The sequence below is a fragment of the Castellaniella sp. genome (assembly GCF_041675725.1).
Lineage (GTDB): Bacteria > Pseudomonadota > Gammaproteobacteria > Burkholderiales > Burkholderiaceae_B > Castellaniella.
Window position 1 is genome coordinate 1 of sequence record NZ_JBAYTI010000013.1, and the last position, 53182, is coordinate 53182.

56 protein-coding genes and 1 pseudogene are annotated in these 53182 nt (G+C 63.1%); 28 read left to right on the forward strand and 29 right to left on the reverse strand.

Going from position 1 to position 53182, the window contains the following annotated elements; genetic code table 11:
• Both ppsA and WCZ84_RS04025 read left to right on the forward strand, forming a co-directional pair.
• The coding region (gene ppsA / locus WCZ84_RS04020; protein ID WP_372684974.1) for a phosphoenolpyruvate synthase at window positions 1-1358 on the forward strand (1358 nt) is incomplete at its 5' end.
• Between the two features lie 15 nt (window positions 1359-1373).
• Window positions 1374-2051 (forward strand): methylated-DNA--[protein]-cysteine S-methyltransferase, encoded by a 678-nt coding sequence (locus tag WCZ84_RS04025; RefSeq protein ID WP_372684975.1) that lies wholly within the window; start codon window positions 1374-1376, stop codon window positions 2049-2051.
• A gap of 73 nt (window positions 2052-2124) precedes the next feature.
• Here the strand turns inward: WCZ84_RS04025 and smpB are convergent, their stop codons facing one another.
• Window positions 2125-2592 carry an SsrA-binding protein SmpB gene (smpB, locus tag WCZ84_RS04030; protein ID WP_372684976.1) on the reverse strand — a complete coding sequence of 156 codons (468 nt, stop codon included), beginning with the start codon at window positions 2590-2592 and terminating at the stop codon, window positions 2125-2127.
• A 74-nt stretch (window positions 2593-2666) separates the two neighbouring features.
• On the opposite strand from smpB, the gene WCZ84_RS04035 reads away from it, so the two are divergent.
• Genes WCZ84_RS04035 through mmsB form a run of 5 tightly spaced genes read left to right on the forward strand, consistent with a single transcriptional unit; the run spans window position 2667 to window position 6723 of the window.
• Window positions 2667-3101: a type II toxin-antitoxin system RatA family toxin gene (locus WCZ84_RS04035; RefSeq protein ID WP_372684977.1), complete on the forward strand. Its 435-nt coding sequence runs from the start codon at window positions 2667-2669 to the stop codon at window positions 3099-3101.
• 1 nt (window position 3102) lies between these two features.
• A complete protein-coding gene (locus WCZ84_RS04040) occupies window positions 3103-3453 on the forward strand; it encodes an RnfH family protein (protein WP_372684978.1) in 351 nt (116 codons plus the stop codon).
• A gap of 25 nt (window positions 3454-3478) precedes the next feature.
• The gene (locus tag WCZ84_RS04045; protein WP_372684979.1) at window positions 3479-4633 is read left to right on the forward strand and encodes an acyl-CoA dehydrogenase family protein; all 1155 of its coding nucleotides are present in this window, start codon (window positions 3479-3481) and stop codon (window positions 4631-4633) included.
• Window positions 4630-5790 carry an enoyl-CoA hydratase/isomerase family protein gene (locus WCZ84_RS04050; RefSeq protein WP_372684980.1) on the forward strand — a complete coding sequence of 387 codons (1161 nt, stop codon included), beginning with the start codon at window positions 4630-4632 and terminating at the stop codon, window positions 5788-5790. Before WCZ84_RS04045 ends, WCZ84_RS04050 begins: the two co-directional genes overlap by 4 nt.
• Window positions 5791-5829: 39 nt before the next feature.
• Complete coding sequence (mmsB, locus tag WCZ84_RS04055) at window positions 5830-6723, forward strand: 3-hydroxyisobutyrate dehydrogenase (protein WP_372684981.1); 894 nt, start codon at window positions 5830-5832, stop codon at window positions 6721-6723.
• Window positions 6724-6762: 39 nt separating this feature from the next.
• Here mmsB and WCZ84_RS04060 read toward each other — a convergent pair whose 3' ends face one another.
• Window positions 6763-7704 (reverse strand): folate-binding protein YgfZ, encoded by a 942-nt coding sequence (locus tag WCZ84_RS04060; RefSeq protein WP_372684982.1) that lies wholly within the window; start codon window positions 7702-7704, stop codon window positions 6763-6765.
• A gap of 106 nt (window positions 7705-7810) precedes the next feature.
• Here WCZ84_RS04060 and mltG point away from each other — a divergent pair, with 106 nt between their 5' ends.
• From mltG to WCZ84_RS04085, 5 genes are all read left to right on the forward strand, one after another.
• The gene (mltG, locus tag WCZ84_RS04065) at window positions 7811-8821 is read left to right on the forward strand and encodes an endolytic transglycosylase MltG (protein ID WP_372684983.1); all 1011 of its coding nucleotides are present in this window, start codon (window positions 7811-7813) and stop codon (window positions 8819-8821) included.
• A gap of 2 nt (window positions 8822-8823) precedes the next feature.
• The gene (gene tmk / locus WCZ84_RS04070) at window positions 8824-9477 is read left to right on the forward strand and encodes a dTMP kinase (protein ID WP_372684984.1); all 654 of its coding nucleotides are present in this window, start codon (window positions 8824-8826) and stop codon (window positions 9475-9477) included.
• 1 nt (window position 9478) lies between these two features.
• Window positions 9479-10489, forward strand: a complete 1011-nt coding sequence (gene holB, locus WCZ84_RS04075) for a DNA polymerase III subunit delta' (RefSeq protein WP_372684985.1) — start codon at window positions 9479-9481, stop codon at window positions 10487-10489.
• A 4-nt stretch (window positions 10490-10493) separates the two neighbouring features.
• Complete coding sequence (locus tag WCZ84_RS04080; RefSeq protein ID WP_372684986.1) at window positions 10494-11282, forward strand: TatD family hydrolase; 789 nt, start codon at window positions 10494-10496, stop codon at window positions 11280-11282.
• A gap of 95 nt (window positions 11283-11377) precedes the next feature.
• Entirely contained in the window at window positions 11378-12268 is an 891-nt protein-coding gene (locus WCZ84_RS04085; protein WP_372684987.1) for an ankyrin repeat domain-containing protein, read from the forward strand.
• A gap of 27 nt (window positions 12269-12295) precedes the next feature.
• On the opposite strand, the gene WCZ84_RS04090 is transcribed toward WCZ84_RS04085, so the two are convergent.
• The 3 genes from WCZ84_RS04090 to WCZ84_RS04100 all read right to left on the reverse strand — a co-directional run bounded on the left by WCZ84_RS04090 (window position 12296) and on the right by WCZ84_RS04100 (window position 14424).
• Window positions 12296-13108 (reverse strand): RsiV family protein, encoded by an 813-nt coding sequence (locus tag WCZ84_RS04090; RefSeq protein WP_372684988.1) that lies wholly within the window; start codon window positions 13106-13108, stop codon window positions 12296-12298.
• Window positions 13109-13112: 4 nt separating this feature from the next.
• Window positions 13113-13865, reverse strand: coding sequence for an SDR family NAD(P)-dependent oxidoreductase (locus tag WCZ84_RS04095; protein WP_372684989.1), 753 nt, complete (start codon window positions 13863-13865; stop codon window positions 13113-13115).
• A 226-nt stretch (window positions 13866-14091) separates the two neighbouring features.
• On the reverse strand, window positions 14092-14424 hold the full coding sequence (locus tag WCZ84_RS04100; protein ID WP_372684990.1) for a c-type cytochrome: 333 nt from the start codon (window positions 14422-14424) through the stop codon (window positions 14092-14094).
• A 168-nt stretch (window positions 14425-14592) separates the two neighbouring features.
• Here WCZ84_RS04100 and WCZ84_RS04105 point away from each other — a divergent pair, with 168 nt between their 5' ends.
• On the forward strand, window positions 14593-15093 hold the full coding sequence (locus tag WCZ84_RS04105; RefSeq protein ID WP_372684991.1) for a TlpA disulfide reductase family protein: 501 nt from the start codon (window positions 14593-14595) through the stop codon (window positions 15091-15093).
• On the opposite strand, the gene WCZ84_RS04110 is transcribed toward WCZ84_RS04105, so the two are convergent.
• From WCZ84_RS04110 to WCZ84_RS04130, 5 genes are all read right to left on the reverse strand, one after another.
• On the reverse strand, window positions 14975-15838 hold the full coding sequence (locus WCZ84_RS04110) for a slipin family protein (protein ID WP_372684992.1): 864 nt from the start codon (window positions 15836-15838) through the stop codon (window positions 14975-14977). The two genes, WCZ84_RS04105 and WCZ84_RS04110, sit on opposite strands and share 119 nt — an antisense overlap.
• Window positions 15835-16188 (reverse strand): NfeD family protein, encoded by a 354-nt coding sequence (locus WCZ84_RS04115; protein WP_372684993.1) that lies wholly within the window; start codon window positions 16186-16188, stop codon window positions 15835-15837. Before WCZ84_RS04115 ends, WCZ84_RS04110 begins: the two co-directional genes overlap by 4 nt.
• A 64-nt stretch (window positions 16189-16252) precedes the next feature.
• A complete protein-coding gene (locus WCZ84_RS04120; RefSeq protein WP_372684994.1) occupies window positions 16253-16618 on the reverse strand; it encodes a DUF488 domain-containing protein in 366 nt (121 codons plus the stop codon).
• Between the two features lie 121 nt (window positions 16619-16739).
• A complete protein-coding gene (gene fumC / locus WCZ84_RS04125; RefSeq protein ID WP_372684995.1) occupies window positions 16740-18143 on the reverse strand; it encodes a class II fumarate hydratase in 1404 nt (467 codons plus the stop codon).
• 53 nt (window positions 18144-18196) lie between these two features.
• Window positions 18197-19237 carry a type I glyceraldehyde-3-phosphate dehydrogenase gene (locus tag WCZ84_RS04130; protein WP_372684996.1) on the reverse strand — a complete coding sequence of 347 codons (1041 nt, stop codon included), beginning with the start codon at window positions 19235-19237 and terminating at the stop codon, window positions 18197-18199.
• 138 nt (window positions 19238-19375) lie between these two features.
• Between WCZ84_RS04130 and WCZ84_RS04135 the strand changes: the two genes are divergently transcribed.
• Window positions 19376-19987 (forward strand): glutathione S-transferase family protein, encoded by a 612-nt coding sequence (locus WCZ84_RS04135; RefSeq protein ID WP_372684997.1) that lies wholly within the window; start codon window positions 19376-19378, stop codon window positions 19985-19987.
• Window positions 19988-20041: 54 nt separating this feature from the next.
• Here the strand turns inward: WCZ84_RS04135 and WCZ84_RS04140 are convergent, their stop codons facing one another.
• The 17 genes and pseudogenes from WCZ84_RS04140 to rph form a co-directional block, all read right to left on the reverse strand.
• Window positions 20042-20743, reverse strand: a complete 702-nt coding sequence (locus tag WCZ84_RS04140) for an ABC transporter ATP-binding protein (RefSeq protein ID WP_372684998.1) — start codon at window positions 20741-20743, stop codon at window positions 20042-20044.
• Between the two features lie 2 nt (window positions 20744-20745).
• Window positions 20746-21509: pseudogene (livG, locus tag WCZ84_RS04145) on the reverse strand (high-affinity branched-chain amino acid ABC transporter ATP-binding protein LivG).
• Window positions 21506-22729 carry a high-affinity branched-chain amino acid ABC transporter permease LivM gene (gene livM / locus WCZ84_RS04150; RefSeq protein ID WP_372684999.1) on the reverse strand — a complete coding sequence of 408 codons (1224 nt, stop codon included), beginning with the start codon at window positions 22727-22729 and terminating at the stop codon, window positions 21506-21508. The pseudogene livG and the gene livM overlap by 4 nt, the downstream one beginning before the upstream one ends.
• The gene (gene livH, locus WCZ84_RS04155; RefSeq protein ID WP_372685000.1) at window positions 22729-23658 is read right to left on the reverse strand and encodes a high-affinity branched-chain amino acid ABC transporter permease LivH; all 930 of its coding nucleotides are present in this window, start codon (window positions 23656-23658) and stop codon (window positions 22729-22731) included. The genes livM and livH overlap by 1 nt, the downstream gene beginning before the upstream one ends.
• Window positions 23659-23746: 88 nt before the next feature.
• A complete protein-coding gene (locus WCZ84_RS04160; RefSeq protein WP_372685001.1) occupies window positions 23747-24865 on the reverse strand; it encodes a high-affinity branched-chain amino acid ABC transporter substrate-binding protein in 1119 nt (372 codons plus the stop codon).
• Between the two features lie 170 nt (window positions 24866-25035).
• Complete coding sequence (locus WCZ84_RS04165; protein ID WP_372685002.1) at window positions 25036-25575, reverse strand: VUT family protein; 540 nt, start codon at window positions 25573-25575, stop codon at window positions 25036-25038.
• The gene (proC, locus tag WCZ84_RS04170; RefSeq protein WP_372685003.1) at window positions 25572-26405 is read right to left on the reverse strand and encodes a pyrroline-5-carboxylate reductase; all 834 of its coding nucleotides are present in this window, start codon (window positions 26403-26405) and stop codon (window positions 25572-25574) included. Before proC ends, WCZ84_RS04165 begins: the two co-directional genes overlap by 4 nt.
• Before the next feature lie 108 nt (window positions 26406-26513).
• A complete protein-coding gene (locus tag WCZ84_RS04175) occupies window positions 26514-27635 on the reverse strand; it encodes a branched-chain amino acid ABC transporter substrate-binding protein (protein WP_372685004.1) in 1122 nt (373 codons plus the stop codon).
• A gap of 111 nt (window positions 27636-27746) precedes the next feature.
• Window positions 27747-28262 carry a Dps family protein gene (locus tag WCZ84_RS04180; RefSeq protein ID WP_372685005.1) on the reverse strand — a complete coding sequence of 172 codons (516 nt, stop codon included), beginning with the start codon at window positions 28260-28262 and terminating at the stop codon, window positions 27747-27749.
• Between the two features lie 104 nt (window positions 28263-28366).
• Window positions 28367-29323: a LysR substrate-binding domain-containing protein gene (locus WCZ84_RS04185; protein WP_372685006.1), complete on the reverse strand. Its 957-nt coding sequence runs from the start codon at window positions 29321-29323 to the stop codon at window positions 28367-28369.
• A gap of 56 nt (window positions 29324-29379) precedes the next feature.
• Entirely contained in the window at window positions 29380-31356 is a 1977-nt protein-coding gene (gene recG / locus WCZ84_RS04190; RefSeq protein ID WP_372685028.1) for an ATP-dependent DNA helicase RecG, read from the reverse strand.
• Window positions 31357-31457: 101 nt separating this feature from the next.
• Window positions 31458-31847 (reverse strand): Rid family detoxifying hydrolase, encoded by a 390-nt coding sequence (locus tag WCZ84_RS04195; protein ID WP_372685007.1) that lies wholly within the window; start codon window positions 31845-31847, stop codon window positions 31458-31460.
• Window positions 31848-31915: 68 nt separating this feature from the next.
• A complete protein-coding gene (locus WCZ84_RS04200; RefSeq protein ID WP_372685008.1) occupies window positions 31916-32692 on the reverse strand; it encodes a ferredoxin--NADP reductase in 777 nt (258 codons plus the stop codon).
• Between the two features lie 10 nt (window positions 32693-32702).
• The gene (gene glnA, locus WCZ84_RS04205; RefSeq protein WP_372685009.1) at window positions 32703-34115 is read right to left on the reverse strand and encodes a type I glutamate--ammonia ligase; all 1413 of its coding nucleotides are present in this window, start codon (window positions 34113-34115) and stop codon (window positions 32703-32705) included.
• A 110-nt stretch (window positions 34116-34225) separates the two neighbouring features.
• The gene (gene hemW, locus WCZ84_RS04210; RefSeq protein ID WP_372685029.1) at window positions 34226-35425 is read right to left on the reverse strand and encodes a radical SAM family heme chaperone HemW; all 1200 of its coding nucleotides are present in this window, start codon (window positions 35423-35425) and stop codon (window positions 34226-34228) included.
• Between the two features lie 31 nt (window positions 35426-35456).
• Window positions 35457-36161, reverse strand: coding sequence for an RdgB/HAM1 family non-canonical purine NTP pyrophosphatase (gene rdgB, locus WCZ84_RS04215; protein ID WP_372685010.1), 705 nt, complete (start codon window positions 36159-36161; stop codon window positions 35457-35459).
• Window positions 36158-36943: a ribonuclease PH gene (gene rph, locus WCZ84_RS04220; protein WP_372685011.1), complete on the reverse strand. Its 786-nt coding sequence runs from the start codon at window positions 36941-36943 to the stop codon at window positions 36158-36160. Before rph ends, rdgB begins: the two co-directional genes overlap by 4 nt.
• Window positions 36944-37017: 74 nt before the next feature.
• On the opposite strand from rph, the gene WCZ84_RS04225 reads away from it, so the two are divergent.
• The 6 genes from WCZ84_RS04225 to WCZ84_RS04250 all read left to right on the forward strand — a co-directional run bounded on the left by WCZ84_RS04225 (window position 37018) and on the right by WCZ84_RS04250 (window position 43891).
• Window positions 37018-37938, forward strand: a complete 921-nt coding sequence (locus WCZ84_RS04225) for a YicC/YloC family endoribonuclease (RefSeq protein ID WP_372685012.1) — start codon at window positions 37018-37020, stop codon at window positions 37936-37938.
• A 420-nt stretch (window positions 37939-38358) separates the two neighbouring features.
• Window positions 38359-38592 (forward strand): hypothetical protein, encoded by a 234-nt coding sequence (locus WCZ84_RS04230; protein ID WP_372685013.1) that lies wholly within the window; start codon window positions 38359-38361, stop codon window positions 38590-38592.
• Window positions 38589-39548 (forward strand): c-type cytochrome, encoded by a 960-nt coding sequence (locus tag WCZ84_RS04235; RefSeq protein WP_372685014.1) that lies wholly within the window; start codon window positions 38589-38591, stop codon window positions 39546-39548. The genes WCZ84_RS04230 and WCZ84_RS04235 overlap by 4 nt, the downstream gene beginning before the upstream one ends.
• A 12-nt stretch (window positions 39549-39560) precedes the next feature.
• Window positions 39561-41261, forward strand: coding sequence for a cbb3-type cytochrome c oxidase subunit I (locus tag WCZ84_RS04240; protein ID WP_372685015.1), 1701 nt, complete (start codon window positions 39561-39563; stop codon window positions 41259-41261).
• Window positions 41262-41420: 159 nt separating this feature from the next.
• Window positions 41421-42650, forward strand: coding sequence for an MFS transporter (locus tag WCZ84_RS04245; RefSeq protein WP_372685016.1), 1230 nt, complete (start codon window positions 41421-41423; stop codon window positions 42648-42650).
• 35 nt (window positions 42651-42685) lie between these two features.
• The gene (locus WCZ84_RS04250) at window positions 42686-43891 is read left to right on the forward strand and encodes a CynX/NimT family MFS transporter (protein ID WP_372685017.1); all 1206 of its coding nucleotides are present in this window, start codon (window positions 42686-42688) and stop codon (window positions 43889-43891) included.
• A gap of 117 nt (window positions 43892-44008) precedes the next feature.
• Here the strand turns inward: WCZ84_RS04250 and fabB are convergent, their stop codons facing one another.
• The gene (gene fabB / locus WCZ84_RS04255) at window positions 44009-45226 is read right to left on the reverse strand and encodes a beta-ketoacyl-ACP synthase I (RefSeq protein WP_372685018.1); all 1218 of its coding nucleotides are present in this window, start codon (window positions 45224-45226) and stop codon (window positions 44009-44011) included.
• Window positions 45227-45237: 11 nt separating this feature from the next.
• Entirely contained in the window at window positions 45238-45750 is a 513-nt protein-coding gene (gene fabA, locus WCZ84_RS04260; protein ID WP_372685019.1) for a 3-hydroxyacyl-[acyl-carrier-protein] dehydratase FabA, read from the reverse strand.
• Window positions 45751-45972: 222 nt separating this feature from the next.
• Between fabA and WCZ84_RS04265 the strand changes: the two genes are divergently transcribed.
• The 8 genes from WCZ84_RS04265 to WCZ84_RS04300 all read left to right on the forward strand — a co-directional run.
• Complete coding sequence (locus tag WCZ84_RS04265) at window positions 45973-46743, forward strand: NRDE family protein (protein ID WP_372685020.1); 771 nt, start codon at window positions 45973-45975, stop codon at window positions 46741-46743.
• A gap of 31 nt (window positions 46744-46774) precedes the next feature.
• Window positions 46775-47236 carry a GatB/YqeY domain-containing protein gene (locus WCZ84_RS04270; RefSeq protein WP_372685021.1) on the forward strand — a complete coding sequence of 154 codons (462 nt, stop codon included), beginning with the start codon at window positions 46775-46777 and terminating at the stop codon, window positions 47234-47236.
• Window positions 47237-47247: 11 nt separating this feature from the next.
• On the forward strand, window positions 47248-47904 hold the full coding sequence (locus tag WCZ84_RS04275) for a TrkA family potassium uptake protein (RefSeq protein ID WP_372685022.1): 657 nt from the start codon (window positions 47248-47250) through the stop codon (window positions 47902-47904).
• A gap of 64 nt (window positions 47905-47968) precedes the next feature.
• Window positions 47969-49333, forward strand: coding sequence for a TrkH family potassium uptake protein (locus WCZ84_RS04280; protein WP_372685023.1), 1365 nt, complete (start codon window positions 47969-47971; stop codon window positions 49331-49333).
• A gap of 71 nt (window positions 49334-49404) precedes the next feature.
• The gene (locus tag WCZ84_RS04285; protein WP_372685024.1) at window positions 49405-50220 is read left to right on the forward strand and encodes a transporter substrate-binding domain-containing protein; all 816 of its coding nucleotides are present in this window, start codon (window positions 49405-49407) and stop codon (window positions 50218-50220) included.
• Window positions 50221-50257: 37 nt separating this feature from the next.
• On the forward strand, window positions 50258-50974 hold the full coding sequence (locus WCZ84_RS04290; RefSeq protein ID WP_372685025.1) for an ABC transporter permease: 717 nt from the start codon (window positions 50258-50260) through the stop codon (window positions 50972-50974).
• On the forward strand, window positions 50971-51657 hold the full coding sequence (locus WCZ84_RS04295; protein ID WP_372685026.1) for an ABC transporter permease: 687 nt from the start codon (window positions 50971-50973) through the stop codon (window positions 51655-51657). The genes WCZ84_RS04290 and WCZ84_RS04295 overlap by 4 nt, the downstream gene beginning before the upstream one ends.
• Before the next feature lie 51 nt (window positions 51658-51708).
• Window positions 51709-53182: FAD-dependent oxidoreductase (locus WCZ84_RS04300; RefSeq protein ID WP_372685027.1), on the forward strand; the 1474-nt coding region annotated here is incomplete at its 3' end.

The window sequence follows — 53182 nt, forward strand, 5'->3', positions numbered from 1 at the left end:
ATGTGCAAGAGCGTTACCGCCTCAAGGCAACCGGCGATGTCCTGGTCACAGGCCGAGCCATCGGGCAGAAGATCGGCTCGGGCAAGGTTCGCGTGGTGGCCGATATCTCCGAAATGGACCAGGTCCGCTCGGGCGATATCCTGGTGACGGACATGACCGATCCCAACTGGGAGCCGGTCATGAAACTGGCGTCGGCCATCGTCACCAACCGGGGCGGGCGCACCTGCCATGCCGCCATCATTGCGCGCGAGCTGGGCATTCCGGCCGTCGTGGGTTGCGCAGACGCCACCCAGGTGCTCGAGGATGGCCGCGAGGTCACGGTGTCCTGCGCCGAGGGAGACGAAGGCCGCATCTACGATGGCCTGATCGAAACAGAAATCGAAGAGGTGCGCTGGGGGCAGATGCCCGACATCGACGTCAAGATCATGATGAACGTGGGCAACCCACAGCTCGCGTTCGATTTTTCCCAGATACCCAACAGCGGGGTGGGGCTTGCGCGGCTCGAGTTCATCATCAACAACAACATCAATGTGCATCCCAAAGCGGTGCTCGACTACCCCAATGTCGATGGCGATCTCAAAAAGGCCGTCGAGTCGGCGGCCCGCGGCTATGCCAGCCCACGGGCGTTCTTCGTCGAAAAACTGGCCGAAGGCGTGGCCACGATCGGCGCGGCGTTCTATCCAAAGCCCGTGATCGTGCGCCTGTCGGATTTCAAGTCGAACGAATACCGCAAGCTGGTGGGCGGATCCCGCTACGAACCCGAAGAAGAAAACCCCATGCTGGGCTTTCGCGGCGCGTCCCGATACATCTCCGACGATTTCGCCGAGTGCTTCCGCATGGAGTGCGAAGCGCTCAAGAAGGTGCGCGACGAAATGGGCCTGACCAATGTCGAGATCATGGTTCCGTTCGTGCGTACGCTGGGGCAGGCCCAGCGGGTGGTCGACGAACTGGCCCACCATGGCCTCAGGCGCGGGGAAAACGGCCTGCGCCTCATCATGATGTGCGAAATACCGTCCAATGCCATTCTGGCAGAAGAATTCCTGCAATTTTTCGACGGTTTTTCCATCGGCTCCAACGACATGACCCAGCTCACCTTGGGGCTCGACCGGGATTCCGGCCTGGAGCTTCTGGCCGCAGACTTCGACGAGCGCGATCCCGCCGTGCGCTTCATGCTGAGCCGCGCCATCCAGGCGTGCCTGAAGGCGGGCAAGTACGTGGGCATCTGTGGCCAAGGGCCCAGCGATCACCCCGATCTGGCGCAGTGGCTGCGCGACGAGGGGATCTTGTCGATGTCGCTGAATCCGGATACAGTAGTCGATACGTGGCAACGCCTTGCCAAACCCGCGGTCGCCGCCTGACAGATACCCAACCCCATGTCGTACTACGCACTGATCGCTTCGCCTCTCGGTCCCATCCTGCTTCAAGCAGAAGAGGGCACATTGGCCGGCCTGTATTTCGCCGATCAGGCCGATTGCCCGCACATCCCCGGGCTGGATCCGGTCTCTTCGGCACGCGCGCGCGGGCCGGCGCTCGGCCAGCGCAATGGGCAGCCGCTGCACTCGTTCCGGGTGGCAGGGCAAGCAGATCAGGGCGGCCCGCCCGACACAAGCGCCAGGGCCGGTGGGGCCGTACCCGCGTCTCGGCCCGCCATTCGCTACATCGGCGCCGGCGGCGAACCACCCGCACGGGTGCGCCAGCTCTTCGCCCAGGTCGAGCAACAACTGGGCGAGTACTGGGAAGGCCGGCGGCGCCATTTCGACCTGCCGCTCGCCGCGCATGGCACTGGGTTTCAGAAAAAAGTCTGGGATGCCCTGCTCGCCGTTCCCTTTGGCAGCACGCTTTCGTATGGCGAACTGGCGGGGCGGGCGGGCTTCAGTGCGCGGCATGGCAGGGCGGTGGGGGCGGCTGTCGGCCGCAACCCGATCAGCATCATCATCCCCTGTCACCGCATCCTGGCCAAAGACCATACGCTCAATGGCTATGGTGGCGGGCTCGACCGGAAACTGCGCCTGCTGCAATTGGAAGGCTTGTCGGTTCGCGCTCCCGCTTGAGCCGTCCGCCGCGGGCGCTGCCCGCACGCGGCAAGCCGGCACATATTGCCGGCGCGGCGCTCAAGAGGCGGGCTCAAGAGGCGGTTTTGCGCTGGCGCGTATCGTGTTTCATCAGGCGCTCTTTTTCGCGCGCCCAGTCTTTGTCGCGCTGGGTACTGCGTTTGTCGTGCAGTTTCTTGCCGCGCCCCAGGCCGAAATCCAGCTTGATGCGCCCCTTCTTGTAATGCAGGTTCAGGGGGACGAGCGCATAGCCGCGCTGTTCGACCTTGCCGATGAGCTTGTTGATTTCGTGTGCGTGCAACAGCAGCTTGCGGGTGCGCGTAGCGTTGGGGTGCACGTGAGTGGACGCGGTGGGCAGGGGGCTGACGTGCATCCCGAGCAGCCACAGCTCGCCATCGCGCACGATGACGTAGCTTTCTTTCAGCTGCACGTGGCCCGCCCGGATGGCTTTTACTTCCCAGCCCTCGAGCACGAGACCCGCCTCGAAGCGCTCTTCGATGAAGTAATCGTGGGTGGCCTTGCGATTCTCTACAATGCTCATGAAGCCTTCTCTGGCCAGGGTGGGTAAAATCCTGTCATTCTATCCCATCCATCCGGACCCGACGCACGCATCTCATGCCATCCATCCAACGCTCCGTCCTTGTCCCTTTTCGCTGCGAACAGATGTTCGACCTGGTTGCCGACGTGGCGCGATACCCCGACTTCATGCCCTGGTGTGGGGGGGCTCAGGTGCACTGGCAGAACGACACCGGCATGCAGGCGACGGTGCACATTCATTTTGCCGGTATCCGGCAAAGCTTCACGACCCGCAACGAGCACGATTATCCGCATCGCATCGTATTTCATCTGGTTGATGGGCCCTTTTCGAACCTGACAGGATACTGGGCGTTCGACGCACTGGGAACAGACGGCTGCAAAGTATCCTATACCATGGAATACGTGTTTTCCAGCCGGGCACTGTCGGCCGTCGTGGGGCCCGTGTTCAATCGCATTGCCAGCAGCTTCATCGATTCTTTCACGCGGCGCGCCTATGACGTGTACAAGGGCTGACATGCGCATTCACATTGCTTTTGCCGCACCCACCCGCCTGTGGCGCCAGACCCTCCAGGTACCCGAGGGCACCACGGTCGCAGAGGCCTTGGCGCACAGTGATTTTGCACGCGAATTTCCTGAATTCACCGACCATTTTCCAGCGATTGGCATCTATGGCGAACGCTGCGACGGCCGGCGCGTTCTGGTGGACAACGACCGCATCGAGCTGTATCGGCCCCTGGTGTTCGATCCCGTCGATACCCGTCGCAGGCGGGCGGGCCGGCGCCAACGGAAAAATCCGTCCACCGCACAGGCCGACGTGGATGCGCCGCCCATGGGCGCTGTCAACGACGATCCGGTGGTACAGTAAACCCTCAACTCAGGAGACATGAACAATGGATTTCCGCCTCAGTGATGAACAACTGGCCTTTGCCCAGACTGCCCGCGAGTTCGCCCAGGGCGAACTCGCCCCGCATGCCGAGTCCTGGGATGAGCAGCAAATCTTCCCCAAAGAGGCTTTTGCCAAGGCGGGCGAGCTGGGCTTCTGCGCCATGTACGCCAGCGAAGACATCGGCGGGCTGGGGTTGCCCAGGCTGGACGCCACGCTGGTCTTCGAAGAAATGGCGGCCGTGGATCCTTCTACGGCCGCCTTTATTACCATTCACAACATGGCCACCTGGATGATCGGTGCATGGGCACAGCCCGCTGTACGGGATCACTGGGGGCCCCTCTTGGCGACGGGCGGAAAACTGGCGTCGTACTGCCTGACCGAGCCTGGCGCGGGCTCCGATGCGGCATCGCTGACCACCAGCGCGCGACGCGAAGGGGGGCATTATGTCCTGAACGGGGCCAAGGCCTTCATTTCGGGCGGCGGCGAGACCGACGTCATGGTCCTGATGGCGCGTACCGGCGGCCCGGGCCCCAAAGGCATTTCAGCGTTTGTCGTGCCGGCCGACCTGGACGGCATCACATATGGCCGCAAAGAACGCAAAATGGGCTGGAACAGCCAGTCGACCCGGCCGATCACCTTTGAAAACGTGCGCATTCCAATCGAAAACCGCCTGGGAGAAGAAGGCGAAGGTTTTCGCTTTGCCATGAAAGGGCTGGATGGCGGGCGCATCAACATCGCCACCTGCTCCGTGGGCGCCGCCCAAGGGGCCTATGAAACCGCCCGCCGCTACATGCACGAGCGGCGCCAGTTCGGCCAGCCATTGGCGGATTTCCAGGCGCTGCAGTTCAAGCTGGCCGACCTGCTGACGAACATCGTCGCCTCGCGGCAGATGGTCAGGCTGGCCGCCAGCAAGCTGGACGAGGCCGATCCTTCGGCAACCGCCTATTGCGCCATGGCCAAGCGCCTGGCCACGGATTTGTGCTTCCAGTCCTGCCTGGATGCCCAGCAGATCCTCGGAGGTTACGGTTACCTCAAGGACTATCCCCTCGAACGGCTGGTCCGCGATACGCGCGTGCATCAGATTCTCGAAGGCACCAACGAAATCATGCGCGTCATCGTGGCGCGCCACATTCTTTCTCAAGAGGCAGATTTACGATGAATGATCCCGTACTGTTCGAAGAACTCAACGGCCACTCGGGCAAGCGCATTGGCGTGGCCACACTGAACAGCCCGCAGACACTCAATGGGCTGTCGCTCGAGATGTGCCAGCAGCTGGATGCCCGGCTGAGCGCCTGGCATGCAGATGACGGGGTGGCTGCCGTCGTGATGCGGGGTGCGGGCGACAGGGCATTTTCAGCAGGCGGCGACTTGCATGGCCTGTATCGGGGCATGCTCGAGACGCCCGCAGGCAACGCCTGGGCCAATCAGGCTGCCCGGGATTTCTTCTCGACCGAATATCGCCTCGACTATCGCATCCATACCTACGGCAAACCCATCCTCTGCTGGGGCAACGGGATCGTCATGGGCGGCGGGGTCGGGCTTTTGCAGGGGGCAAGCCACCGGCTCGTGACGGAAACCACCCGCTATGCCATGCCAGAGATCACCATCGGCCTGTATCCCGACGTCGCCGGCACCTGGATGCTGGCGAACATGCCGCGCGGCATTGGGCTTTTTCTTGCCCTGACGGGCGCTCAGCTGGGCGCGGCCGACTGCCTGCACTACGGCTTGGCCGACCGCATGTTGTCGGCCCAATCCTATGCCGACGTTCTGCAGGGTCTGCAGGCGCTTCAGTGGGATGCCAGACCAGCAGCGCATGCCGCTCAGGTCGATGCGCTGCTCGACAGCCTGCAGATCACCCCAGACGGGTCCGGCCCGTTGCAAAAGTATGCAGCCATGATCCGCCAGATCTGCAACCGGTCCGATCTCGGGCAAATCGCGCAAGGCATCGGCGCGCTCGAGACGCACGAGGATCCCTGGCTGCAGCGGGCCGCCAGAACGTTCCTGGCCGGCTCGCCGGGTTCGGCGCGCCTGAGCATGGCCTTGCTCGAACACGCGCGCCATGCTTCTCTTGCGGATGTCTTTCGCACTGAATTCATCGCCTCTATCCATTGCTGTGCTGAGCCGGATTTTCGCGAGGGTATCCGCGCATTGCTCATCGACAAGGACAAATCACCCCGTTGGCAACCCGCGACGCTGGACCAGGCCACCGAGCAATGGGTACAGCGCTTCTTCGAGGCCCCCTGGCCGGATGGCGAGACCCATCCCCTGGCCGACCTCGGCCTCGAAGGGCGGCCAGAAACCGCTGAAACCTGCTGATCCCGCCACGATTTTCGTTCTCGCCACAAGGAGATATACATGAGCAGCACCATCGCATTCATAGGGTTGGGTCATATGGGCAGCCCCATGGCCCATAATTTGCTCAAGGCTGGCCATACATTGAAGGTATTCGATCTCGTGCCGGCGGCCGTACAGGGGCTCAAGCAGGCAGGCGCCAGCGCGGCAGAATCCGCTGCGCAGGCCGTCTCCGGTGTCGATGCCGTGATCACCATGCTGCCGGCCAGCCAGCACGTCGAAGGCCTGTATCTCGGCGAACAGGGGCTCTTATCGGCCATCGCCAAAGGCACGTTGGTCATGGAATGCAGCACCATTGCGCCGGAATCCGCGCGCAAAGTCTCCAGGGCCGCCGCCGAACGGGGCATACGCATGATCGATGCGCCGGTATCGGGCGGGACGGGCGGGGCCCAGGCCGGTACGCTCACCTTCATTGTCGGGGGCGCCGAAGCAGACCTGCAGGCGGCCCGCCCGCTGCTCGAGGCCATGGGCAAGAACATCTTTCATGCCGGCGAAGCGGGTGCGGGCCAGGTCGCCAAAATATGCAACAACATGCTGCTCGGCATCCTGATGGCGGGCACGGCTGAAGCATTGGCGCTGGGCGTGGCCAATGGCCTGGACCCAAAAACACTGTCCAATATCATTGCCAAAAGTTCCGGCCGAAATTGGGCCACGGAACTCTACAATCCCTGGCCTGGCGTCATGGAACACGCGCCCGCCTCGCACGAGTACGCCGGTGGATTCGGGGTCGATCTGATGCTCAAAGACCTGGGGCTTGCGGCCGAGGCGTCGATGCATGCGCGCGCCACGACACCGCTGGGTGAGCTGGCCCGCAATCTATATGCGCTGCACAGCACGCAAGGGCACGGGAAGCTCGATTTCTCGAGCATTCTCAAGCTGTATCACCAAAAGGGCTGACCCCAGCAGCGGCCTTGGCGTCAGGCCATCAGACGGCCATCAAGCCATTCGCACGGCCAGGATCGGGCCCTGCGCAGAACCTGACGCCAGTTGCAGCTCGGGCCCATCGGCCACCAGAGCCTCGACCGCGGCATAGACATGGCCATGCCAGACGCAGGCCTCGATCAGGCGCGCGACGGGTCGGCCAGAGCCCGCCGGCTCGAACAGGTCCGAGCCGGCGGCTGGGCCTGCGCCGGTACCCGGCCAGGGGCCATGGCCAGTGGCCAGCCGCCGCTTCACCGTACCCCGGTAGTGGCTGCGGGCGATGATTTCCTGGCCCGGATAGCAGCCTTTCTGGAAATGAATGGTTCCATTCAGATCCATGTTCAAGGAAGCCGGCAAGAACATCCCCTGGGTCGCCGCGCGAACCAGGGGCCAGCCGGCGAGAAGGCGGCCGGCTTGCCAACCGGCAGCGCCATCCGTGGGCCCGGCGGCTGACGGCGCCGCCGATGCCGCTGCCACATGCCAAGCCCAGGGGGATGCCGTGCTGGAACCGGGGCCTGAAATCCAGCAACCCGCATCATCTGCCTGTACCGTCCACGGAGGGGCCGAGTGCAGCCGCTCGGGCACGTGCTCGGCCCCCCGCATGCCAGCCACTTGCCCCCCTTCTTCGAGTGCGATGCGAACATCGGCGCGCATCACGTACCGCTGCATGCGCTGCTGCAGGTCTGCGGCCAGGTCGCTGGAGACCATGAAGCGCAATTCGTCTGGCCCCAGCGCCCAAAGAACGCCGCTGGCCAGAACCCGACCCTGTGCCGTACAGTAGGCGGCTGCGCGCGCGCGCCCAGGTTCCAGATCCAACACGGCCTGGGTGAGCTGTGCGTGCAGAAAAGCCCGGGCCTCCGAGCCCGCGAAATGCAGGCAGGCGACTTCGTCCAATCGCCACTGGCCATCCAGGCCCGATACCGGTTGAACGGGACGCGTGTTGTCGCAGGAAATCATTTGAACACCAGAACCAACGGATGAAGCTTCAATCATACCGGTCATCATACCGGTCTCGACGCCCCGCTGCCATGGCGGTGCTGAAGATTACAGTACACTGGCGAACATGAAAAAAATCCTCCAGTCCGCACTCTGGCTCATTGTGCTGGCGGTGCTGCTTGCCGCCATCGCCGTGGCCGCCGCGGCCTGGTGGGGTTGGCACCGCCCCGTGCCCATGCAGGCCCCCGTGGTGGACTACTTGATAGAGCGGGGCAGCACGCCGCGGCAGATCGCCCAGGCCATGCAGCAGGCCGGCATCGACGTGCAGGCCGATGCCTTCGTCGCCCTGGCCCGCTTCAGCGGCCAGGACAAAAACCTCAAGGCGGGTGCCTATGAGGCCCGACATGGCGATACACCGTGGCAGTTGCTGCAGCGCATGGTCAACGGCGACATGACGCTGGTGCGCCTGACCTTCCCGGAAGGCTGGACCTTCGCGCAGATCCGCGCCGCGCTGGACGCAAACCCCCAGGTGCGGCATGATACGCAGGGTATGGACGAATCCACTCTGTTGGCCGAACTGGGCCTGGATGCCCGCTCGGCCGAAGGCCTGCTTCACCCGGATACCTACGTGTTCGTGCCCGGCAGCTCGGACCTCGACATCCTGCGCCGGGCTGCCAGGGCAAGCCGGCAGATCCTGGACCAGGCATGGGCCGAGCGCGATCCCGACCTGCCGCTGGATGACCCGTATCAAGCCCTGATCCTGGCTTCGATCATCGAGAAGGAAACGGGCCATGGGGCAGACCGCGCCCGCGTCGCGGGCGTATTCACCAATCGCCTGCGCGCCGGCATGCCGCTGCAGACAGACCCATCCGTGATTTACGGCCTGGGTGCCGGTTACCATGGGCGCCTGCGTAAAAAAGATCTCCAGCGCGACACCCCCTGGAATACGTATACCCGAGCGGGCCTGCCACCCACGCCGATCGCCAATCCGGGCAAAGCGTCGCTCGAAGCCGCACTGCATCCGGAAAAGCACGGCTATTACTACTTCGTGTCCAGAGGGGATGGCACGAGCGAATTCTCTGCCAGCCTGGGCGCACACAACCGGGCGGTGAACAAATACATACTGAGCAAACCCTAAGCATGCGCCAATCTGCCTGTTTCATTTCACTCGAAGGCCTGGACGGGGCGGGGAAAAGCACTCACATCCCGTGGATGGAAACCCGTCTGCGCGCGGCCGGAATCCGCTTGTTGAGCACCCGCGAACCCGGTGGCACGCCGCTGGGCGAATCGCTGCGCGACCTGCTGCTGCATCACGACATGCAGGCGCGCACAGAGGCCTTATTGATGTTCGCGGCCCGCAACGAGCTTTGGCAGACGCGCATACAGCCTGCGTTGGCCCAGGGGCAGTGGGTGCTCTGCGATCGCCATATCGACGCATCCTACGCCTATCAGGGCGGCGGCCGGGCGCTGGGGTGCGAAGCGATACGGCAGCTGGACGCATGGGTCATGCGGGGCAGGGCACCCGATTGCACCTTGCTGTTCGACATCGCGCCCGATGTGGCCCGCAGCCGGTTGGGCCGGGGGCGCAACGGGTCGGATCGCTTCGAACAGGAATCCATGGCCTTTTTTTTGCGCGTGCGGCAAGCGTATCATGACCGGGCGGCCGCCGATCCCGGCCGGTTTCATGTATTGGATGGCAGCCTGCCCCTGGCCGCCATCCAGGCACAGCTAGACGCCGTGCTGCAACAGTTGATCGAAAGATTTCCGGCGCCTCCGGTGCCTGACGCCGTTTGATATGTTCACTCAATCCTTTCTCCCGTGGCAGGAAGAGACCGCGCGCCGCTGGCTCTCCGAACGCGAGCGCTTCGCACACGCCTGGCTGATTCATGGCCAACGCGGCACGGGCCAATTGCACTTTGCCCAGGCGGGGGCGGCGGCGCTGCTGTGCGAGCATCCGACTGACGGCGGCATGGCGTGTGGGCGCTGCCAGGCCTGTCGCTGGGTACAGGCCGGCAACCATCCCGACCTGCGCCGGATACGGCCGGATGCCATCGCGCTGGAAGAGGGCGAAGAGATAAACGCCGACAACAAGAAGCAAGCGTCGCGGGACATCCGTATCGATCAACTGCGCGCGCTGCTGCCTTGGTTCAATCTGGCGACCCACCGCGGCGGCTGGCGAGTGGCCTTGCTGTACCCGGCCGATACGCTGAACCCCACGGCCGCCAATGCCCTGCTCAAAACCCTCGAGGAGCCTCCAGAGCGCACCGCCTTCCTGCTGGTCTGCGACGCCCCGGATCGCCTGCTGCCCACCCTGGTATCACGTTGCCGCCGCTTGCATCTGCAGGCGCCCAAACCGACGCAGGCCCTGGAGTGGCTCCAGGCCCGGGGCGCCGCCCAGGCCGCCGAGCGCCTCGCGGCCAGTGGCGGCGCGCCGTTGCTCGCGCTCGACATGGCCACGGGTGCCGTCGTGCCGGAATTTCTGCAGATGTTCCTTTCGCGGGCGGGCCGCCAGGACGACGGGTCGGCGCTGGCGCACGCACTGTCGACACAGGACACGCTGGTCTGGGTCGACGCTTTTCAGCGCCTGTGGCTCGACATCCGGTTGGCCGCGCACGGCATACAGGCCCGTTATTATCCATCCATGCAGACGGAACTTACTCAGGCAGCGGATCGCCTGGACCCACAGGCCTGGGCCGACGTGGCGCGCTGGCTGGTAGAGCAGCGCCGCTTGGCACGCCATCCGCTCAACACCGGATTGCAGGCCGCCCATGCCGCAACCCGCCTGCTCTGCGCTTTTCGGAGTTGACGCCATGTATGTCGATTCGCACTGTCATCTGAACGATCCGGCCTTGTTGGCCGATTTGCCCCAGGTTTTCGCCCGCATGCGCAACGCCCGGGTCGAGCACGCGCTGGTCGTGGGGGTCAATTTGCGCGACTGGCCCGATTTGCTTGCGCTCGTCGAGCAGCATGCCTGCTTGCGGGCTTCGGTAGGCGTTCATCCGGCCAATGACCCGGAAGACGACGATGGCCTCGAGCCGACTTTACAAGATCTGCTCGACCGCACTCGACACCAGGCCGTGGTGGCCATCGGCGAAACCGGGCTGGACTATTACCGGCTGGCCGAGCCATCGCCCCAGCAACAGGCGCGGTTCCGGCTGCACATCCAGGCCGCCAACCAGACCGGGTTGCCGCTGATCATCCATACCCGGGCCGCAGCGGCGGATACCTTGCGGCTGATGCGCGAAGAGCAAGCGCATGGCGGCGTCATGCATTGCTTTACCGAAAACTGGGACGTAGCGCAGGCCGCCATGGATTTGGGGTTTTATATTTCGTTTTCCGGGATCGTGACCTTCAAGAATGCGCGCGAGATCCAGGACGTGGCCCGCCGTGTCCCCCTGGAGCGGATGCTGATAGAAACCGATGCCCCTTATCTCTCGCCCGTGCCCTATCGTGGCAAACTGAACGATCCGTCACGCGTCATCCACGTGGCCGAAAAAATTGCCGAACTGCGCGGTGTGCCCGTGGGCACCATTGCCGAGGCCACGACGCACAATTATTTCACCTTGTTCAAGAAAGCCGGCGCCTTGGCGGCCGCCTGATTCAGGGAGACATCACAATGGCTCACTCGATAATGAACCGGCATGCTTTACATAAACGCTGGCGTGCGGCACGGCACGCCTGGCGCAGCGTGCGCATGCCTTCCTCCGCGCGGTTTCGCCGCATCATAGGGCGGGGGCTGGCTGGCTGGCTGCTGGCTGGCCTGCTGCTCGGGCCGGCGGTTGGCCAGGTCGTACAAATACAGATCGACCCGCCAGCCGACTGGTGGTCGGCGATTCGCCGGGATGACGCCAGGACGGTGCAGGACATGCTTTTGCGTCGGGTGGATCCCGCTGCGCTGAACGATCAGGGCAACCCGGCCCTGACACAGGCGGCACGGGACCAATCCTGGCAGGTGTTCGACTTGCTCGCCACCACGGCGGGGGTCGACGTCGACCAGGCCAATGCCTTGAATGAAACGCCGCTCATGTACCTGGCCATCTTGGGGGAAACCGAGCGCGCAAAGAAGCTGATACAGGCCGGGGCGCAGGTCAATCGCCTGGGCTGGACGCCGCTGCATTATGCCGCCTCGAAGGCTCAGATGGGCATGGCGCAGCTGCTGATCGATCGAGGCGCCATCATCAACGCTCCGGGGCCTGACGGCACCACGCCGCTCATGATGGCGGCCCTTTCCGGCAAACAGGAGATGGCCACCCTGCTGTTGTCGCAGGGGGCGGATCCCACGATGTTCAATGTCACAGGGGAAACAGCCGTCGATTGGGCCAACAAGCAGAACCACCAACGCATGGCGGCCTGGCTGGCGGCTGAATCGCAAGCCTTTGCTGCGCGGCGTCAAGCCGGGGCGCAGGCGGCGCGGCCCCGGGCTGGCCACAGTATCGCCGAACTGCTGCCCCGGGGTATCCCAGGCTCGAACAGCATCGCATCCGAACTGCCGCAGCAGCAGGCGGCGCCTCGCAAGGATGAATCCTCTTTCTCGCGCTATTTCGACCTGGACCGGTTCGACCACACCCCGGCCGGGATGCAGTGAGATCCTTGGCGGGGCGGGGCGGCACGCTTAGCGGGTCGGCGGCAAGTAACGGGGGCGCAGAATGTCGCCGAGCTGGCTATAGGGGATCAGCAGCTCGGGCTGGCCCCAGGCATAGGGTGCGATTTCATAGGATTGATACTTGGCCACCAACCCCAGATCCGTCAGTGCTACGTTGTCGGTGGGCGCGAAAGGCCACATGCGGTTGAAGGCATCGGTATCGTCGACCTGATCCGCCTGTTTCTGCAGCCATTGGGCATGCGCGGCACGCAGTTGCTCGTTGAAGGCGCCTTGAGCCCCCGATTGCAGCAAGTCGCCAAGCGTCAGCACTTTTTCTGTGCGGTTGTCCCAGTTGATGAATTGCGTTCCGGTAATGCCATGGGCCATGCCGGTCTGGTACTGACCCGAGGTCAGTTCGAGTGTCGTCAGGTCGGCATTGCGGTACCGGGTACGGGCGATCAGATCGACTTCGTCGCGGGCCGCGGCAGTCTTCAGATAATAGGCCTCGAATTCCTCGATCGTCTCGTAGGGGGCGGGCCGTTCCTGGTCGAGCCAGGTCATGCCTGCCAGGGCATAATCGACCAACTGGGTCAGCTTCGGATGGCCAGGAAAGGCAAGCGAGTCCACCACCAGTTTCGGACACGTGCCTTCGCAGCCGGCCGGCAGCCGGGTGTAGCGCACGGGTTGGGTAAAGTAGCCCTGCGTGCTGGTCTCGTCGTCCAGTGCCGCTGGAACCAGCGAGAGGTCGTCTTGGGGGCCGCTCGCGCAGCCCGCCAGTACGGCACCGGCTACAGCCAGGGTGGCGGCCCGGCACAAACCCGCCAGGAAAAAACGCTTTGGCATGGCATCAGCCCTCGCGGTGAACCTTCAGGCCGGCAAAGGCCTGGGACACCGGCATCAGTTCGATGGTGTTGATGTTGACCCGACCGGGCCGGGTAGTGGCCCAGACGACGGCATCGGCGATGTCTTCGGCGGTCAGCGCGTCAGCGCCATCGTAGACGGCCTTGGCCAGGGCCGCATCCCCCAGGCGCACGAGCGAGAATTCAGTCCCGCAACACAGCCCGGGCTCTATGTTGGTGACCCGCACCCGCGTGCCCCAGAGGTCGGCCCGCAGATTCTGGCTGAGCTGGTGCACGAAGGCTTTGGTGGCCCCGTAGACGTTGCCGCCAGGGTAGGGGTGGACGCCCGCTATCGACCCCAGGTTGATGACGTGGCCCTGATTGCGGCGAACCATGCCGGGCAGTACGGCGTGTACCAGGCGGGTGAGCCCGAGCACGTTGGTGGCGATCATTTGTTCCCAATCCGCCAGGCTGGACTCCTGCGCTGGCGCAACCCCAAGGGCCAGCCCAGCGTTGTTGACCAGCACGTCGATGCCGTCGAACTGGGACTGAACCCAAGCCACCCCATGTTCTACGGCACTTGGGTCGGTGACGTCCATCACCAAGGGATGAAAATCCGCCCCTAGTTTTTCGCGCAGCTGCTCGAGCCGGTCGAGGCGCCGCGCGGCACCGACTACGGTGTATTTCTGTTCGATCAGACGCCCCGCAATGGCCGCTCCAAAGCCAGCCGACGCGCCCGTCACCAATGCAATCCCTGCCATGACAACCCCTTGTTCAACTGATCGAACTGGTGTGATACCAGCCAAAATCCTGATCCGTGTCTGATGATATCAGGATCCGGCACCCAGGATAAAATTCGCATAATGTATATTATGTAAAGTAATGGAAAGGCGATCCTTGTCGACAGGCGGTGCGAGGCCACCAGCAAAAACGCCAGCCGTGTGGGCTGGCGCTGCCTTTCAGCATGCAGAGATCTGACGGCGGGTATCAGTGCGGCGCACCGGCAACCAGCCATTCGACCACGACCGCGATGTCGGCATCGGAAATACCGACGTTGGGCGGCATGGGAATCGGACCATATACCCCGGAGCTGCCTTCTTTGATGTGTTTGGTGAGCACGGCCGCTGCGTCGGCCTGCCCCTTGTGCTTGGCGGCCACTTCTTCGTAGGCCGGACCAATGACTTTTTTGTCGACCGCGTGACACGCCAGGCAGGCATTTTTGGTCAGGATGGGGCTGACCTGGGCGTAGTCGGGTGCTGCCTGGACGGCAGACCCGAAAGCCAGCAGGGACAGGCTCAGTGCAACGACAGACAGTTTCATGGGCATGGTCTCCAAAGGTATCGAATGAGTGAGTGGGTTGGTCAGCCTGCATTACACCACGACTGACACGGGTATTGAAGGATAATCATACAGGCCGTGTAGGTATTTTCATTCCAACGCCAGAGCAGTTTATGATAAACGCTGTACGGGCCTCAGGAGCACAGTACCATGATACCGGGGCAGACATTACCTCATTGGTCTGTACGGACCTGGATCAACTGGTCCGACGACACCAAACCGCCCTCTTTCGAGCAGCTGCACGGCAAAGTCGTCGTCATCCACGCATTTCAGATGCTGTGCCCGGGCTGTGTGGCGCACGGCATTCCACAGGCCAAGGCCATCCACCAGGCCTTCCCGGCCGATCGGCTGCAAGTGCTGGGCCTGCACACCGTGTTCGAACACCATGATGCAATGACCGAAACCGCCCTCAGGGCGTTCATCCAGGAATACCGCATCCGTTTCCCGGTGGGGATCGACATGCCTGGCACCGAAGGCCAGCCCGTCCCCCAAACCATGCAGGCCTGGGCGCTCGAGGGCACCCCGACCCTGATCATTCTGGACGATCTGGGGCGCGTGCGGCTGAATCACCTGGGTCAGGCCGAAGACCTGCGTGTGGGCGCGATTCTGGGCCAGCTCCTGAGCGAAGCACAGTCTCGGGCTGCCGCATGAAGCCCGCCAGCAAGTCGATCGGAATGGGGAACACCAAGGTGGACGACTTGTCGCCGGCAACCTGCGTGAGCGTATCAAGATAGCGCAACTGCATGGCAGAGGGTTCGCTGGCCAGAACAGTAGCGGCTTCGGCCAGCGCCTTCGAGGCCTGCAGCTCGCCTTCGGCGTGGATGACCTTCGCCCGCCGCTCGCGCTCCGCCTCGGCCTGGCGCGCCATGGCGCGGATCATGGTTTCATTGAGGTCGATGTGTTTGATTTCGACGTTTGTGACCTTGATACCCCAGCCATCGGTCTGGGCATCCAGGATGGCCTGGACATCGGTATTGAGCTTTTCGCGCTCCGTCAGCATTTCATCGAGCTCGTGTTTGCCCAGCACGGCCCGCAGCGTGGTTTGTGCAAGCTGGCTGGTGGCCTCGTAGTACTGCTCGACCTGGATGATGGCTTTTGCCGGATCCACCACCCGAAAATACACCACGGCATTGACCCGTACAGATACGTTGTCACGTGAAATCACGTCCTGGGGCTCTACGTCCATGGTGACCACCCGCGTATCGACCCGGACCAGTTGTTGCAGGAACGGGATCACCACGATCAGGCCCGGCCCTTTGGTGCCCCCGTAGCGGCCCAACGTGAAGATGACCCCGCGTTCGTATTCGCGCAGAATCCGAAAGAGCCGCAGCAGCACGGTGAAGAGGAAAACCAGTACGACCAGGCTGATGAAAGAGCCCAGATTCAGAAACATCATCGCGTCACCTCGGTGTCTTGGTTCAAATGGCCAGACGAATGGTCTGACGAGTGGCCAGACGGCTCGACCTGAAGCACCAGGCCCTGCACGCTGCGCACCCGCACCGCCTGCCCGACCTGCAAGGGCGCCTTTGAGCGGACCTGCCAGACCTCGCCCCGCACCAGCGCCCAGCCCCGGCCGCGGCCATCGGTTTCCTGGGTGACCTCGCCCACCATACCGGGCAGCTCTTCGTTACCCCCCTGCGCCCTTTGGCGTTGGGCCTGGATGGCAATCACCGCGGCCAGCAGAAAGATCAGCAGCATCAGGCCCAACGCCCAGGCCGACTGCGAACCGAAATAGATCAACAACATGGCGCACCCTGAATGCGGACCGCCATGTGGCCGCCCCCCCTGCCCCGGATCGTTGCCGGCGGCTTCATGTCTGCAAGGCCCCCAGGACGCCCGCCAGGACGACCGCCTGATTGTGCTCGGTGTCGCGCGCGCCGTACAGCAGGGTCAAGGGCCGGCCATCGGCCTGGTCCAGCAGGGCTCGCAGGCGCGCCTGCGCTTCGGGTGCCTGCAGTTCCTTGAGGTAATCCTGGCGAAAACCGTCCCAGCGTTCGGGTTTGTGGCCGAACCACGTGCGCAGTGCCGTGCTGGGCGCCAGGTCTTTGTACCAGAGGTCGTACTGGAATGTGGCCTTGGAGAGCCCGCGGGGCCAGAGCCTGTCGACCAGGACCCGCAGGCCGTCGGCCTCTTCGGCCGCCTCGTAAGCCCGTTTGATGTGTATCGTACTTGCCATATGCGTCTATCCCCTGCCCCGTCGCGAGCCCATGCCGACCCATGTGGCCAGAATGCCGGTGGGCCCGCCTGGCCGCGCCCCGGCCGGAGCCGGGACTGGAGCCAAGGCCGCATACGGCCGCTCAGGCCTTGCTGGGATGGGTCATCTCCAGGGGCACTATCCATTCATCGTACTGCGCATCGGTGAGAAAACCCAGGGCCAGGGCCGCTTCACGCAGCGTACTGTGCTCTTTATGGGCCTTTTTCGCAATCGCCGCGGCCTTATCGTAGCCAATATGGCGATTCAGGGCGGTCACCAGCATCAGGTTCTTGTCGAGATTCTCTGCAATACGCGCCCGATTGGGTTCGATGCCCACGGCACAGTGTTCGTTGAACGAGAGGCAGGCATCCGCCAGCAGTTCGATGCTCTCGAGCACATTATGCACCATCACCGGCTTGTAGACATTCAACTGGAAGTTGCCTTGCGACCCCGCGAACGCCACGGCGGCATCATTGCCAAAGACCTGTACGCAGACCATGGTGAGCGCCTCGCACTGCGTGGGGTTGACCTTGCCCGGCATGATGGACGAACCAGGTTCGTTTTCGGGGATGTCCAGTTCGCCGATGCCGCAGCGCGGCCCGCTCGCCAGCCAGCGCACGTCGTTGGCGATCTTCATCAAGGCGCCAGCCAGCGTGCGCAGGGCCGCCGAAAGATTCACCAGCGCATCGTGCGCCGACAGGGCAAAGAACTTGTTGTCGGCGCTCTCGAAGGGCTGCCCCGTGATCTCGGAGATGTGGGCCGCGGCCCGCGCGCCGAATGCCGGATGCGCGTTCAGGCCGGTGCCGACCGCCGTGCCTCCGATGGCCAGGCTGTAGATACCGGGCATCGCCGCCTGCACGCACTCGAGCGCAAAATCGATCTGTGCCACCCACGCGCTGATTTCCTGCCCGACGGTGATGGGAGTGGCATCCTGCAGGTGCGTGCGCCCCGTCTTCACGATCTGCCCGGTATCCCGCGCTTTCTCGGCCAGCGTGTCGCGCAGCGTGCGGACCGCCGGAAAGAAACGGCCCTGCAGTTCGCTGGCCACGGCAATATGCATGGCGGTGGGGAACGTATCGTTGGACGATTGCCCCCGATTCACGTGATCGTTGGGATGTACGGGTGTCTTGGAGCCCATTTTGCCGCCCGCCAATTCGATGGCGCGGTTGGAAATCACCTCGTTGGCATTCATGTTGGACTGCGTGCCCGAACCCGTCTGGAATACCACCAGTGGGAACTCGTCATCGTGCTTGCCGAGAATGACCTCATCGGCGGCCCGGACGATCAGCGCGGCGGTCTCCTCTGGCAACTCGCCCAGCTCTGCGTTGGCCAGGGCCGCCGCCTTCTTGAGGATCCCCAAGGCGCGGATCATGGGTGCCTGCCAGCGAAAGCGCGCGACCCCGATCGGGAAATTCTGAATGGAACGCTGCGTCTGCGCGCCCCAATAGTGGGTGGCTGGAACCTCGATGGCACCCATCGAGTCAGTTTCGGTGCGGCAGTCAGCCATGATGAAATACTCCTGGAAAATACAAGGTCTGGAGGGATGGAGACAGGGTGCCGTCAGGGATGGCCCGCTTTGAAAACGCGGGCCCAGGCACTGGCGACGTCAAGCATGCGATGGGCAAAACCCCATTCATTGTCGAACCAGAGCAGCATGTTCGCAAAATGGCCTTGATTGACGCTGGTCTGGCCCTGGTCGATGATGACAGAGTGCGAATCATGAATGAAGTCCACCGACGCGTGGGGTTGGCGCGTGCAGGCGAACAGGTCGGGGTGCATACGGGCCGATTCTTCGAACAGCGCGTTCAAGGCCTGCACAGTGGTGGGCTGCTCGAGGTGCACGACCAGGTCGATAGCCGACACATTGTGGATGGGGACGCGGATGGCCTTGGCCTGTATCCGGCCGGCCAGATGCGGCAGCAGCCTTTCCACGCCCGCTGCCAGGCCCGTGGCCACAGGTATGATGGACTGCATGGCCGAGCGTGTGCGGTGCAAGTCGCTATGGTGATAGCCATCGATCATGGGCTGGTCATTCATGACCGAATGCAGGGTGCTGAGCATGGCGCTGCGCACGCCGAGATGCCGATCCAGCACATCCAGCACCGGCACACTTGCATTGGTGGTGCAGGATGCCGCCGAAACGATGCGCTGATCGCGGCTCAGGCCCTGTTCATTGATGCCGTACACCACAGTATGATCGACGTCCTCGGCGCTGTGCGTCGGGTGGGAGACCAGCACCTTCGGGCAGCCAGCGGCGATGAAGCGTTCCAGAGCCTGCCGGGTGGCATAATGCCCCGAGCATTCGAACAGCAGGTCGGGGGCGATGTCATGCCAAGGCACCCGAGCCGGCTCGGGCTCATGCGTCACGGCGATGCGGTGCCCATTGATCACCATGGCGTTGGGCAGGGCCTCGACCGTACCCGGAAAGGGCCCGTGCGTGGAATCGAAGCGGGTCAGGTGGACCATGGCGTCCAGGTCGGCCGGCTCGTTGATGGCCACGACCTGCATGTTCTGGTGATGGGGGGATTCAAGTAGCGCGCGCAGCACGCAGCGCCCTATTCTTCCGTAGCCGTTGATGGCAATGCGCAAGGCGTTAGACATGACAGAAACAAAACGAGTCGCAGTATGCGGCAATGGCCAGTAGTCTAACCGACCCCTGAGATGGCTGCCAGTTCTACACCGAACCGGTGGATCCGGTGGTATAACATGCTTGATGTTCACGTCTCACATGGAACCCAGATGAAGCTTTATTATTTTCCCGGTGCGTGCCCCCTGGTGACCCACATCGTCCTCGAATGGATCGGCAAGCCCTACGACACGCAACGGCTCACTCGCGAAGAAACCAAAGAACCCGCCTATCTCGCGCTCAACCCCGAAGGGCTGGTGCCCACCCTGGTCGATGGGGATTTCGTCCTCACGCAAAGCGCGGCCATCCTCGAATATCTGGCTGAACTGAACCCGCAAGCCGAGCTCCTCGGCGACGACCCGGTCAGCCGTGCCGAAACCCGCCGCTGGCTCAGTTTCTGCAACTCAGACATGCACCGCACGTTCGGTCTGATTTTCGGCGCATCGAAATTCAGCGATGGCAATGAAGCCGCCGCCCAGACGCTTTCAGCCAAAGCCACCGACATGCTGCGCAGTTTCTTTGCCATCGCCAACGACCGCCTGCGCGGGCGCGATTGGCTCACTGGCCAGCGCTCGGTGGCCGACCCCTACCTGTATGTTCTGCTGCGTTGGGCGCATGCCAAAGAGGTCCCTGTCGATGACTTCGCCGAGCTGACCCGATTCTATGCCCGCATGGAGCGCGATCCGGGCGTACAGGCCGCCCTTCGGGCCCAGGGCCTGGCCTGAAAAACCCAGGGCCCTGGCTTCCCACCCAGGGCTTGGCCTGATGCCGGGGCCCTGTCAGGCCCCCAGATAGGCTTTGCGCACATCGTCGTTGACCAGCAGGTTTGCCCCCGTGTCGGACATGACGACCTGGCCCGTCTCGAGCACATAGCCGCGATCGGCGACCTGCAAGGCCTTGTTGGCATTCTGCTCGACCAAAAACACGGTGACGCCTTCATCGCGAATGGTGCGGATGATGTCGAAGATCTGTGCAATGATCAGGGGCGCCAGGCCCAGCGTGGGCTCGTCGAGCAGCAGCAGCCTGGGGCGCGTCATCAGGGCCCGCCCAATGGCCAGCATCTGCTGCTCGCCGCCGGACATGGTCCCCGCGCGCTGGCTGGCGCGTTCTTTCAGGCGAGGGAACAGTTCGAAGACGTGCGCCATGCTGTCTTCGGTCTGGCTGCGGTTGAGAAAAAACGCCCCCATGTTCAAGTTCTCGTAGACGGTCAGGTCCGGGAACACGCGCCGGCCTTCGGGTGATATGGCCATGCCCATCTGCATGATGACGTGGGTGGGCAGCTCGGTGATGTCCTCGCCCAGGAAAGTGATCCTGCCGGCGCGTGCACGGGGGTTGCCGCATACGGACATGAGCAGGGTCGTCTTGCCTGCGCCATTGGCACCGATCAGGGTGACGATCTCGCCTTCATTGACTTCGACCGACACCCCGTCGAGCGCCTGGATGGCGCCATAAAACGTACTGACGTTTTCAAGCTTGAGCACCCTTATTCCCCCAGATAGGCTTTGATGACCCGTGGATCGCGGCGCACGTCATCGGGTAAGCCGGTCGTGATCGGTTTGCCGTGCTCCATGACCAGAATGCGGTCCGACACCCCCATGACCAGGCTCATGTCGTGCTCTATGAGCAACACGGCCACATCGTACTCCCGGCGCAGTTGGTCGATCAGGGCCTGCAGATCGCGTTTTTCCTGGGGGTTGAGGCCCGCCGCCGGTTCGTCGAGCATCAGAGCCGCGGCTTGGTGATCATGCAGCGCGCGATTTCGAGGCGCCGCTGGTGCCCATAGGCCAGGTTGCCGGCTTCCCGATTGGCATACTGGCGTATACCCATGAAATCCAGCCACTGGACGGCATGCTGTTTGGCCTCGGTTTCGGAATGTCGAAACGAGGGCAGCTTCAGCAAACCCTGTATGAGCCCGGTTTCCATATGCGTATGCTGGGCCACCAGCAGATTCTCGAGCACCGTCAGACTCTTGAACAGGCGCACGTTCTGGAAGGTGCGCACCAGGCCGTGGCGTGCCACCTTGTGGCTGGGCAGCCCGGTGATCGGGTGTCCGTCCATGGTGATCGCACCCGTCGTGGGTTTGTAGAACCCCCCTACGCAGTTGAAGACCGTGGTCTTCCCTGCCCCGTTGGGCCCGATGATGGCAAAGACCTCGTCGCGATGGACCTCGAATTCGACCTGATCGACGGCCAGCAGGCCGCCAAAGCGCATGGTCAGCCCGCTGACGCTCAGCAATGGATCGCTCATGATTCCAGCTCCACTTGCGGGCGCTTCATGGGCAGCAGCCCCTGCGGGCGCCACACCATCATGACCACCATGACCAGACCGAAGATCAGCATCCGGTATTCGGCGAACTCGCGGGCGATCTCCGGCACGACGGTCAGCAGCACGGCGGCCAGGATGACGCCGACCTGCGAGCCCATGCCCCCCAGCACCACAATGGCGAGAATCAGGGCGGATTCGATGAAGGTGAACGACTCCGGGTTGACCAGGCCCTGGCGCGCCGCGAAGAACGCCCCCCCGAACCCCGCGAACATGGCCCCCATGGTGAAGGCCGACAGCTTGATATTGCGTGGATTCAGGCCCAACGAACGGCAGGCGATCTCGTCTTCGCGCAGGGCTTCCCAGGCGCGCCCGATCGGCATGCGAATGAGCCGGCTGGTGACGAACAGCGTGATGAGCACCAGGATGAGGGCCAGCAGGTAGAGATAGATGACCACGTCCTGGCTGTTGAACGGAATCCCGAAGGCCTCGTGGAACGTGGGCGAGCCGTCGAGTGAGCGCCGTGTGAGCTGATAGCCGAAAAGCGACGGCTTGGGAATGCCCGACACCCCATCCGGGCCCCCCGTGAAATCGTACAGGTTGATGAGCAGCAGGCGGATGATTTCGCCGAAACCCAGGGTCACGATGGCGAGATAATCGCCGCGCAGGCGCAGTACGGGGAAGCCCAGGATATAGCCAAAGAAGGCGGACACCAGGCCCGAAAACGGCAGCGCCTCCCAGAAGGTCCAGCCCAGCCAGTGGTATAGCAAGGCATACGTGTAGGCACCGACTGCATAAAAGCCCACGAAACCGAGATCGAGCAGCCCCGCATAGCCCACCACGATGTTCAGGCCCAGGCCGAGCATCACGTAGATCAACACCAGTGTGGCGATATCCACTTGGGCGCGCCCGGTAAAGAAAGGCCAGACCAAGGCAAACAGAACCAGCACCAGGATGACTTTCCGGCGCACGGCGTCGGTGATCGGCGGCACCCTGAAATGGCTGACCCCGGTCTTGCGAAGTTTCCAGAGCGGGCGCAGCATCTGCACGACGAAAATGATCAGCATGCCGCCGATGATCATCGTCCAGTCGGGCTGCAGGTAGGTTTCCTGGCCGCGTCGCAGTATCTGCAGGCCAAATACCGGCGCGATGATGATCCCCGCCATCAGGGCTGCGATCAGGGCGTTCTTGATATGTTGACTCATCAGACTTTCTCAACCTCGGGTTTGCCCAACAGCCCCGTGGGACGGAACAGCAGGATCAGCACGAGCAGCAGAAATGCAACGATGTCCTTGTATTGTGACGAGATGAAGGCCGCGGCAAAGGTTTCTGCCAGCCCCAGCAGCACCCCGCCCAGCATGGCGCCCGGAATGCTGCCGATGCCGCCCAGCACTGCCGCCGTAAAAGCCTTGATGCCGGCAATGAAGCCGATGAACGGATTCAGCTTGCCGATGGCCAGGGCGATCAACACCCCCCCGACGGCTGCCAGCATGGCGCCAATCACGAACGTGACGGAAATGATGCGGCTGGTGTCGATGCCCAGGAGATTGGCCATCTTGAGGTCCTGCGAACAGGCCCGCGACGCCTGGCCAGTGCGGGAATACTTGATGAACAGGGACAGGCCGACCATCATGACGATGGTCACCAGAATGATCATGATGCGCGAATAGGGCGCCGTCACGGTGAAGTCGCTGGTGCCCAGCGTGAATTCGAACGACCCGGTGATCAGCGACGGCACCGCCATGTCCCGGGCGCCCTGCCCCGTGGCCACCCAGTTCTGCAGAAAGATGGACATGCCGATGGCCGAAATCAGCGGCACGAGCCGTGGACTGTTGCGCAACGGCGCGTAGGCGATCTTTTCAACTGCAAAGCCATAGACCGCCGTTACCAGCACGGCCACGACCAGCATGGCCAGCACCATCAGCGGAATGGGGACGCCGCTGCCCACGCCAATGGCCGAGAGCGTGACCAGCCCGACATAGGCGCCGATCATGTAGATCTCGCCGTGCGCGAAATTGATCATGCCGATGATGCCATAGACCATGGTGTAGCCAATGGCAATCAAGGCATAAATGGCGCCCAGCGACAAGCCGTTGAACAGCTGTTGCGTCAATAGGGGGAGCAGGTCGGACATGGTGGATGGGGGTTGGTCTGTAGGACACCCGGCCCTTGCGGGCCCGGGCGGAAGAAGCCCCGGCGCGTGCCGGGGCTGACCGAGCCCGTCAGGGCTGGATCTGGGTCATGTTGCCGTCGGCGTCCCATTGGAACACGGCGAATTCGAACTGTTTGAGGTCTCCTTTGGCATCGTAGTCGACCTTGCCGATGACCGTATCGAAACTGTGTTCGTGCATGTAGTCGGCCACCTTGGCTGGATCCGCGCCAACGGCATTGATGGCATCGGCCAGTATCTGCATGGCCGCATACGCCGTCATGGTGAATGCGCCATCAGGGCTGCGATTGTATTTCTTGAACTGCTCGAGCACCGCTTCGTTGCCTTCACGTTTGGTGAAGTCGGCCGGCAGCGTGGTCAGGAGCTTGTCGATCGCCGGCCCGGCAAGCGCCACCAGGTCTTTGTTGGCCACCCCTTCGGGGCCCATGAATTGGACATCCAGGCCTTGTTCCCGGGCCTGGCGCAACAGCAGGCCGAGTTCCGGGTGATAGCCGCCGAAATAGACCAGATCGGGACCCAATGCCTTGAGCTTGGAGATGACGGCAGAATAATCGCTGTCGCCCACGTTGATCCCTTCGAACATGGCGATGTTCACGCCGCCTTTTTCGAGGGTTTTCTGCACCTGCGTCGCCACCCCCGAGCCGTAGGTTTGCTTGTCGTGCAGGATGGCCACTTTTTGCGGCTTGAGCTGGTCGATGATGTACTGGCCGGCAAAAGGGCCTTGCTGATCGTCGCGGCCAATGGTACGGAAGAAGTAATGCGGCTTGATCGTATCGGTGACGAGCGGCGACGTGGCGCCCGGGGTGATGGCCACAATGCCTTCCTGCTCGTAGACGTTGACGGCAGGTACCGTGGTACCCGAGCAAGCGTGCGCCACGGCAAACTGGGCGCCGGCGTTGACCACACGGTTGGCCGCTGGTACCGCCTGCTTGGGTTCACAGCCATCATCGATGAGCAGGGGTTCGATCTGCATGCCCTGGATGCCGCCCGCCTCGTTCATGGCATCGATGGCCGTCAGCGCGCCTGCCTGGATCTGGTCGCCATATTGGGTGTTGGGGCCTGTCATGGGTTGCGGGATGCCGATCTTGAGCGTGTCGGCCTGAACGCCCGCAGCCAGCGACATGGCGCCAAAAGCAAGCAGTATGGGGGTGATGCGCAATGTAAGCTTCATTCGGTAGTCTCCGGTAGAGGCGCCGCTGGCTGAACGAGGACCCTTTTAGGGAAATGGCCAGGGGCACCAAGCCTGTGTGATTGCTTTCCGCCCTGAGCGGCAGGCGTATTCTGAAGGCTTTAGCGGCACACTGTCACTTCGGTAATTCCCTTATTTCAGCTGGCCGGCCTTCAGCTGGCCGGCCGCGCGAGGTTCCACATCAGCGCCCTGAATGGCGCCAACATGAGCAGATTCACCAGCAACTTGACAGCCAGGTCACCCACGAGAAGCGTCGTCCAGGGAACGTCGGTACCGGCAAATGCGATGGCAAAAAAGGCGACGGTATCGAATACGGCGGCGATGGCGCCACCGATGAAGGGCGCGCGCCACCAGCGCTGGTGGCGTAAACGGTCGAAGATGGTGATGTCGGTGAGTTGGGCAATCAGGAAAGCACTGCCCGACGCCAGGGCAATGCGCGGGCTGGCCAGCCAGACCGAGGCGACCAGCGCCGCCGCGAACCCGCCATAGACCACGCGCCGTGCAGCGCGCGGGCCAAACCGCCGGTTGAGTACGTCGGTGACGAGAAATGACACGGGATAGGTGATGGCCCCCCAGGTGAGCCAGGGGTTGATCGGGTACTGGACCAGGATGTTGGAACCCACGACGATGGCGACCATGCAGGCAAACGCGACCCCGAACTGGCGCGTGGACATGGCGGAAAAATGCGTCATGAGGCGTATTGCCCGGCAAGTTCGCGCGCGCGGCGCGCAGCGGCGGCCACCGCCTGATGAATGATGGCGGCCTGATCATGGGCCTGGAAGACTTCCAGGGCGGCGGCCGTCGTCCCCCCGGGAGAGGTCACGCGCTCGCGCAGCACGGCTGGGGAATCGGGCGACAGGCTGGCCAGCTGCGTCGCGCCATTGAAGGTGGCCAATGCCAGCATGCGGGCCTGCTCGGCCGACAGGCCCTGCTGGATGCCCGCAGCGATCAGCGCCTCGAGAAACAGAAACACGTAGGCTGGACCACTGCCAGAGACCGCCGTGACGGCATCGATGGCGGCGTCATCGGCCACCCACAGGATTTCCCCCACGGCCGACAGCAGGTCTTCTGCCAACTGGCGATCTGCCGTATCGACACCGGCGAGCGCCATCATGCCCGTGATGCCCGCAGCGATCAGCGCGGGGGTATTGGGCATGCAGCGCACCACACGGGTGAAGGGCCGTTCGGGCGCCCCCAGCCACTGGGAGAGCGCTTGTGCCGGGATGCCCGCGGCAATGCTGATGACCAGCGTATCGGGTTGCAGCCAGGGCCGGCATTGCTGGACGACCTGCGCCATGATTTGTGGCTTGACCGCAAAAAACCAGACACGGCTTGCAGCCAGGTGGGCATCGGGTTCGGCAGCGACCGTAGTGCCCATGCCCTGCCAGTGCGCCCGTGTGGCCGCGACGGGATCGATTACGTGCACATGGTTGGCCGCACAACGCCGCCCGATCAGGCCGCTGGCCAGCGCACCGGCCATGTTGCCGCCCCCGACGAGGGCCAGAGTGAATTCTTCTTTCATGGATGTATTGTATGAAAGAAGTGGCACTTTGGTGAATTGAAAAGCGGTGCCCCGAAGGGCACCGCGAAATCCGGGCGCGATGCGCCCGGATACCTGGCAATGCCAGGGTCAGTCGAAGACCGACTTGCTGCCGTCGGCGTGCCAGGTGAAGACATCGAACTTGAAGGATTCGAGGTCACCCTGGTCGTTCCAGGAAATCTCGCCGATCGGCGTCTTGACCGAATTGGCATGCAGCCATTCCGCCACCTTGGCCGGATCGTCCTGACCGGCCCCTTTGATGCCGTTGGCAATGGCATCGACAGCTGCGTATGCCGTGAGCTGGAATGCGCCGCCCGGGTCGCGGTTCTTGTCTTTGAACGCTTTGACGATCGCTGCGTTGGCAGGATCCGTGGTGAAGTCGGCCGGCAGGGTGACCAGCATGCCTTCGACGGCCGGGCCGGCAATGGCATTGATGTCTGGGTTACCCACCCCTTCAGGCCCCATGAACTTGGCCTGCACGCCTTGTTCGGCCCCCTGGCGCAACAACAGACCCATTTCGGGGTGATAGCCGCCGTAATAGACGAAATCCGCCCCCGACGACTTCAGCTTGGTGATGACCGCTGAATAATCGCTGTCGCCGGCGTTGATGCCTTCGAACAGCACGACATCGATGCCGGCTTTTTCGAGATCATTCTTGACGGCCTGGGCGATGCCTTGCCCGTATGACTGCTTGTCGTGCAGGACAGCCACCGCCTTGGGCTTGACCCGGTTCTTGATGAAGTCGGCGGCGGCAGGACCTTGCTGGTCATCCCGGCCGATCGTGCGGAAAATGGTGTCGTAGCCCTTGCCATCGGTGACCGCCGGCGAAGTGGCCGAGGGCGTGACCATGACCACCCCTTCGTTGTTGTACACCGGCGTGGCGGCAATGGTGGCGCCGGAGCACACATGGCCGACGACATAGTGGATTTTTTCATTGACCACCCGGTTGGCCACGACGGGCCCCTGCTTGGGTTCGCAGGCGTCGTCCATCACGACGACCTCGAACTGGTTGCCCAGCACGCCACCTGCGGCATTGATGGTCTCGACGGCTGTGTCCACCCCTTCTTTGACCATGTCGCCGTACTGGGTCAGTGCGCCGGTATAAGGCCCGGCAACAGCGATGCGGATGGTGTCGGCCTGCGCAGCGGAAGAAAGCATCAGGCCGGTGGCCAGGCCCAGCGCGATTGCCATCGGCGTAAAGCGTACGTTCATAAGACCTCCTGTAAATGACCCGAAAAGAATACACGAAGGCCCTGCTTCGCGGGTAGTGCCCTCGATGGGGGTTTACCCCCGGAAGCCGGGCGCCTGCCGCTGCAGATGGCGTCAGGCCAACATGCTGCGCAGCATCCAGGCGTTCTTTTCGTGGATGTCGAGCCGTTGCGTGAGCAAATCGGCCGTGGGCTGGTCGTTGACTTCGTCGGCCATGCGAAATGCACTGCGGGCCGTACGGGCCACGGCCTCGTTGCCGTCGACCAGCATTTGCAGCATGCCCTGGGCGTTGGGCACCGAGGTGGGTTCGGCAATGGAACTGAGCCGCGCGTATTCGGCATACGTGCCTGGGGCATAGTGCCCGAGCGCGCGAATGCGTTCGGCGATTTCGTCGAGCGCCTGCCAGATTTCGGTGTATTGCGTCATGAACAGGTTATGCAAGGCGCTGAACATGGGCCCCGTGACATTCCAGTGGAAGTTGTGCGTCATCAGGTACAGCGTGTAGGTGTCGGCCAGCGTTTTGGAGAGCTCGGCCACGACGGCGGCGCGATCTTCTGCGGAAATCCCGATATCGATGGGCAGGCCGCTGGGCGGGGCGATCTGAGCGGATGGATTGTTGGTTTTGGCCATTGAGATCTCCTTGTGGGAATGACGGACAGCCCCAGAATAGCACGCCTTGAAGTCGGTGGATGCCCTGTGTGACGGCGCGCGCGGAACGTCGGGCGAGCAGGGGCTCAGGCTTCGGCCGCCGCGCTGGCCGGCTCGCCTTCGAGCAGTTCGATACCCGGCATGCCGCAGCCTCGTATGGCTTGTACCAACGCCTCGATGGCGGCCAGACGCGGATAGCTTCGACGCCACACGAGCACGACGCGCCGATCAGGCACGGGCGGCTCGAATGGCACGAAACGCAATAGGCTGCTTTCCGCCCCCTGCACCCCCAGGGCGCTGGCCGGCAGCACCGTGATGCCAATGCCCGCCGCCACCATGTGCCGGATCGTCTCCAGCGACGAGCCTTCGAAAGTCCGTTGAATGCCTTCGCTGGTCGCCGAGAATCGCGACAGCTCGGGGCAGACTTCGAGGACCTGATCGCGAAAACAGTGCCCGGTGCCCAGCAGAAGCATGGTTTCTTCTTTCAGCTGCCCAGCCGGTATGCGCGGCCTGCTCACCCATGGATGTTCGTGCGGCAGCGCCACGAAAAACGGCTCATCATAGAGCTCGCACTGCGCAAGGCCGTTGTCCGGGATGGGCAAGGCGACGATCGCGCAGTCGATCTCCCCCTGGCGCAGCAGTTCGAGCAGGCGGGCCGTATAGTTCTCTTGCAACAACAGCGGCATCTGCGGCGTGCGGCGAATCTGCTCGGGCACCAGCCATGGCAGCAGATACGGACCGATAGTGTAGATCACGCCCACGCGCAGCGGCCCCACCAGGGGATCCTGCCCTTGGCGCGCGATTTCGCGCAAATTGGCACTTTCTTCCAATATTTTCTGGGCTTGGGCCACCACCCGCAGCCCGATCGGCGTCACGCCGACCTCGGCCCCGCCGCGCTCGAAAAGGACGACCTCGAGCTCATCCTCGAGCTTGCGTATCGCCACCGAGAGCGTGGGCTGGCTGACAAAGCATGCTTCGGCGGCGCGCCCGAAATGACGTTCGCGTGCCACCGCCACAATGTATTTCAGTTCGGTCAAAGTCATATCTTCAAACCCATTCTGCAGCGTCGACTTGCCGTACCCGGCAACCGGGCAGCGCTTCAGCCGCGCAAATACTGCAACACGCCCGACATCCAGCGTTCCTGGTGGGCCTGCGCGTGCTGCGGATAGGCCCGGCGCAGGCACACTGCGAGATCTCGGGCCAGTTCAAGCAAAGTTTCATCGGCCTCGAGATCCGCAAAACGCAGCAAGGCCTGTCCGGATTGGCGCACGCCCAGCAATTCTCCGGGCCCGCGCAAGGCCAGGTCGCGGCGCGCAATCTCGAAACCGTCGGTCGTTTCATACAAAGCGCGCAGACGATCACGCGCGATCTGCGACAGGGGCGGGTGATACAGGAGGATGCAGGCCGACGGACGGGTTCCCCGCCCAACCCGCCCACGCAACTGGTGCAGTTGGGCCAGCCCGAAGCGCTCGGCCTGCTCGATCACCATCAGCGAAGCATTGGGTACGTCCAGCCCCACTTCGATCACCGTCGTGCTGACCAGCAGATCCAGCAGGCCGGCCCGAAAGGCCTCCATGACTTCGGTTTTTTCGGCGGCCGGCAGGCGTCCGTGCATGAGGCCCACCCGCAGGTCCGGCAAGGCCACTTCGAGTTGCGCATGGGTATCGACGGCCGTTTGCAACTGCAGGGCTTCGCTCTCCTCGACCAGCGGGCATACCCAGTACGCCTGGGCGCCCCCGCGCAAGGCCGCGCCGACGTGCTCGACGATCTGCGCGCGGCGCCGGTCATCGAACAGGCGCGTGCGAACCGGCTGGCGTCCCGGCGGCATCTCATCGAGTACGGAAACGTCCATGTCGGCGAAAAATGCCATTGCGAGGGTCCGTGGAATGGGCGTGGCGCTCATGCTCAATTGATGGGGAAGCACACCATCGGCCGCCCCTTTGGTACTCAGGGCGAGACGCTGTCCCACCCCGAAGCGGTGCTGCTCATCGCTGATCACCAGGCCGAGATTCCGATAGCGCACTTTTTCCTGGATCAAAGCCTGGGTGCCCACGAGCAGGCGGGTCTGCCCGGACGCCACGGCCTCGAGGCTGTGCCGTCGTTGGGCGGCTGGCACGCTGCCACTGAGCCAGGCCGGTGGCACGCCAAGGGGTTCCAGCCATTCGTGCAGCTTGCGGTGCAGTTGCTCGGCGAGTATTTCGGTGGGCGCCATGACGGCCACCTGGGCGCCGGCCTCGATCGCCTGGGCGCAGGCCAGCGCGGCCACCAGGGTCTTGCCGCTGCCCACATCCCCTTGCAGAAGACGATGCATGGGGTGGCGGCGCTGGAGATCCTGCCGGATCTGTTCAGCCGCCCGGCGCTGGGCACCGGTTGGCTGGAATGGCAGCCGCTCGAGCAGACGTTGGCACAAGGTGCCGGAAGCCACCAGCGGCTGGGCGCGCAAGGCCTGGCGCGCGGCCCGGGCATCGGCCAGTGCCAGCTGCTGGGCCAGCAGCTCGTCGAACTTGATGCGTCGCCAGGCCGGGTGGGTCCGGGCCTGCAACGCCTGGGCGTCGACGTCCCGGCCCGGGTGGTGCAGCAACCGCAGGCTGGGTTCGAAGGCGGCCAGGCGATGGCGCTCGAGCACCGGTGCCGGCAGGGTGTCCGACAGGTCGGCAGCGTCCAGCGCCTGATTGATCGCCTTGCGCAGACTGGCCTGTGACAGGCCCTGGGTCGTAGGATAGACGGGCGTCAGCGTATCCGGCAGCCGGGTATCGGGGTCGGAGACCCGGGGATGCATGATTTCGAGCCCATTGAAGCCCTGCCTGACTTCGCCCCGCACCCGGACCCGTCGCCCCTGCGCCATCCGCGTTTGCAGACCCGGATAGACGTGCACCCAGCGCAGATTCAGCCGCCCCGTGGCATCCGCCAGCAAGGCCTGCAGCTCGCGCCGTGGCGCGGAATGCTGATGACAGGCCAGGACCTCGCCCTCGAAGACGCCGTATGCGCCGATCTCGGCCCGGGAGATCGGCGTGATCGTGGTGTCGTCCTCGTAGCGCAGCGGCAGATGCGTGACGAAATCCGCGGGGGTGCGCAAGCCCAGACGCTCGAACAGCCGGGCCTGACGGTTGCCTGGAGCGCCGGCCGAACGCGTCGCTGGACGCTGGCCGCGAGCCTGGACCAAGGCGGCGGGGCGAGTCAGAGGGCCAGGATGGCCTCGACCTCGAACTGGGCCCCCTTGGGCAGGCTGGCCACGCCAAGCGTGGAGCGCGCAGGATAGGGTTGCGGAATGAGCTCGGCCATGATGGCATTGGCGCTGGCGAACTTGCTCAGGTCGGTGAGGAAGAGGGTCAGTTTGAGGATGTTTTCGAGCGAGCCTCCAGCTGCTTCGACCACCGCCTGCAGGTTGGCGAACGATTGCCGCACCTGGCCCTCGAAATTTTCGGAGACCAGCTCGCCGGTGCCGGGCTCGAGGCCGATCTGGCCGGACAGGAAAATCAGCCGGCTGCCGGCGGGTGTAGCGACCCCTTGCGAGTAAGGGCCCACGGCAGCAGGCGCGCTGTCGGTATGGATGATGTGTTTGGTCATAAAGATCCGCCAGAATTGTTCAACTATCAGAGTTTAACGACCCATAGCAAAGAATTAAAGCCATGGGGTCAGCGTTCAGCGAAAGCGCGCTCGAACACGTAATCGCCCGGTTCCCCTACGCCGGTGGACACCACGAAGCCACGCGCATCCAGCATGGCCCGAATATCGGCCAGCATGGCTGGGCTGCCGCAGACCATGGCCCGGTCCAGGGCGGGATCCAGAGGCGGCAGGCCGATATCCGCAAACAGCTGCCCGCTTTCTACCAGGGTGGTGAGCCGCCCCTCGTTCTTGTACGGCTCGCGCGTGACCGTCGGATAATAGATCAGTTTTTCACGTACCATCTCGCCTAGGTATTCGTCTTCGGGCAACTGCTTCTGGATGAGATCGGTATAAGCCAGTTCGCTGATGAAGCGGACCCCGTGCATCAGCACCACGTGCTCGAACCGGTCATAGACGTCTGGATCCTGGATGATGCTCAGGAACGGCGCCAGGCCCGTGCCCGTGGCAAACAGATACAGGTTGCGCCCCGGCTTGAGGTCGTCGACCACCAGGGTCCCGACGGGCTTGCGACTGATCAGCACCCGATCGCCGGGCTTCAGGTGCTGCAGACGCGACGTCAGTGGCCCATTGGGTACTTTGATGCTGAAGAACTCCAGATTTTCCTGGTGATTGGCGCTGGCAATACTGTAGGCTCTGAGCAAGGGTTTGCCATCGACCTCCAGGCCGAGCATCACGAAATGGCCGTTGTTGAACCGCAGGCCCGGATCGCGGGTGGTGGTGAACGAGAAAAGCGTGTCGTTCCAGTGATGCACGCTGAGTACTTCCTCGGTACGAAAAGCAGCCATGGCAGTATCCTCAAAGGGTGTAATACAGGTCGAACTCGACCGGATGGGGGGTCATGCGCAAGCGATCGAGTTCGCGTTCTTTCAGATCCAGCCAGGTATCGATCAAATCGTTGCTGAACACCCCGCCACGCACCAGGAATTCGCGGTCCTGATCGAGCGCCTCGAGCGCCTGCTCGAGCGACACGCAGACCGTGGGGATTTTTGCGTCTTCCTCGGGCGGCAGGTCATACAGGTTCTTGTCGGCCGGGTCGCCCGGATGAATCTTGTTCTGCACGCCATCGAGCCCCGCCATCATCAGCGCCGAAAAGGCCAGATAGGGGTTGGCCAGCGGGTCCGGGAAACGGGCCTCGACGCGGCGGGCCTTGGGATTGGAGACGTACGGGATGCGGATCGAGGCCGAGCGGTTGCGCGCCGAATAGGCCAGTTTGACGGGCGCTTCGTAGTGCGGCACCAGGCGCTTGTAAGAATTCGTCCCTGGGTTGGTGAGCGCATTCAGGGCGCGGGCATGGTGGATGATGCCGCCGATGTAATACAGCGCGAATTCGGACAGGCCGCCGTAGCCGCTGCCCGAGAACAGGTTCTGGCCGTCTTTCCAGATCGATTGATGCACGTGCATGCCCGAACCGTTGTCCCCTTTGATGGGCTTGGGCATGAATGTGGCGGTCTTGCCGTATGAGTGCGCCACGTTGCGGATGACGTATTTCATGACCTGCGTCCAGTCGGCCCGCTGGACCAGGGTGGCAAAGCGCGTGCCGATCTCCAGTTGGCCGGCGTGGCCGACCTCGTGGTGATGGATCTCGACCGGCACCCCCATCTGTTCTATCAGGAGACACATTTCAGCGCGCAGGTCGGCAAAAGAATCCATGGGCGGCACGGGCACATAACCGCCCTTGACCGCCGGCCGGTAGCCCGAGTTGCCACCGTTGGATTCGTGCGCATTGGACCACGCGGCCTCGTCTGAATGGATACGCACGAAACACCCGGACATGTCGGCCTGCCAGCTGATGCCGTCGAACACGAAAAACTCGGGCTCCGGGCCGAAATAAGCCGTATCGCCCAGGCCACTGGACTTGAGATAGGCTTCGGCGCGACGCGCCAGGGAGCGCGGATCGCGATCATAGCCTTTCAGGTCTGCCGGTTCGACGACGTCGCAGGTGAGAATGAGGGTGATTTCGTCACGAAATGGATCCAGCCGGGCGGTCCCTGCGTCGGGCATGAGATTCATGTCCGAGGCTTCGATGCCTTTCCAGCCGGGCAGCGACGAACCGTCAAACGCGATGCCCGATTCCATGCGGTCTTCATCCATCTGACTGGCCGGAATGGTGAGATGGTGTTCGCGGCCCAGCATGTCGGTGAAACGCAGGTCGACGAAGCGGACCTCGTGTTCGGCGATCAGGTGAATGACGTGTTCGGGCGTAGACATGGGGGCGGGCTCCGGCGGGATGGCGGCAGGCCATGCCAGGCATCGGCAAACCATGAACCGCAAAACGGTCTATTTTATCGCCTGCCGGCGAACAATTCTCTGGGCCGCAATCAGGGCAGGAACGCCATCTGCAGCTCGTTGAGAAATTGCCAGCCGCGCTCGGTGGCCTGGATCCTGCCCAACCCGGGTTCGAGCAGACCCCGCGCCACGGCGCGCTGCATGGTGGGCAGGATGGACATCAGCGAAAGCCCCGTCCGTTCGATGAACAGCCCGCCGTCGACGCCCTGCCTCAGGCGCAGCGCATTGAGCATGAACTCGAAACCCAGATCGGCCGCGCTGAGTTCGCGCCGCTCGACCACGTGCGAGCCGTCGCGCAGCAGCGCGCGCCGCATCCAGGCTTCCGGCATGCGCGCGCGCGCCTGGCGAGTGATCCGGTTCTGGAACGACAGTTTTGAATGCGCGCCGGGGCCCAGGCCCAGATAGTCGCCAAAACACCAGTAGTTCAAGTTGTGCTGGCATTCTTCATGGGGTTTGGCATAGGCGGATACTTCGTAGCGGTCGTAGCCCGCCAGGCCCGCCAGCTCGGCGACGCGATCCTGCATGGTCGCGGCCAGTTCGTCGGCGGGCACCGGCGGCGGATATTTGCCAAACACCGTATTGGGCTCGAGTGTGAGGTGGTAAAGCGACAAATGACCGGTCTCGAAGGACAATGCTTCGCGAATATCGGCCTCGCACTGGGCCAGCGTCTGCTGCGGCAGCGCGAACATCAGGTCGAGGTTGACCCTGGGAACAGCCTGGCGGGCGATGTCGATGGCCGCGCGCGCCTGGGCCGCATCGTGGATACGGCCCAGGCGGCGCAACATGTCGTCGTTGAAAGACTGGATCCCCAGGGAAATCCGGTTGACACCGGCTCGCGCGTACCCTGAAAAGCGCCCGGACTCGGCGGTTCCGGGATTGGCCTCGAGGGTGATTTCGCAATCCGGCGGCAGATTCAGATAGGCGCGCAGCAGACCCAGGACTTGGTCGATGGCCTGTGCGGACAGCAGGCTGGGTGTGCCTCCACCGAAAAACACCGTCGATACCTGGCGCCCCCAGACATCGGGTACCGCCTGCTCCAGGTCGGCCTCGAGCGCCTCCAGGTAACGCGATTCCGGCAGGTTGCCCTGGAATTCGTGCGAATTGAAATCACAATACGGACATTTGTGCACACACCAGGGAACGTGGATGTAGACGGACAATGGCGGCAAAGCGACCAGCCCGGGGCGACCCCGCACGCCGGGGCGGCCGTCCGGCTTGTCATCATCGGGCATGGGAACGGGAATCAGGCGTTTCATGCAAGACTCATGAATAGAATTCGGATTCAGCCCGCAATTGCTGCAGCAAGCCCGTCAGGGCCTGGGCGCGATGGCTGTGCTGGTTCTTCAGGGCGGCAGGCAGCTCGGCCGCCGTTTTCCCCAGGTCCGGCAGATGGAATAGCGGGTCATAGCCAAAACCATGGCTGCCGCGGGGCGCCTCCAGCAACAGGCCAGGCCAGAGGCCCTGGGCGACCAGTGGCAAGGGATCATCGGCACGGCGCAGATAGACCAGCACGGCGACATAAAATGCACGCCGATCGGGCCGACCGCGCATATCGGCCAACAGCCGATCGTTATTGGCCGCGTCGCCGCGCAGCCCCCCGTGCAGGGCCGCGTAGCGCGCCGAATGAACGCCGGGCGCGCCCCCGAGGGCCGGCACGCATAGGCCCGAATCGTCGGCCAATGCGGGCAGGCTGGTCTGGCGGCTGGCATGGCGGGCCTTGGCCAGCGCATTTTCCAGAAACGTGCCGTAAGGTTCTGCCGTTTCTTCGACCCCCAGACTGGATTGCGGCACGATATGCAGGCCCGCGGCGCACAGAATGGTTGAAAATTCGGCCAGCTTGCCGGGGTTACCGGACGCCAATACGACGCGCCGGCCTTCCTGGCCGCTTGCACTGGGATCGCTTGCATGCGCGCCGGTTTTGGTTGGCCTGGCGGACGACCGCGCGTCAAGATCCGGATTGAGGTTCATGCGCGCTCCAGCGCCCGGCGCTGGGCTGAAAAGAGAGCCGTGATGCCCCCGGCGGCCGTATCGAGCAGCGCATCGAGCTGTCTACGCGTGAAACTGCCCCCTTCGCCCGTGCCCTGCACTTCGACGAAGTCCGGGTGCGACTCGGCGTCAGCCGCTGCGGGCCGGGCCATGACCACATTCATGTCCGTGTGGCAGGCCGAGTCTTCGGCGTAGTCCAAGTCCAGCAGCACCTGGCCTTGTACCAGGCCGACCGACACGGCGGCCACCTGGCCGCGCAAGGGCTCACCTGGCAACCGGCCCGCGGCCTGCAGGCCCCTGACTGCCAGCGCCGCCGCCAGCCAGGCCCCGGTGATGCTGGCGCACCGCGTACCGCCATCTGCCTGCAGGACATCGCAGTCGAGTTGCAGGGTGCGCTCGCCCAGGGCCTGCAGATCAAACACGGCCCGCAGGCTGCGGCCGATCAGGCGCTGGATCTCTTGTGTACGCCCCCCCTGCCGCCCACGCGCGGCTTCCCGGTCGCTGCGTTCATGCGTCGCCCTGGGCAGCATGCCGTATTCGGCGGTCACCCAGCCCTGCCCGCGGCCTTTGAGGAATGCCGGCACCCGCTCCAGGACGCTGGCGTTGCACAGAACATGGGTCGCGCCCATGCGCACCAGAACCGAGCCTTCGGCGTGCTGGGTAAACCCGGTAATGAATTCGAGCGCCCGCAGCTGGTCTGCGGTGCGCCCGCCACGACGGACGCAGGCGACCACCGGTGGCACAGGCGATGACGGAGATGACATGGGGATGGGACTCTTCAGACAAACTACAATACCGTACATTGTAGAGAATTACAGTTACAGGACGAGGCCATTTCATGATCCGCAGCATGACCGCCTTCGGCAATGCCCAGGCCAAGGCAGGCCAGACCACCCTGTCCGTCGAAATCCGCAGCGTGAACAACCGTTTCCTGGACGTTTCCCTGCGTTTGCCCGAAGATTTGCGGTTTGCCGAAACGCGTGTGCGCGAGCTGATTGCAGAACATGTCCTACGTGGCAAGATCGAGCTGCGCATGCAGCTCGACACGGACGACGACGCGGCGCGCCAGCCGATCGACCTGCAGGCGTTGCAGGCACTGGCCGAGCAGTTGGCGCAGGCCCGCGAGGTCATGCCCGAGATTCAGCCTCCAGCGTTCCACGAGCTGCCGCGCATGCCGGGATCTCTGCGGGGCGAGCAGCCCGAAGCCCTGCTGGCGCTGTGTGAACAGGCCTGCACCAATGCCCTGCGGCAGCTTGCCGAGCACCGCGAGCGGGAAGGCGCGCGCCTGGCCAACGCCATGTTGCAGCTGGCTGCCCAGATGCAGGCTCTGATAGCCGACGTGGAAACCCATATGCCTACCCTGGTGCAGCAGCACCAGGAAAAAATCGCCCAGCGCCTGCGCGATGCCCTGATGCAGGCCTGCCCCGAGGGGCTGGGCCAGATCGGCGGCCCCGAACTCTCGGCGCGCATTACCCAGGAAGCCAGCCTGTTCAGCTTGCGCAGCGACGTGGCCGAAGAGCTGACCCGCCTCGCGTCCCACGTGCAGGAGCTGCACGAGCTGCTGGGGGATCTTATCCCGGCATCGGGTCGCAGGCATGGAAGCGGGCATGGAAAACGGCTGGATTTTCTGTTTCAGGAAATGAACCGCGAGGCCAACACACTGGGATCCAAGGCCGCGTCGATCAGTGTGACCCAGGCCGCCATCGATTTGAAATTGCTGATCGAGCAAATGCGCGAACAGGCCCAAAACATCGAATGAGATAACCGGCGCGGGCACCGCCTGCCATGTCGAAATCAGGGTATTCCCTATTTTAAGACAAAATTGATCTGCATCATTGCAGACCGAGCAAACCAGCAGCCAATAAAGCCCACATTTTGATTGCCGGTATTGAAGTCACGCCTGTTTTATATACAATTTAATTTAATATATTTATCTAATACATTGATTTATAATGATAATTATAAATTAAAAAATAATATTGACGGCTCGTTTAGCAGAAGCCGCAGCCTGTCCAAACCTAAAAGCAATAAAAATTTGATTCAAACGTATCGAATAATATTCATACTGAATCATTTGTTTCCCCCTTTGTAAATAATGGCATTCTTGCCTTGTGCGCATTCGGTTTTTAGACTGCATGAGCCATTCTGCCTGAAAGGAGGGAATGAAATGGCTCAGCGAATGATTGATTTTGTGTTGTCGGCACTGGCGGCCCTGCTCAGTGTCCTGCTGTCGTGGCCATACTGGCGCGACTACGAGTACTGGGCTGAATCCCCAACGATGTGGTGGATCTACATCATCATCGGCTATCTGCTGGCGATTTATGTGTTCTACGCCTTTCTGGGCAGCCTCAGAACCCTGTTCCAGCATGATGAACAGGCACGCCAACAAGAAAATGCCGGGGGTTCAAAATGAGCTGTCTGAACGGAACCGACTGTCGCGAACAGGCCAAACGGCACACCGCGCTGGCCGTGCTGGGCCTGATGCTGGTGATCTTCCTTCTGCTGTCGGCGTGGTCCTTCCTGCCGTCGCGCTCGCAGGCCATTCCTTCGACCATACAGTATGGCGACGTCGACGCGGTGGCCGGCAAACGCGTCTTTCAGGCGTACAACTGCATGGGCTGTCACACCATCGTGGGCAATGGGGCCTACTTTGGGCCCGATCTGACAAAAATCTACCATGACACCGGGCCCGCCTGGCTTGCAGCCTTCCTTCCCTCCGCTGCAGGCTGGCCGACCACGGCAGCCGTCCAGGTTCAGCTGCAAAATCCGCTGGTGCAACAGGAAGCGGGGGTGGCCGACATAGACGCATACCGCAAGCAGTATCCGGGCGCGGCCGAGCGCATGGACCATCGTGGCGGGCAGCATAGCCTGATGCCCAATTTGCCGCTGGACGCCGGCGAAATCACGGCGCTCATGGCATTCTTCAAGTACACCTCCGCCATGCACACCGAAGGCTGGCCGCCCAAGCCCGACCCGGACCGGCGCCTGCCGATCCAGGCAGCCTCGGTTGCCGCTGCAGCCAGTGTCCAGGCGGCGCCGGCAGCAGCTGCTGACAGCGCCTCCGGCAATGGCGAAGTCGACCTGGTCGCAACCGGGCAGAAGCTGGTCGGGGATCTGGGCTGTGTGGCGTGCCACGCCACCGACCAGACGCGCATGGTGGGCCCCGGCTGGGGGGGGCTGTTTGGTCATGAAGTCAAGCTCGCCGACGGCAGTACCGTCGTCGCAGACGAAGAATACATCGTACGTTCGATCCGCGAACCCGATGCACAGGTGGTCGAAGGCTATCCGCCGCACGTCATGCCATCCTATGACGCGCTGGTCAGTGAAGCCGACATGGAAGCCATCGTCGCCTACCTTCGCAGCCTGTAAGGGGAAGTCATCATGATCAAGATTGAATACGTTACACAGCGCCTGAGTCTGCGCTTTTTCATGCTGATGTTGGTATTGTTCGCCTTCCAGGTCGCATTCGGACTGGTGATCGCCACTCAGCACGTCGACCCCACCCTGCTTTCGGGTGTGGCCAACTTCAATATATTGCGGGCTGAACACACCAACCTCGGCATCCTGTGGATCCTGGCCGGCTTCATCGGCACGATCCTGTTCGTGGGCCCCCTGCTGTCACACCGCGAACTCGCTGCCACCGGGCTGATCAAGTTCCTTTTCTGGGCGCTGCTGGCGGTCACCATCTGGAACGTCTGCACCCAGGCCCTGGCAGCCGAAGGGATTGCCGGCTGGTGGGCGGGCCAACCCTGGCTGCAGGAAGGCCTCGAATACCTCGAAGCCGGTCGGGTGGCCGATATCATCATCTTCGTCGGCTTTGCCATCCTGGCCTATATCGTCCTGCGCACCTTCCCGCCCCGTCGCGAATGGAATGAAATCCACTGGGGGCTGGCCATCGGGGTGGTGGCGCTGACCTTCGTCTGGCTGTTCGGCGTCTTCTTCGTCGAGCGCCTCGACCTGCAAGAATACTTCCGCTGGTACGTGGTCCACTACTGGGTCGAAGGCGTCTGGGAGGTCATTCACATCAGCTTGGTCGGCTTCCTGTTGGTGCTCATGTTCAAGGCCGACATCAAGGCCGTCGGATATGCGGTGTTCTGGGGGGTTGCCATGGTGTGGCTGTCCGGCCTGATCGGTAACGCCCACCACTATTTCTGGATCGGCACGCCGGAATTCTGGCAGTTCTGGGGATCGCTCTTCAGCGCCCTCGAACCACTGCCGCTGGTGTTCTGCTTCTGGCATATTTACCTCGACGCGCACCAGGATCGCAAGCCACTCGAAAACGCACCTGCGTTCTACTTCATCCTGGGCTCGGTGGTGCTCGAACAGGTGGGCGCCGGTATTCTCGGCTTCACCATGACCTTCGCCCTCACGAACGTATGGTCGCACGGTACATGGGTCACGCCCAGCCATGCACACCTGGCGCTGTTCGGTACGTTTGGCATGCTGGGCATCGCCGCAGCCTATTACGCGGTGCCGCTGCTGCGCGGGGTCAAGCACTTCGACCAACGTTTGGGGCGCATCGCCTTCTGGCTGGTGTTTACCGGCATGCTGGGCATCGCATTCGGCTTTGCCATCGGCGGTACGATCCAGGTGTTCCTGTATCGTTCCATGGGCTTGTCGTGGTTCGGCGGCGAGATCTTCCCGGCCATGCAGTTCTATAAGATACTGGTGCCGGTCTTCGGGCTGGTGTTCACCACCGGTGCGGGCCTGCTGATCTACGACCTGCTCACCATCGGCTACCGGTCGCGCCAGGCGCCCGTCGAAGAACCCGTGCGGGCTGCGCAGCCGGTACGCGGTCGCTGGTCGGCCCAATTGCGCGGTGTCGAAGCCGGTCTCTGGCTGATGGGCATGTGGATCTTCGGCGCGATCATCACGCTGGGCCTGCTCAGCTTCAACCTCGAAACCGTGGCCAAGGGGGATCCCACCATCCCGTACGTCCTGGGCGGCATTGGCTACCCTGGCCTGTTGCTGATCACGCTGCTCTTCGTATGGCGCTTCCTCGCCTCCCTCGAAGCACGCCCGGCACCGGTGGTGTCCACTGAACCGGGCATGGTGGCCCCGGCCGTCGGCCAAGCCACCTGACGCCGCCCACCCTGCAATCCAACCCCGACCTTCGCGTCGGGGTTTTTTCGCCGGGCGCCCGAACAGCCCGTGTGATCGGCGTACAATGGCACGGACTGCTGAAAACCCTGACTCATCCCCAGGGCGGGCGGTCCGTGGCATATCACCCCGATCAGGCTCATGAAATCAGTCCTCGTCTCTCCTTCCACCTTGCGCCCAGACACAACCGCCGGCCAGGCCAAGATGGTCTACCCGGTTCTGGGGGCCATCAGTCTGACGCATCTGCTCAACGACATGATGCAGTCGGTGCTCCTGGCCATGTATCCGATCCTGCAGGGCAATTTCGACCTCAGCTTTGCGCAGGTGGGGATCATCACCCTGGCGTTCCAGTTTTCGGCTTCCTTGCTGCAGCCGCTCGTAGGCCGTTTCACCGATCGGCACCCCCTGCCCTATTCACTGCCCATTGGCATGGGCTTTACCTTTTGCGGCCTGGTACTGCTGTCCATGGCCTGGAACTTTCCCATGGTCGTCCTGGCCGCCACGCTGGTCGGGGCCGGCTCTTCCGTTTTTCACCCCGAGTCGTCGCGGGTGGCCCGCATGGCCTCGGCCGGCCAACATGGGCTTGCACAATCCATCTTTCAAGTCGGTGGCAATATCGGCTCATCCATTGGGCCACTGCTCGCCGCGTTGCTGATCGTGCCCCATGGCCAGCGCAGCGTCATATGGGTGTCTGCCGCAGCCCTGATCGGCATGCTCATTCTGTACGGGGTCAGCCGTTGGTATGCGGCCAACCTGACCAGCACCCGCGGACGGCAGTCGCTGCACAAGGTAGACAACGGCCTGAATCGCGGGCAGGTGTTTGGCGCACTGTCGATTTTGCTGTTGCTGATCTTCAGCAAGTTTTTTTATCTGGCCAGCCTGAACAGCTATTTCACCTTTTTTCTCATTGATCGCTTCCATGTCGACGTGCAGCAGGCGCAGTATTCCCTGTTCGTATTCCTGGCCGGTGTCGCCACAGGCACGCTCGTGGGCGGGCCCATCGGCGATCGCATCGGCCGCAAACGCGTCATCTGGGGCTCCATCCTGGGTACGGCGCCCTTTTCGCTGGCTCTGCCCTACGTCAACCTGGAATGGACGCTGATTCTGGTATTCTGTGCCGGCGCCATGATTGCCTCGGCATTCCCGGCCATCATCGTGTATGCGCAAGAACTCATGCCAGGCAAGACCGGGACGGTTTCGGGCCTGTTCTTTGGCCTGGCATTCGGCATGGGCGGGATCGGCGCGGCCGGGCTGGGCCGGCTGGCTGACGCCACCAGCATCGCATTCGTCTATCACTTATGCGCCTGGTTGCCCGTGCTGGGCCTGGTGGCGTTCTTCCTGCCCGATATGCGGCAACGTCCAGCTGCCTGATGAACCGGCCCGTGTCCAGGCCCGCAGCATCGATCATGCCCCGAAACGGGCCCTGGACCCTTTGGTTTGCCGCAATCGGCTTACTGCTGCTGGCAGCCAACCTGCGTTCGCTGTTCGCCAGCTTGTCCGTTCTGCTGCCGGAAATCATCCAGGGCTTGGGGCTCAGCGGGGCCCAAGCGGGCTATCTCACCACGTTGCCCGTCCTGTGCATGGGGCTGTTTGCGCCATTTGCGCCGCGCTGCGCCGCACGCATCGGGATGGAGCGTAGTTTATGGCTGGTCCTGCTCATGATTTTCGTGGGCACGCTGCTGCGCGCCCAGCTGGGCATAGAGGGCCTGTTTGCCGGTACGGCGCTGGCTGGCGCCGGCATCGCGCTGGGCAACGTCTTGCTGCCCAGCCTGGTCAAGCGGGATTTCTCGGCACACGCCGCCCTGATGACCGGGCTCTATACGATGAGCCTGTGCGGCGGGGCCGCGCTGGCGTCCGCCGCGACGCTGCCGCTGATCGACTATTTTGGCCAGGGCTGGCGCTTCGGGTTGTCGCTATGGGCCATCCCCGCAGCCATTGCGCTGCTGGCATGGATCCCCCTGGCGCTGCGCTCCGCTCATGGCAAATCCGCAGGATCCCATCGGCTGCTACCCGTCAGGGGCTTGAAACGTGATCCACTGGCCTGGGCGGTGACCGTGTTCATGGGCCTGCAATCGGCTCTTGCATACTGCGTACTGGGCTGGATGGCACCCATATTGCGGGCGCGTGGGCTGGACGGTACCGAAGCGGGCCTGATCACCTCGGTCTCCATTTTGGTCCAGGTGGTCGCCTGTCTGCTGGCACCCGCCCTGGCGGCCCGCAGCCGTGACCAGCGCCTGTTGGCAGTGGCCTTGACGGCACTCGCTACCCTGCCGCTCATCGGCATGGTATCCGGACCCATCGAGCTTGCATGGTTTCTGGCCATTTTGCAGGGGCTGGGCCAGGGGGGCCTGTTCGCCCTTGCGCTCATGCTGATCGTGATGCGCTCGAGCGACTCGCACGTCGCTGCGTACCTGTCGAGCATGTCTCAGACGGTTGGCTACGTACTGGCAAGCAGCGGCCCGTTGTTCATCGGTTTCCTGCATGATTTCACGGGCAATTTCGACTCGGTGTGGATCCTGCTGACGGCCCTGGGCCTGCTGGCGACGGCAGCCGGCTGGCTTGCCGGCAGCAACCGGCTGGTCAAGGCCGAAACCCTGCACCCCGGTCGCTGAACCCCCAGGATGCGCACAAGCCGGCTGCCCTGCGGACCTTTCTTCTTAAGGCCGTGTGGCGCGGCCGTTCTTAAAGCCGTGCGTTGAATGCCGTGCGCAAGAATTAAAGCCGCGCGATTAAAGTCGCGCGCGCGAAAATACAAGGGTGGCGTTGGTGCCGCCAAAGCCGAAGCTATTGGACAGGGCCGTTTGTACCTGGGCACGGGGCTGTGCCTCGCGCAGGATATTCATGCCTTCGGCCGCTGGATCCAGGTTTTCGATGTTGGCCGATGCCGCCAGAAAACCATGCTTCATCATCAACAGGGTATAGACGGCCTCGTTGACCCCAGCCGCACCCAGGGCGTGCCCCGACAGGGATTTGGTGGATGCGATCAATGGTTGCGCCGCCCCGAACACCGCACGGATGGCTTCGAGTTCTTTGATGTCGCCGACCGGCGTGCTCGTGCCATGGGTATTGATGTAATCCACCGGCATGTCGACCCCCTGAAGGGCCAACTGCATGCAGCGTTCGGCGCCTTCGCCCGATGGCGCCACCATGTCGTAGCCGTCTGAGTTGGCCCCGTAACCCACAATTTCGGCCAGGATCTGGGCCCCCCGGGCACGGGCGTGCTCATAGTCTTCGACCACGACAATGCCGCCCCCGCCGGAAATCACGAAACCGTCGCGATCCGCATCGTATGTACGCGACGCGGTTTCGGGCGCATCGTTGTAGCGGGTCGACAAGGCGCCCATGGCATCGAACATGAAGGAGAGCGACCAGTGCTCTTCTTCGGCCCCGCCAGCGAAGACGATGTCTTGCTTGCCGAGCTGGATCTGCTCGTAGGCATTGCCGATGCAGTGGGCGCTGGTGGAGCACGCCGAACTGATTGAATAATTGACGCCCTTGATCTGGGCCCCGGTGGCCAGGCATGCCGAGACCCCGCTGGCCATGGCCTTGGTTACCATGTAGGGGCCGACACGCCGGACACCCTTTTCCTGCAGCACCTGGATGCCTTCGTAGATGGACGAATGCGACGCCCCGCCCGCGCCCACGATCAGCCCGGTTCGCGGATGGGATACCTGCTCGGGCGCCAGGCCGGCGTCTTGGATGGCTTCTTGCATGGCCAGCCAGGCATAGGCATGGCCCGCCGCCATGAAGCGGCCCAGCTTGCGGTCGATGAGCGACAGCGCATCGAGCTGTATGGTACCCGCGACCTGAGACCTGAGACCATGCTCGGCGTATTCGGGTTGAAGACGGATACCCGAGCGCCCCGCGCGCAGACTTTCGAGGACTTCGGACTGGTTGTTACCCAGGCTGGACACGATGCCCATGCCAGTGACGACCACTCGACGCATGATCGGAGCTCCTAGAAATTGTCGGTACGGGTAAAGAGGCCCACGCGCAGATCATGCGCCACGTAGATTTCGTGGCCGTCGACCTCCATGTGGGCGTCTGCGATGCCCATGACCAATTTACGCATCATGACACGTTTCATGTCGATGTGATAACGTATTTTTTGTGCAGTTGGCAAGACTTGCCCCGTAAATTTGACATCGCCCACACCCAGGGCGCGCCCACGGCCCTGGCCGCCGCAACACCCCAGAAAGAAGCCGACCAGCTGCCACATGGCATCCAGCCCCAAGCAGCCGGGCATGACCGGATCACCCTGGAAATGGCAGTCGAAAAACCAGAGATCCGGCCGTATATCGAGTTCGGCGATGATTTCACCCTTGCCATGCGGCCCACCCCGGTCATCGATATGCACGATACGGTCGAACATCAGCATGGGGGGCAGAGGCAACTGGGCATTGCCCGGACCAAAGAGCTCACCGCGGCCGCAAGACAATAGCTCTTCGTAGCTGTAACTGTTTTTCTGCATGATGTCGTTGGTTGTCGTGACGTGGGAATGCACCCATGGGCAGGAAATGATGGCATGCGACCCCAGTGATCACATGCCAAGCCATTAAGTATACCCTGTGGCACCCGCGTTGAATGCGCGAAGTCGCCTGCAAACTGGCCGTAGACATGCAAAAATCAGGGCTGTACAGGCGCGAGCGCAGCCCTCGTCCGTTTTCTGGTTTCCTTTTTCGAACAAACCATCATGTGTATTGCCTACCTGTCCCTGGGCCACCCACATTGGCCGGTTCTCGTGGCCGCCAATCGGGATGAATTCCACCATCGGCCCACCGCCCCCCTGGGGCCTTGGCCAGAACATCCCGGGATTCTGGCTGGCCGCGACCTGCAGGCGGGCGGCACCTGGATGGGCTGTACCCGCGACGGGCGCTTCGCGCTGCTGACGAATTACCGCGAACCCGCTGCTGCCGTACCGGCGCACGCACCGTCCAGGGGGGCGCTGGTGCGCGACTACCTGCTGGCCGACGCCGACCCGAAATCCTGGATGTCCGAACTGGCGAGCAAGGCCCAGGCCCTGGCTGGCTACAATCTGATCGTGGGCTCGCGCCGCGAGTGGTGGTACTACAGCAACCGCGATCCACAACCGGGGCCGCACCCGCTGGCACCAGGCCGTTATGTCGTATCCAACCACCTGCTCGACACCCCCTGGCCCAAGGCCCGGCGCTTGCGCGCCGCACTCGATGCCCTGCCGGCCGCGCACTGGGTACGGCAGCCAGAAGACGTTCTCGCGCGCCTGCGCGACACGACGCCCGCCACCGACGGCGAACTGCCGCAGACGGGTCTGGCGCCTGCATTCGAGCGGCTGCTTAGCAGCCCGTTCATCATCAGCCCCGACTATGGCACGCGAAGCTCCAGCATCCTGGCCATGGGCATAGACGGCTCGCTGCTCTTCTGCGAGCAGAGTCACGACGCCGCGGGTCGCCCCACAGAACGACACGACTGGCGCATCAACCGTTAAAATAGGTATTTGCCCGTATCGGATCATGACCATGAGTGCAGTACTTGCCGCCCAAATCGCCGATGCCGTCAAACAGGCCATGCGAGCCCATGACAGCACCCGCCTGCAAACCCTGCGGCTGCTTCAGGCAGCCATCAAGCAGAAAGCCATCGACGAGCGCATCACGCCCGATGACGCCGCCATTCTGGCGATCATCGAGAAACAGGCCAAGCAGCGCCGCGAATCCATTGCCGCCTACAATGCGGCCAACCGTCCTGACAGCGCCGCCCAAGAACAAGCCGAACTCGACATCCTGCACGAATTCCTGCCTCAACAGGCCGACCCGGAAGAAATTGCCGCCGCAGTGGCGGCTGCAATCGCCCAGGCGAAAGACCAGGGCCTGCACGGCGGCGCGGCCATGGGCGCCATCATGGGACAACTGAAAAAAGCCCTGGCCGGACGGGCCGACATGGCTCAGGTCTCCGGCCTGGTACGCCAGCAGTTGGCGGGCTAAGGAGTGCATTCGTGGGGCAATTCGCCGTCATCGGATTAGGGCGCTTCGGGGGGGCGGCAGCCCTCGAGCTCATGCGGCTGGGCCACTCGGTCCTGGGTGTGGACAGCGACAACGACATCGTCACCCAGTTTGCCGATCGCCTGACCCAGGCCATGATCGTGAACGCGACCGACAGCGATTCGTTGGCCGACCTCTCGCTGCCCGACTATGACATGGTCTTGGTGGCCATCGGCGAAGACGTCCAATCCAGTCTGGTGTGCACCGTTCACCTCAAGGCGCTGGGTGTCAAGACCGTATGGGTCAAGGCATCGTCGCGGGCCCACCACCTGATCCTCAATAAACTGGGCGCCAACCGGATCATCCACCCCGAAGAAGAAATGGGCATACGCATCGCCCAGGTGCTCAGCTATCCCATGGTGAACGACTACATTGCCCTGGGCAATGGCGACTTCGTGGTCGAGATCGAGGCCAGCGACAAGCTCGACGGCCGTACCCTCGGCGACGCCCTGATGACCGAACCGCCCGGCAACATCCATGCACTCGCCGTGAAGCGCCGTGGGGAGACCACGATCCACCCGACCGACCAGTTCGTCGTGCGCGCCAAAGACACCTTGATACTCTTTGGCCCTCTACAATACCTGAAAATGGCAGCCCCCAAGTTGCGCTGAGTCCGCCGGCACCGCGAGCCCGCTCCGTTGCATGGGGCAGGCGCACACGGCGCGGATATGCTCCATGGCCCGATTCCCTATCCAACCCCTGAACATCTACCGGCGTGCACGTCACACCGGGCAATTGCAGGCGAGCCCACCCGCCATCCTGGCGGGCAGCTTTGTGGTCCTGATACTGCTGGGCACGCTCCTGCTCAGCCTGCCTATTTCGCAACGCCGGCCGTTCGGGCTTTTCGAGGCTTTTTTCACGGCAACCTCATCGGTCACCGTCACGGGCCTGACGATCATCGACCCGATCCATGACCTGACCTTCTTCGGCCAGGCCGTCATGTTGGCCATGGTACAGATCGGTGGCATCGGTTTCGTCACTTTCGCCATCATCGCCGCCGTCACCCTGGGCAAGCGGGTCAGCCTCAAGTATCGGGCGCTGGCGCTCGAGGCCTTCAATCAGACCAGCATGCAGCGGGTCAAGAGCACCGCCTTCATCGTGCTCAAGTTCTCACTGGCCATCGAGCTCACGGCCATACTCGTGCTGACGCTCTGGTGGTGGCGCCACGACCGCTTCGAGCACGCATTCCTGATGGCGGGGTTCCATGCGGTATCCGCATTCAACAATGCGGGCCTCACGCTCTTTCCCAACAGTCTGGCCAGCTTCTCGGGCGATCCGGTCACCACGTTCGTGCTTACATTCTGCGTGATACTGGGCGGCCTGGGGTTCAGCGTGTTGGCCGACATCCACCAGAAGCGCGCCTGGTCCACGCTCTCGTATTACACGCGGCTGATGATTTTGGGTACCCTGATCCTCAACCTGCTCGGGTGGATACTGTTCTGGCTGATCGAGGCCAATAATCCCTTCACACTGGGCCCGCTCCCCGTGGCAAGCCAGGGCCTGGCGGCCTGGACCCAGGTCGTGTCCGCCCGCACGGCCGGCTTTGCCAGCGTCGACATCGACCAGTTGCGCGACAGCAGCCGCTTCCTTCTGGTGGGTCTGATGTTCATTGGCGGCGGGTCTCTGTCCACGGCCAGTGGGATCAAGCTGGGCACTTTCATCATTCTCATGGCAGTGGTGCGCTCATATATACGCCAGCGCAAAGAAGTGGTGCTCATGAACCGCACGGTTGCCCCGGAATCCATCCACAAGGCGTTGGCGTTACTGATGGTGTCCGCATTGCTGGTTTGCGTCGGTATCTTTGTCATCAGCCTGCTCGAGCACATGCCGTTCATCAGTATCGTGATGGAGGTCATGGCGGCGTTCAGCACCACGGGCCTGAGCCCCGAGCTGACGCCGGCCCTGAGCCGACCCAGCCAGATCCTGCTCATGGTGCTCATGTTCGTCGGGCGTCTGGGCCCATTGACGCTGGTCTACAACCTGGGGACCCAGGGGCACAGCCGGGTGCGTCACCCCGAGATCCCGATCCAGGTGGGCTGATCGGCCAGGATGCAGCCGATGGACTACTATTGCGATATTCAAGACCCCCAACTTCATAAAGGATCCCGTCCATGGCAATTTCCATCCTACGCAAGGCGGCCGCACTGGCCGTACTGGGCCTGGCCAGCGTGGCGACGGCAAGTACCGCGGCCACGCTGAAAATCGGCACCGAAGGCGGCTATCCGCCGTGGAGCATGGTCGATGCCAGCGGCCAGGTTACCGGCTTCGACGCCGACATGGGGCATGCCCTGTGCGCCAAACTCGACATGAAATGCCGTTTCGTGGTGCAGGCTTTCGACAGCTTGATCCCGGCCTTGCAGGCCGAGCGCTTTGATCTGGTGATCTCGGGGATGTCGGTCACGGCCGAACGCGCCAAGGTCATCAATTTCAGCATCCCCTACGCGTCCGAAGACTCGGCATTCGTGCTGCCCCTGGGCAGCCCCTTGATCCAGGCCGACACGCAGCAGGCGCTGTTCGATGGCTTGGCAGGGCAATCGGTCGGCGTGCAAAGCGGCACGACACAAGGGGCTTACCTGCAAAAATACGCGCCCGCACTCAAGCTCAAGACCTATGAAACCCAGGACCAAATGCAGATGGATCTCATGGCCGGGCGCCTGGATGCCACTTTTTCCGAGGTGACCCCACAGAGCCAGTTTCTCGACACGTCCGGCAAAGACAAGTTCGCCATGGGCGACTACATCGTCAAGAGCAGCGCCGACCCCGAGGTCCTGGGCCTGGGGATCGGGGCCGGCATCAACCAGAAAAACACCGAGCTCAAGGCCCGAGTGGACAAGGCCCTGTGCGAACTGATGAACGAAGGCATGATCAAGGCCTCCAGCACCCGGTGGTTCGGGGTCGATTTGTCCAACTACGAAGCCTGCAAGTAACGCCCCATACCTCGCCGTTCAGGCGGGGTATGCCTTCATGATGGATGCCCTGCATGAAATCCTGACCTCCGGCTGGGGCACCATGCTGCTGCGTGGTGCGCTGATGACGGTCTTCATCAGCCTGTGCGGCATCATCCTGGGCCTGCTGATCGGCATCGGCGGGGCGGCGCTCAAGACCGGCGGGAACAGGCTGTGGCGCGGCCTGGTCAACCTTTATACGCTGATCGTGCGCAGCATCCCCGAGCTGCTCATCATCTATTTGCTGTTCTTTGCCACGGTGCAGCCAGCGGCCGATCTGGCCGACTGGCTCGACCTGGACGAACTGATGAGTTCGTTCTTTCCGATGCTGGTGGGCATCGTCGCCATTGGCCTGATCTCAGGTTCGTACAGCGTGGAAGTGTTTCGGGGCGCCCTGACGGCGATCGCCCCCGGTCAGATCGAAGCGGCCCGCGCCATCGGCATGGGCCGCTGGCAATGCCTGCGGCGCATCACCCTGCCCCAGCTGTTCTGGTATGCCCTGCCTGGCGCGAACAATGTCTGGCAGAACGCGCTCAAGGACACGGCGCTGGTCTCGCTGGTGGGCCTGGTCGAACTCATGCGCGCGGCCGTGCTGGGCTCCGCGGCCACGCGCGCGCCATTGCCCATGTACGTGCTGGCCGGCCTTCTTTATTTCATCATCGGTGTGTTCAGCCAAGCGGCATTCGTGTGGGCCGAACGACACTACGGGCGCGGCATGCGCGCATCCCGGGCATGATCGAGCTCTTCCAGAAGGCAGTGCCCGTGCTGTTGCAAGGCTTCTGGGTCACGCTGCAAATCGGCCTGGCCGCGATCGTCTTTGCCACCGTGCTGGGCCTGGCGGCGGCCCTGATGCGCGAATCAAGCCACAGGCCGCTTGCCTGGCTCGCGTTCCTGTACAGCACGGCCTTCAGGGGGACCCCTTTGCTGATCCAGCTGTTCCTGCTCTATTACGGCATCGGCGCCCTGGAATTCGTGCGAGACCAGCCGGGGCTGTGGTGGCTGTTCAGCGACGGCGCGCGCTGTGCAATCCTGGCGATCTCACTGAACAGCGGCGCTTATATGAGCGAGGCGATCCGGGGCGGGCTGCAGTCCGTGCCCCAGGGGCAGACGGATGCCGCCACGGCGTTCGGCATGACCGCGGTCCAGGTCTTCAGCCGTATCCGCTTTCCCCTGGCGCTGCGCCAGGCCTTTCCAGCCTACAGCAATGAGCTCGTACTGGCCATCAAGGGCACCAGCCTGGCGTCGACCATCGCCGTCATGGAACTCACGGGCCTTGCCCGCCAGTTGATGAGCCAAAGCTACCTGATCGTCGAAACCTTCATCATCGCCGGGCTGCTGTACCTGGCGATCAACATGACCCTGCTGGGCTGCGCCTGGCTGGTCGAGATGGCGCTGGGCATGCGCTCACAACCACACTGACGCCGCCCCCCCGGCCGGCACGCGGCGAGTGGCGGGCGCGTACGACATTTTGTGTACGACGGATGCTACCATGCTTGGATCCGTCCAAATCCAGGAGGCCCCACTCTGAAACACGATCATCCGCCTACCGGGCCGCAATCGCCCGAGCCAGTCGATTTCCTGCTGATCGGGGGCGGCATCGCAGCCGCCACGGCGGCCCGGACTCTACGCAACGAAGGCGCGCAAGGCTCGATCGTCATGCTGTGCGCAGAGCCCGAGTACCCGTACAACCGCCCGCCCCTGACCAAATCGTTTTTGGCTGGCGAAACCACCATCGAACAGATGTGGCTGGCAGCCCCAGAGGACTACCGGCAGGCCGGCATCGACATTCGGCCCGCCTGCCGGGCCCAGCGCGTTCACCCGGATAAACGCCAGGTCATCGACGCCTCCGGGCACGCCTACCATTACGGCCGCTTGCTGTTGGCAAGCGGCGCGCATGCCTGCCGCCTCGACGTGCCGGGCACGGATCTGCCCGGCGTATTCACCTATCGCACGCTTGCAGATGCACGCGCCGTGCAGCAGTGGGTCTCGGCGCATCCTGGGCCGGTCGCCATCATCGGGACCAGCTTCATCGCCATGGAGCTGGCCACCACGCTGACCCGGATGGGCCTCAAGATCCTATTGTTCGACCGTGCCCAGCGTGTCTTCCCACGCATCCATTCAGACACGCTGTCGGCCTATTTTCTACAGCGCTGCGAACGCTACGGCATCGAAGTGCGGCTGAACGAGACGATACGCGGGTTTCACGGCAAGCGGACCGTGACTGCCGTCGAGACCCTGGCCGGCCAAACGATTGCGTGCCGCACGGTCATCATGGCCGTGGGGACGGCCGCACAAACCGACTACCTCGAGGGTTCGGGGGTGGCCGTCGGCGATGGCGTGCTGGTCGATGAATTCCTCCAGACCAGCCATCCGGATATTTTTGCAGCAGGCGACGTCGCATCCTATCCGGTGCAGGGCGGTCAGCGCCAACGCTCGATGCACTGGCAGAACGCACGCCGGCAGGGGCAGCTTGCAGCCAAGAACATGCTGGATCAGCGCATCCCGTACACCAGCGTGCTGCATTACTACTGCGATTTTCTGGACTTCAGCTTCACTTTTCTGGGGCGCAGCGATCATGCGCAGCAGCGCATCGCCCGGGGTACCTTGGCAGACCGCTCGTTTGCGGAGCTATACCTCGAAAACGGCCACGTGATCGGCCTGTTCTCCACGGGGCGGCCGCCCGAGGAAACGCAAATCGTCAAGCGCCTGATTCGCGATCGCATTCCGATCGGAGGCGCAGAAAGCCAACTGGCTGATGCGTCTGCGGCACTCGACGGGCTGGCGCGCGAGACCATCCTCATTCTTCAGGGCGGCGCGGCCCTGGGCGCATTCGAATGCGGCGTGATCCGCGCCATGGACGAAGCCGGGATCATGCCGGGCGTGATCGGTGGCGTGTCCATCGGGGCCATCAACGGCGTCATCATGGCCGGCAACCCAGGCCATA

Excerpts from the sequence above, each read along its gene's own strand:
- WCZ84_RS04025 (WP_372684975.1), top strand. The coding sequence starts at position 1,374 with ATGTCGTACTACGCACTGATCGCTTCGCCTCTCGGTCCCATCCTGCTT.
- smpB (WP_372684976.1), bottom strand. The coding sequence starts at position 2,592 with ATGAGCATTGTAGAGAATCGCAAGGCCACCCACGATTACTTCATCGAA.
- WCZ84_RS04035 (WP_372684977.1), top strand. The coding sequence starts at position 2,667 with ATGCCATCCATCCAACGCTCCGTCCTTGTCCCTTTTCGCTGCGAACAG.
- WCZ84_RS04040 (WP_372684978.1), top strand. The coding sequence starts at position 3,103 with ATGCGCATTCACATTGCTTTTGCCGCACCCACCCGCCTGTGGCGCCAG.
- WCZ84_RS04045 (WP_372684979.1), top strand. The coding sequence starts at position 3,479 with ATGGATTTCCGCCTCAGTGATGAACAACTGGCCTTTGCCCAGACTGCC.
- WCZ84_RS04050 (WP_372684980.1), top strand. The coding sequence starts at position 4,630 with ATGAATGATCCCGTACTGTTCGAAGAACTCAACGGCCACTCGGGCAAG.
- mmsB (WP_372684981.1), top strand. The coding sequence starts at position 5,830 with ATGAGCAGCACCATCGCATTCATAGGGTTGGGTCATATGGGCAGCCCC.
- WCZ84_RS04060 (WP_372684982.1), bottom strand. The coding sequence starts at position 7,704 with ATGATTTCCTGCGACAACACGCGTCCCGTTCAACCGGTATCGGGCCTG.
- mltG (WP_372684983.1), top strand. The coding sequence starts at position 7,811 with ATGAAAAAAATCCTCCAGTCCGCACTCTGGCTCATTGTGCTGGCGGTG.
- tmk (WP_372684984.1), top strand. The coding sequence starts at position 8,824 with ATGCGCCAATCTGCCTGTTTCATTTCACTCGAAGGCCTGGACGGGGCG.
- holB (WP_372684985.1), top strand. The coding sequence starts at position 9,479 with ATGTTCACTCAATCCTTTCTCCCGTGGCAGGAAGAGACCGCGCGCCGC.
- WCZ84_RS04080 (WP_372684986.1), top strand. The coding sequence starts at position 10,494 with ATGTATGTCGATTCGCACTGTCATCTGAACGATCCGGCCTTGTTGGCC.
- WCZ84_RS04085 (WP_372684987.1), top strand. The coding sequence starts at position 11,378 with ATGCCTTCCTCCGCGCGGTTTCGCCGCATCATAGGGCGGGGGCTGGCT.
- WCZ84_RS04090 (WP_372684988.1), bottom strand. The coding sequence starts at position 13,108 with ATGCCAAAGCGTTTTTTCCTGGCGGGTTTGTGCCGGGCCGCCACCCTG.
- WCZ84_RS04095 (WP_372684989.1), bottom strand. The coding sequence starts at position 13,865 with ATGGCAGGGATTGCATTGGTGACGGGCGCGTCGGCTGGCTTTGGAGCG.
- WCZ84_RS04100 (WP_372684990.1), bottom strand. The coding sequence starts at position 14,424 with ATGAAACTGTCTGTCGTTGCACTGAGCCTGTCCCTGCTGGCTTTCGGG.
- WCZ84_RS04105 (WP_372684991.1), top strand. The coding sequence starts at position 14,593 with ATGATACCGGGGCAGACATTACCTCATTGGTCTGTACGGACCTGGATC.
- WCZ84_RS04110 (WP_372684992.1), bottom strand. The coding sequence starts at position 15,838 with ATGATGTTTCTGAATCTGGGCTCTTTCATCAGCCTGGTCGTACTGGTT.
- WCZ84_RS04115 (WP_372684993.1), bottom strand. The coding sequence starts at position 16,188 with ATGTTGTTGATCTATTTCGGTTCGCAGTCGGCCTGGGCGTTGGGCCTG.
- WCZ84_RS04120 (WP_372684994.1), bottom strand. The coding sequence starts at position 16,618 with ATGGCAAGTACGATACACATCAAACGGGCTTACGAGGCGGCCGAAGAG.
- fumC (WP_372684995.1), bottom strand. The coding sequence starts at position 18,143 with ATGGCTGACTGCCGCACCGAAACTGACTCGATGGGTGCCATCGAGGTT.
- WCZ84_RS04130 (WP_372684996.1), bottom strand. The coding sequence starts at position 19,237 with ATGTCTAACGCCTTGCGCATTGCCATCAACGGCTACGGAAGAATAGGG.
- WCZ84_RS04135 (WP_372684997.1), top strand. The coding sequence starts at position 19,376 with ATGAAGCTTTATTATTTTCCCGGTGCGTGCCCCCTGGTGACCCACATC.
- livM (WP_372684999.1), bottom strand. The coding sequence starts at position 22,729 with ATGAGTCAACATATCAAGAACGCCCTGATCGCAGCCCTGATGGCGGGG.
- livH (WP_372685000.1), bottom strand. The coding sequence starts at position 23,658 with ATGTCCGACCTGCTCCCCCTATTGACGCAACAGCTGTTCAACGGCTTG.
- WCZ84_RS04160 (WP_372685001.1), bottom strand. The coding sequence starts at position 24,865 with ATGAAGCTTACATTGCGCATCACCCCCATACTGCTTGCTTTTGGCGCC.
- WCZ84_RS04165 (WP_372685002.1), bottom strand. The coding sequence starts at position 25,575 with ATGACGCATTTTTCCGCCATGTCCACGCGCCAGTTCGGGGTCGCGTTT.
- proC (WP_372685003.1), bottom strand. The coding sequence starts at position 26,405 with ATGAAAGAAGAATTCACTCTGGCCCTCGTCGGGGGCGGCAACATGGCC.
- WCZ84_RS04175 (WP_372685004.1), bottom strand. The coding sequence starts at position 27,635 with ATGAACGTACGCTTTACGCCGATGGCAATCGCGCTGGGCCTGGCCACC.
- WCZ84_RS04180 (WP_372685005.1), bottom strand. The coding sequence starts at position 28,262 with ATGGCCAAAACCAACAATCCATCCGCTCAGATCGCCCCGCCCAGCGGC.
- WCZ84_RS04185 (WP_372685006.1), bottom strand. The coding sequence starts at position 29,323 with ATGACTTTGACCGAACTGAAATACATTGTGGCGGTGGCACGCGAACGT.
- WCZ84_RS04195 (WP_372685007.1), bottom strand. The coding sequence starts at position 31,847 with ATGACCAAACACATCATCCATACCGACAGCGCGCCTGCTGCCGTGGGC.
- WCZ84_RS04200 (WP_372685008.1), bottom strand. The coding sequence starts at position 32,692 with ATGGCTGCTTTTCGTACCGAGGAAGTACTCAGCGTGCATCACTGGAAC.
- glnA (WP_372685009.1), bottom strand. The coding sequence starts at position 34,115 with ATGTCTACGCCCGAACACGTCATTCACCTGATCGCCGAACACGAGGTC.
- hemW (WP_372685029.1), bottom strand. The coding sequence starts at position 35,425 with ATGCCCGATGATGACAAGCCGGACGGCCGCCCCGGCGTGCGGGGTCGC.
- rdgB (WP_372685010.1), bottom strand. The coding sequence starts at position 36,161 with ATGAACCTCAATCCGGATCTTGACGCGCGGTCGTCCGCCAGGCCAACC.
- rph (WP_372685011.1), bottom strand. The coding sequence starts at position 36,943 with ATGTCATCTCCGTCATCGCCTGTGCCACCGGTGGTCGCCTGCGTCCGT.
- WCZ84_RS04225 (WP_372685012.1), top strand. The coding sequence starts at position 37,018 with ATGATCCGCAGCATGACCGCCTTCGGCAATGCCCAGGCCAAGGCAGGC.
- WCZ84_RS04230 (WP_372685013.1), top strand. The coding sequence starts at position 38,359 with ATGATTGATTTTGTGTTGTCGGCACTGGCGGCCCTGCTCAGTGTCCTG.
- WCZ84_RS04235 (WP_372685014.1), top strand. The coding sequence starts at position 38,589 with ATGAGCTGTCTGAACGGAACCGACTGTCGCGAACAGGCCAAACGGCAC.
- WCZ84_RS04240 (WP_372685015.1), top strand. The coding sequence starts at position 39,561 with ATGATCAAGATTGAATACGTTACACAGCGCCTGAGTCTGCGCTTTTTC.
- WCZ84_RS04245 (WP_372685016.1), top strand. The coding sequence starts at position 41,421 with ATGAAATCAGTCCTCGTCTCTCCTTCCACCTTGCGCCCAGACACAACC.
- WCZ84_RS04250 (WP_372685017.1), top strand. The coding sequence starts at position 42,686 with ATGCCCCGAAACGGGCCCTGGACCCTTTGGTTTGCCGCAATCGGCTTA.
- fabB (WP_372685018.1), bottom strand. The coding sequence starts at position 45,226 with ATGCGTCGAGTGGTCGTCACTGGCATGGGCATCGTGTCCAGCCTGGGT.
- fabA (WP_372685019.1), bottom strand. The coding sequence starts at position 45,750 with ATGCAGAAAAACAGTTACAGCTACGAAGAGCTATTGTCTTGCGGCCGC.
- WCZ84_RS04265 (WP_372685020.1), top strand. The coding sequence starts at position 45,973 with ATGTGTATTGCCTACCTGTCCCTGGGCCACCCACATTGGCCGGTTCTC.
- WCZ84_RS04270 (WP_372685021.1), top strand. The coding sequence starts at position 46,775 with ATGAGTGCAGTACTTGCCGCCCAAATCGCCGATGCCGTCAAACAGGCC.
- WCZ84_RS04280 (WP_372685023.1), top strand. The coding sequence starts at position 47,969 with ATGGCCCGATTCCCTATCCAACCCCTGAACATCTACCGGCGTGCACGT.
- WCZ84_RS04285 (WP_372685024.1), top strand. The coding sequence starts at position 49,405 with ATGGCAATTTCCATCCTACGCAAGGCGGCCGCACTGGCCGTACTGGGC.
- WCZ84_RS04290 (WP_372685025.1), top strand. The coding sequence starts at position 50,258 with ATGATGGATGCCCTGCATGAAATCCTGACCTCCGGCTGGGGCACCATG.
- WCZ84_RS04295 (WP_372685026.1), top strand. The coding sequence starts at position 50,971 with ATGATCGAGCTCTTCCAGAAGGCAGTGCCCGTGCTGTTGCAAGGCTTC.